This window comes from Paraburkholderia sp. LEh10, assembly GCF_017814945.1.
In the GTDB taxonomy this organism is placed as follows: domain Bacteria; phylum Pseudomonadota; class Gammaproteobacteria; order Burkholderiales; family Burkholderiaceae; genus Paraburkholderia.
On the sequence record NZ_JAGIPX010000053.1, the window covers coordinates 1 to 57671 of the forward strand.

Genomic DNA, 57671 nt, shown 5'->3' on the forward strand with positions numbered 1-57671 from the left:
GCAGTTCGTACTTGCGCTGCGGTGCTGCTTCATCCATCAGCGTCAGATACGGCGCCGCGAAGCTCCACTCTTCGTCGCACACGTCTGTCGGGTAGGGTTTGCGTTTTTCTCTTGTCATTCCTCCAAGGTACCAGGTTCTACAAAAAATTCCTAACACGGTCTAAGGGTGACGCGGCAATTCCGAAACATGCGATGCATCTGAGGCAGCACGGCGCGTGCAACAAGCCGCGCCCGAACATCACCCTTGTCTGATTGGCTTTATGCAATCTGCGCGTCGTTGCGCAGCACCGTGCTCGTGTCGAGCGGTTGATACCGGGAGAATGTCGCGAGATCGTGGAATGCATGGATCAGACGATCGCCCAACCGCCGGAGGAGCGTGTGCATGCATTTTATGCATTTGCTTCACGCATTTGATCAGGAGACGGTGTATCTGTTCTGTGGGCCGCCTTTGTACACCGTTCTCGCGATCGCGAGAATCCTGTCGCGGTTTCGATCAAATGCGGCGAGCAGCGAGGGTTCGTCCCAATCCTTGCTGGTGAGTTTGGCGTGAGCCCGATCCGCTGGACGCTCGAGGAGCATGCCGGCTGACCGAGCGACGCTGCTTCGCTTTATCCGGAGAACCTGGTTGGAGCGAAGCAGTCATGCGGCTATCCATCCACGCAAAGATCGCCGTCATCCGATCAAATGGTGCGTCACCAGCTCCAGCAGGCCGTCAACTTCGGCAGACCGGCCATCCGCACGCCATGCCATCAGCAATTCGATCTCGGGCACATCGCCTGCCAGCGGCCGCGTGCATATCGCCGGGTTGGTCAAGGAAGCGGTGTAGGCGGGCAGGAGTCCATAGCCCAGACCCATGCCGATCAGGTTCAGATTGAGAAGAATGTTCGATGCGACCTGAACGACGTTCGGCTGCAATCCATGTTGAGCGAAGTAGGCCTGGACGGTGTCGTACACATCGCCGGAATACAGCGGGTGAGTGCTGATGAACGCCTCGCCCTGAAGAAGCGCCGGGTCGATCTCCGCGTATTGCGTGAGCCGATGGTTGACCGGAAGCACCGCGATGATCGGTTCGCGCAGCACCACCTTGCTGAGGATATCCGGTGAGTGGATCGGTTTGCGCATGAACGCGACATCGATCTCGTCATCGAGCAGCATCTGCTCCTGCTCGGAGGTGGGAATGCTGCGCAAATCCACGTCCACGTCGGGAAACCGCAGCCGCAGCCGCGGCAGGACGCTGGGAAAAATTCGCACCTCGGCAGCCGGGACGAAGCCGATCGTCACCGTCGACTTCTTCCTCGACCCGACATGGCGTGCGCGCGCCACCGCGCGTTCGGCCTGGGCGAGTGTCAGACGCGCCTCGGTCAGGAAGACCCTGCCTGCTTCCGTTAGCTCCACCTTGCGTCGCGTGCGCGACAGGAGCTCGGTGCCCACTTCTGCTTCGAGATCGCGAATCTGCTGGCTCAACGACGGCTGTGCGGTATGCAGGCGCTCGGCCGCACGCGTGAAGCTGAGGTCTTCAGCCACGGCGACGAAGTAGCGCAAGTGTCTTAGTTCCACGGAATGCCTCGTCCAGTTATCGCTGAAACGTCTTAATCCAAACAAACAAAGTATTTTACAGCGTGCCTGCCTGGACGCGACCATGTGCGCACACCTTCGATAACGAACCTCCCCGGAGGAGACGAAAAATGTCTGAAAAAGCGATCGATTTCGACGCGCTGGTCGATGCGCGCACTGGCCGGGTTGCATCGTCGATCTACTCGGATCCCGATCTGTACGAGCTCGAACTGGAGCGCATCTTCGGCCGATGCTGGCTGTTTCTCGCGCATGTCAGTCAGATCCCCACGGCCGGCGACTACTTCAACACCTATATGGGCGAGGACCCGATCATCGTGGTCCGGCAGAAGGACGGCTCCGTCAAGGCGTTCCTGAATCAGTGCCGTCACCGCTCGATGCGGGTGAGCTACGCCGATTGCGGGAATACCCGATCGTTCACCTGCCCGTACCACGGCTGGTCGTATGGCACCGATGGCAGCCTCGTCGACGTGCCGCTCGAAGAGCGCGCCTATCCACACGGTCTCTGCAAGGAAAAGCTTGGCTTGCAGGAAGTCACGCGTGTAGCCGAGTACAAGGGCCTTATTTTTGGCAACTGGGATCCCGACGCGCCCAGCCTCGAGGAGTATATGGGCGATATCGCCTGGTATCTCGATGGTGTGCTCGACCGTCGTCCGGGCGGCACCGAAATCATCGGTGGCGTGCACAAGTGGGTGATCGACTGCAACTGGAAATTCCCCGCGGAACAGTTTGCGAGCGATCAATATCACGCCTTGTTCTCCCATGCTTCCGCTGTGCAGGTGCTGGGCGCCACGGAAGACGAAGGCGACAAAGCCCTCGGTGCAGGACAGACGGCGCGTCCGGTTTGGGAAACAGCCAAGGACGCTCTGCAGTATGGCCAGGCCGGACACGGCAGCGGCTTCTTCTTCACTGAGAAGCCGGATGCGAACGTGTGGGTGGAGGGCGTCGTGTCACAGTACTTCCGGGATACGTATCCCGAAGTCGAGGCACGTCTTGGCAAAGTCCGGGCGCTGCGTTTGGCCGGGCACAACAACATGTTTCCGACTATGTCCTGGCTCAACGGCACGGCCACGCTGCGCGTGTGGCATCCACGAGGACCGAATCAGGTTGAAGTCTGGGCCTTCTGCATTGCCGACAAGGACGCCTCCGACGAGGTGAAGCAAGCCTTCGAACGCAGCGCGACGCGTGCGTTCGGTCCGGCGGGTTTTCTCGAGCAGGACGACTCGGAGAACTGGGTGGAGATCCAGAAGGTGCTGCGTGGCAGGCGCGCTCGTCAGACCAAGCTCATTGTCGAGATGGGGCTCGGTAATGAAAAAGTTCGCAAGGACGGCATTCCGGGCGTGACCAACTACATTTTCTCGGAAACGGCGGCGCGCGGCATGTATCGCCGCTGGGCCGATCTGCTGGCCTGCGATAGCTGGGCGGAAGTGCTCGAACGCAGCCGGTCGTACGAACAGGAGGTGTTGAACCATGACTGACATCACGTTCAACCGTCCGCAAACGGTGTCATTCGAGTTGCATCACGAGATCGAACAGTTTCTCTATCACGAAGCCGAACTGCTGGATGACTGGCACTTTCGCGATTGGCTCGAACTCATGTCACCAGATGTGCATTACGCGATGCGCACCACGGTGAACGCGCAGACGCGTGACCGCCGTCGCAGCATTCAGCCGCCGACGACCTGGATTTTCAACGATACATACGCACAGCTCGAGCGCCGCATTGCGCGCCTCGAGACCGGCATGGCCTGGGCTGAGGAACCGCCATCGCGCACCCGGCACCTCGCGACCAACGTCGTCGTCATGGCAACGGATCAGGCTGGTGAATTTGACATCCGGCTGAATTATCTGCTGTACCGGTCGCAGAAAGAACGCGACGAAGCCATCTATGTGGGCAAACGTCTCGACCGCATTAGACGGACAGACACGCCCGCAGGCTGGCAGGTATGTCGCCGCGAGATCACGCTTGATCAGGCGACCTTGAACTCTCACAACCTCAGCATACTTTTCTGAACATCATGGCACGCATTCTCGTTTGCGAAGACAACGCCTTGTCCGATGGCGAGGCGATCAAGGTGGACGGCCCCGGCGAAGCGGTCGCGGTGTTCCGTTCCAACGGCGAAGTCTATGCCCTCTCCGACCGCTGCAGTCATGGCAATGCCTCGATGTCCGAGGGCTATGTCGAGGACGATGGCACGATCGAATGTCCGCTGCATGCCGCGCGTTTCTGCCTGAAGACCGGCACGGCACTCTGCCAGCCGGCGACCGCGCCGCTCAGGACGTTCCCGATCGCCGTGGTCGAGGGAAAGATCTACGTCGACATGCCGGAGGCCGCATGAACGCCGCGAATGTTAAGGCCGAGGGCTGGCTGCGCGGCCAGGTCGCGCTGATTACGGGCGGCGGCTCAGGGCTGGGTCTCGCGCTCGTCGAGCGATTCTTGCAAGAGGGCTGCCGGGTTGGCGTGCTGGAACGGTCGCAGCCAAAGGTCGCTGCGCTGAACGAACGTTTCGGTGCGGACGTGGTCGCGGTGCAGGGCGATGTCCGTTCGCAAGAGGACAATGCGCGCGCCGTCTCCGCCACGCTGGAGCGCTTCGGGTCACTCGACACCTTCATCGGCAATGCGGCGATCTGGGATCATGCGTCCGGCTTGATGGACCTGACACCCGAACAGCTCGACCGGGGCTTCGACGAGTTGTTCCCGATCAACGTCAAGGGCTACCTGCTGGGCGCGCAGGCGGCTGCCCGCGCGCTCATCGAGAGCGAAGGCAGCATCATCTTCACGCTGTCCAACTCATCCTTCTATCCGGGTGGAGGGGGGCCGCTCTATACCGCGAGCAAGCATGCGACCGTCGGCCTGATTCGTCAGCTGGCCTACGAGCTCGCGCCGAAGGTGCGCGTCAACGGCGTTGGCCCGTGCGGCATGGCGAGCGATCTACGGGGACCCGCCGCACTCGGCCAGGAAGACAGGCGCATCATGGATTCGCGCTCGCCGGAGGCGATCGCGAGCATCCTGCCGCTGCAGTTCTTCCCGGAACCCGCCGATTTCACTGGCCCCTATGTGATGCTGGCTTCGCGCGCGAACAACCGCGTGCTGAGCGGCGTGATGATCAACGCGGATGCCGGTCTCGGCATCCGCGGCATTCGTCACGTGGCGGGTGGCCTGCATCTTTGATCGCTGTTGTAAGGCAATAGAGAGGCGGGGTCGCGATCGCGCGGCTCCGCGGACCGCGAGAGTTTGATTCATGAATTGTCCCGTTTATGTCATCGTCGGCGCCGGCCAGGCTGGCGCGAATGCCGCTGCGGAACTGCGCCGGCAGGGATTCGACGGCCGGGTGCTACTGCTTGGCGACGAACCGCACGTGCCCTATGAGCGTCCGCCGCTGTCGAAGGATGCGCTGTTGCGCCCCGAGCAAACGCGCTGCGCGGTGCATGCGGAAGGGTTCTATGACCAGCACGAAATCGAGCTGATACTTGACGTCTCCGTCATCGCACTCGATCGGCAAGCGCGCACTGCGATGCTGTCGAACGGCGAGTCACTCGCCTACGACAAGCTGCTGCTGGCGACGGGTGCCCGTGTGCGCCGTCTGCCGCTGCTCGATGCGCTTGGCGCAAACGTGCATACGCTGCGTACGATCGACGACGCAAGGAAGCTGACAAGCGAGCTGCGGCCGGGCCGCCGGATCTTGCTGGTCGGCGCGGGCGTAATCGGGCTCGAACTGGCATCCACCGCAGTCGATCTCGGCGCGCACGTTACCGTGATCGAAGCCGCGCCGTCGGCAATGGGACGCTGTTCGCCTTCGCTGCTCAGCCAGTTCCTCTGTGACGTCCATCGCCGACGCGGCGTCGCGCTGCATTTCGATGCGACGTTGGCGGCAGTCGCGCGCGAAAACGGCGAGATCGTACTGAAATTGCAGGACGGTACACGGATTGTCGGTGATGCGGTCATTTACGGCATTGGCGTCGAGCCTCATACCTGGCTGGCCGAAGCGGCTGGCCTCGCGGTCGACAACGGCATCATGATCGACACGCAGTGCCGCACATCGGATCCTCGTATCTATGCAGCGGGCGATGTCGCGAGCCGACATGACGCCGCAAGTGGCCGCCATCTGCGTCGTGAGACGTGGGAGAACGCGCAGAATCAGGGCATTGCGGCAGCACGCTCCATGCTCGGCCTTTCGCCCGAGGCGGAGGCAGCACCATGGTTCTGGACGGACCAGTGCGGGTTCAACGTGCAGTTCGTCGGCGACATGTCCGCGCCGAACTGGATCGTGCGCGGCCAACTCGATACGCCACCTTGCGTACTGTTTGGCCTCGACGAGCAAGGGGTGCTGATTGGCGCGATCACTGTCAATCTAGGCCGCGACATGCGCAGCGCACGGGAGCTGGTTGACCGGCGCGCGAAGATTCCACCCGAGGTGCTGCTGGATCCCAGGCAGGCGCTGCGCGCGCTCGTCAAAGCGGTCTGACACGGCAGCTGGGGCTCAGACCCGACCTACGGACTGACGCCAGAAGCGCGTGCCGTCAGGAAGTCGATCGGCGGAAGTTTCGTGATTGCCAAGCCCGAGACGCGGTTGCGTTTCCACAAACGACGTGCCCGAAGGCGTCATCGCCATTGGTGACGTGAACGCTCGCCTGAAGGACTGGCTTACAGGTGCCGCATTCGGCGGTGCTGCTGCGCCCGGACCGCTTTGTCGCCGGCATGTGCTCGCCGCAGCAGGTCTCGCAGAACATCGCCGATCCGGCCGGCAAGCTGGCGTTGCAGCCGGTCGCGCCACGCGGCGCGACCGGCGACTTCCCCCGCCCAGCATGACGTAACACTTGCATGCGACACCACTGTCGCGCTTAAAGGAGGAGCCTGACATGCCCATTCTGCTCGAATGTCTGTCTCATACGCCGTTGGATGGTTACTACGATCCGACGCCCGAAGTCATGGCGGAGGTGAAGCGTGCCCAGCACGCGGCTCGCGCACGCGTCGAAACGTTCGACCCTGAACTGGTCGTCGTCTTTGCGCCCGACCACTACAACGGCTTCTTTTATGAAGTCATGCCTCAGTTCTGCATCGGCGTCGCAGCGACGGCCGTTGGTGACTTCAATAGTCTGGCTGGCCCGCTTGATGTAGAGCAGGACACTGCGCTCGCGCTCGCCGGGAAGGTGCTGGCCAGTGAAATCGACGTCTCGATTTCGTACCGGATGCAGGTGGATCACGGTTGCGCGCAGGCGCTAGAGGTGTTGACCGGCGCGCTTGACCGGTATCCAGTCGTCCCGGTGTTCATTAATTCGGTGGCGCCACCAATGGCTTCGTGCCGTCGCTCGAGGTTGCTGGGCGATGCGATCGGCCGCTTTCTTGCGCAAACAGGCAAGCGCGTGCTGGTAATCGGCTCGGGCGGTATCTCGCACGAGCCGCCGGTTCCGGAAATCGAGGGCGCCAGTGAGGAAGTCGCCGAGCGGCTGATCGCCGGACGCAATCCGTCGGCCGAATCGCGCGCGGCGCGGCAGGCGCGCACGGTCGCCGCCGCGCAATCGTTCGCTGCGGGTAATAGCCGCCTGCATCCACTCAATCCGGAATGGGACCGCGCTTTTCTCGACTTGCTCGCTGCCGGCGATTTGACCGCAGTCGACGGCATGACTGATGACGCGATCACCCGCGACGCTGGCAAGTCGGCACATGAAATCCGCACGTGGATCGCCGCATTCGGCGCACTCGCAGCCTATGGACCTTATGCGGCATCACTCGACTACTACCGCCCCATTCCGGAGTGGATTGCGGGATTTGGCGCGATGCACGCGCAACCGGCGGCACCGAAAAATACCGCTTCAACTGCGCAGATCGCTGCGACGCTGACCTAAAAGGTAAAGAGAACACCATGCCCGATCAAGAAACCGTACTGAAGCTCGCCGCGCGGCTGCGCGACGCTGAACAGGCAAAGCGGCCGGTCTCCCCGGTGCGCGGTGAGATCTCGCCAGACGATGCCACGCTCGCATACGCGGTGCAGCGTGCCAACGTCGACGCGCGCTGCGCCGCGGGCGAGCGTGTCGTGGGCCGCAAAATTGGTCTCACGTCGCTCGCGGTGCAGCGTCAACTCGGCGTCGATCAACCTGATTTCGGCACACTGTTCGCCTCGATGGCCTACGGCGACAACGAGCCGATGCCGCTTTCGAAGCTGATTCAGCCAAAGATCGAAGCCGAGATCGCACTGGTTCTGGCACGCGATCTCACCGCGGAAAAGCACACCTTCGCCGATCTGATCGGCGCAACTGCCTACGCGCTTGCCGCGATTGAAGTTGTCGACAGCCGTATCGAGAACTGGGACATCCGCTTCGTGGACACCGTTGCCGACAACGCATCGAGCGCGATGTTCGTGCTCGGCAGCCGTCCGGTTTCCCTGCGTGAACTCGATCTTGCGGCATGCGCGATGACACTCGCTCAGCAAGACGATGTACTCTCGCGCGGCCAAGGTTCCGCGTGTCTCGGCAACCCACTCAACGCTGCCGTGTGGCTTGCCGACCGGATGGTACAGCTCGGCACGCCGCTGCGCGCGGGGGACATTTTGCTGACGGGGGCACTCGGACCGATGGTGGCCGTCAATCGACCCGGTACCTTCACGACACACATCGACGGCCTCGGCAGCGTCCGAGCAACATTCTCTGAGTAAACACACGACTTAAGACGCATCAGGTGGGGATGGGAAGCTCCGATCCCTTCCGCATCGAGTCGCCTGATCCGACTCAACTTCCGATAGGAGGAAACGTGAAATGACAGCAACTACGAATGTGCAGAGCGAGGCGGCGACCAGCAGGCTCGTCAGGGTGAAGGAAGGCAATCTCGACTTGCAGGTGCACTACAACGATGCCGGGCAAGGTGATGAGACCGTGGTGATGCTACATGGCTCCGGACCCGGCGCTAGCGGCTGGGCAAACTTCAATCGGAACATTGACGCCTTTGTTGACGCCGGCTACCGCGTCATTCTGATGGATTGCCCAGGATGGGGAAAAAGCGATTCCATCGTCTGCAGCAGCTCGCGTTCGGAACTGAATGCGCGGGTGCTGAAAGGCCTGCTCGATGCAATCGGGATTGGACGCGTGCACGTGGTCGGCAATTCCATGGGTGGCCACAGTGCCGTGGCATTCGCGCTGGCCAATCCGGAGCGCGTCGGCAAACTGGTGTTGATGGGGGGTGGAACGGGCGGACCGAGCCAGTTTGTGCCGATGCCCACCGAAGGTATCAAGCTGCTGCAGGGCCTTTACCGGGAGCCGACGCTCGAAAATCTGAAGAGGATGCTGAACGTGTTCGTGTTCGACACCGGCACCCTAACCGAAGAACTGATGCACACGCGACTGGATAACATGCTCGCGCGGCGCGACCACCTCGAGAATTTCGTCAAGAGTCTGGCAGCCAATCCGAAGCAGTTCCCTGACGTGGGCCCGCGACTCGGCGAAATTTCCGCGCCGACGCTGGTTATTTGGGGGCGCGACGACCGTTTTGTGCCGATGGACGTGGGCCTGCGGCTCGTGTGGGGCATGCCCAACGCTGATCTGCATGTCTTCGGTCGCTGCGGCCACTGGGCGCAGTGGGAACATGCCGACAAGTTCAATCGGATGGTGCTGGAGTTCTTCGGTCACTAACCCCCCATTCCTTCGATTTTCTCGATTGCGCAACATCCTTCACGGAAAGAGAGTCCCCTCATGTCATCGAAACAAGACGTCACCAATGCATTCACCCAGGAAGAGGGTGTTATCCACGTGGGGGGCATCGACGCGCTTGTTCGCCTGACGCTCGACCAGATCCGTACCGATGCACGCCGTGGTCTCAAGACTGGCATGTTCGTGTCGGGCTATCGCGGCTCGCCAGTCGGCATGCTTGACGCTGCGTTCATCAAGCAGCAAAAGGTTCTGGTCGAGAACAACATCAAGTTCGTCGACGGCATCAATGAAGACCTCGCCGCTACGGCGGTCTGGGGCACGCAGATGATGCACACGGTCGGCAAGCGGAAATTCGATGGCGTGACGGGCATGTGGTACGGCAAGGCGCCGGGCGTCGACCGCAGCGGCGATGCGCTCAAGCACGCAAATTACACGGGCATCGGCAAGAACGGTGGCGTGCTTGCCGTGGTCGGCGATGACCCGAGTTGCAAATCGTCGTCACTGGCTAGCCAGTCCGAACCGATGCTCTTTCATGTTGGCATGCCCTCGCTCTATCCGGGCACGGTTCAGGAAATTCTGGACCTCGGGCTGCACGGCTATCAGATGTCGCGTCTGTCGGGACTGTGGGTAGGCCTGAAGATCGTGACCAATGTCGCCGACGGCAGTGGTGCGGCTGACGTGTCGGCGGATCGTCTGAACTTCGTCACACCGGACATGACGTTCGACGGCAAACCTTTCGCGCCGAGAATGAATCTTGGCATGAACGTGCGCGCCGAAGCGCTCGAAATGGAGCAGTCGCTTTACACGCGCCGGCTCGAAGTGGCGAAGCGCTACGCGCGCGAGAACAAGCTCAACAACGTCGTGTTCCAGAACCCCGATGCGTGGCTCGGCATCATCACGGCGGGCAAGACCTATAACGACCTGCAGCAGGCTTTCCTCGAAATGGGACTGGACGACGAGGCGCTGCGCCGCCACGGCATCCGTATTCTGAAGATGGGCATGCTGTTCCCGATGGAAGCGAGCGTCGTTCGCGAGTTCGCGAAGGGATTGGAAGAAATCTTCGTGATCGAGGAGAAGCGACCGTTCCTCGAAATGTTCGCGAAGAACCTGCTGTACGGCTCGGCCAACGCGCCGCGGATCGTCGGCAAGTTCGACGAGGAAGAGAAGGAGTTGCTGCCTCATTACGGCGAATTCGAATCCGATATCATCGCCCGTGCGCTCGCGAAGCGCCTGTCGCGCAAGGCGCGCATCGAATCGGTGGAAAGTTGGATCAGTCGGCTCGACCAGATCCACGACCGCACCAAGCTGCCGACCGCGGTGCGCACGGCCTGGTACTGCTCCGGTTGCCCGCACAACAGTTCGACCAAGGCAGTGGATGGCAGCATTGTTTCTGCGGGCATTGGCTGTCACACGATGGCGATGTGGATGGACCGCAACGTCGTGATGGGCACGCACATGGGTGCGGAGGGCGCGCAATGGATCGGCATGGCGCCGTTCACCGACACGAAGCATATCTTCCAGAACATGGGTGACGGCACCTATTTCCACTCGGGCAGTCTCGCGATCCGTTATGCCGCGTCCACCGACGTCAACATCACCTACAAGCTGCTTTATAACGCGCACACGTCGATGACGGGCGGACAGGCCATTCAGGGGAGTCATCCGGTGGCCGACGTGGTGTCCGACCTGCTCGCCAACGGTGTGAAGAAGGTCATCCTGACCACCGACAAGCCAGAGAACTACGCGAGCGTGAGTCTTGCGGGCGGCACTGAAGTCTGGCATCGCGACCGGCTCGATGAGGCGCAAAAGACGCTCGCCGCCGTCGAGGGTACGACGGTGCTGATCCACGACCAGGAATGCGCCGCCGAGCTGCGCCGCATGCGCGGGCGCGGCAAGCGGCCGACCCCTGCTGAAGTGGTGGTGATCAACGAGCGTGTGTGCGAAGGCTGCGGCGACTGCGGTGTCAAGTCCAACTGCATGAGCGTTGAGCCGGTGCCGACCGAATTCGGTCGCAAGACGCGCATCCATCAAGGCTCTTGCAATAAGGACTATTCGTGCGTCAAGGGCTTCTGCCCGTCCTTCCTGACTGTCACGCCGTCGGCGGAGGCGGTTGCGCCGGGCGAGAAACCAAAGAAGAAAAAGGCGCGCATCCCGGCGCTCGAGCGCGACTTGCCCGAGCCGCTGGCGAAAGTGCAAGGCGACTTCGGCGTGCACATCATGGGCATCGGCGGAACGGGGTCGGTGACGGTGGCGGCGACCATCACGAACGCGGCGCGCCTCGAAGGCAAGTATGTGATTGGCCTGGACCAGACCGGCCTGGCGCAAAAGGGCGGCGCGGTGATCTCGGACATCAAGGTGACAGCAAAGCCATTCGAAGGTTCGAACAAGATCTCCGACGGCTGCGCGGACCTGTACCTCGGTTTCGACATCTTGAACGCGACCGATCCAAAGAATCTCGACAAGTGCCACCCCGAACGTACGATCGCGATTGTTTCGACCACGCAGACGCCGACCGGCCAGATGGTCGCCGACCGCCATGTGCAATTCCCGGCGACGGCAGGCTTGACCGCAGGAATCGAGCGCGTGACCCGCAAGGCCGACGACGTGTTCCTCGACGGCCAGGCGCTTGCTGAAGGTCTCTTCGGCGACAGTATGGCGACCAATCTCTTCATGGTCGGCGTCGCGTATCAGGCGGGCACACTGCCGATCGCGAGCGCTTCCATCGAGAAGGCAATCACGCAAGCTGGTGTGGGCGTGGAAATGGGGCTCGCGGCTTTCAAGTGGGGGCGCATGGCCGTGGCGGATCGCGCGTTCGTGCTCGCCGAAATCGCGGCGATCCACGGCACCGTGACCGAACTGCCGCGCGCGGCTGTGCTGAGTCCAAAGGCGCGCGCCATCGTGGATTCGGTGGGCGCGCACGGTGAGGTCCAGCGTCTGCTGGAAGTGCGGGTGCCGGACCTGATCGGCTACCAGAATGCATCCTATGCGCGGCGTTACGCGGAGGTGGTCCGGCGAGTGGTCGACGCCGAGCGTCACGCTGTGCCGGGTGCGGCCGCGCTCGGCGAGGCCGCCGCACGGTATCTCTACAAGCTGATGGCCTATAAGGACGAGTATGAGGTCGCGCGCCTGCATACCGCGCCTGAAGCGCTCGCGCAACTGCAGGCGCAGTTCAAGGCCGGCTACAAGGTGCAGTTCCATCTGGCGCCGCCGCTTCTCGCGAAGCGCGACCCGTTGACGGGCGAGTTGCAGAAGAAGGCGTATGGGCCATGGGTGCTCAACGCATTCAGGCTGCTTGCAAAGCTGAAAGGCTTGCGTGGCGGGCCGCTCGATGTCTTTGGCAAGACTGGGGAACGCAGGCACGAGCGGCAGTTGATCGAGGATTACATCGCGCTGCTCGACGAGATCGTCACCAGCCTCAACGCGGACAACCACGAAGCGGCGGTGGCGCTCGCAAGCGTCCCCGACGAAATCCGCGGATATGGCCATGTGAAGGAGAAGAGTCTTCTGTCAGCAAAGGCGATACAAGAGGAACGCCTGCTGGCGTTCCGTCATTCGACGGCGGCGCAGGTGGCTGCGTGAGCGAGACGTTGCACCTCAGCTCGCGAAGTATCTCCTGTAAAACGCCACCAATCAAAATGGATAGACAATGAATGAACTCGCCGGATACGACCTCGAAGATCTCGAGGAGGGCATGTGCGCGACCTTCGCCAAGACAATCACCGAAGCGGACATCATCCTTTTTGCGGGTGCCTCAGGTGACAACAACGCCGTCCATATCAACGAGGAATTCGCGCTAACTACCCCATTCAAGGGCCGCATCGCCCACGGCATGCTGACAGCGAGCGTGATATCCGCAGCGATCGCCGGTCGTCTGCCAGGGCCGGGCACGGTCTATCTCGGCCAGAACCTGCGATTCAAAGCGCCGGTCCGGCCGGGCGATACGGTACACGCGACGGTAACCGTCAAGGAACTGATTGCCGAAAAGAAACGCGTCGTGCTGACGACCGTATGTACCGTGAATGGAAAGGTCGTAATCGACGGCGATGCGCTCGTGATGCCGACATCGCGCAGGACCCGCGCCGGGTGAATGCGACTCGAAAACCGTAACCGACCGACGTAACCACGAGGCCGCATGAGCGCGCCATTCAACATCTGCCGGATGAATTCGGTTTTTTCAGATCGGGGCAAATGCTACCGCAAGCCTACACCGGCGTAGCCGACAAAGTGCCTGGCAGTCCCGCGAAGCTGTCGTCTCACTCTCGCGCAAGCACAAGCGCACTACTGGCGGCAGATGGCGCTCTATACTTGGAAAGCGCATTCGTCCGTGATCGAAATACGCCCGCGTTTTAGGTCTTCGAGAAGATTGGCAAAGCCGGCACGCATGCTATGGTGCATTAGGAGTCAGAGTACTTTCAGCTATATAAATCGGCTTAAAGGGCCGGGTCCTTGCCCTCTAGCATCGGTTGCCATGATCGACCTTGCCCCTGATTTCGCACGAGATGCCGACCGGCTGCGCAAAGAGGAATTCGCGCGTCAGGCAGGCCGTAGTGCCATGACTGTCAGGCGGAAAGGTCTTACACGAGCGTCGCGCCCGATGTTTCTAAATAACAGAACTTCTCATACCAAGTTGAGCATGCGACGATTGCAGAATCATATGTACCATGAAACGCGGAAACAGCATGATACTGGGCTTGCGGTGTTGCTGTTAACAGGACTCGCGGGAGACCAGCAGGAGATATCGAAGATGAGCGAGCAAGTTTCTACACGCCCCCCTGTCACCGCTCCGGCGCCGCCCAGCGACAGTAATTTCGCCTGGTCCGACGCACGGCTGTTGGGCTTCACGCAGATGGATGAGGTGCATCAGGAGTTTTATACGGTTGCGCGGAAGCTGGTGACCTGCACCGACGCAACGGCCGCGGCCGCGATAGAGGAGTTCGAGAAGCATGCAGTCAGCCATTTCGAGCAGGAAGACGAGTGGATGCGTTCGACGAACTTTCCTCCACGGGACTGCCACCTCGACGAACATGCCGCCGTTTTGAAGTCGGTCCGTGAAGTCAAGGAAGCGGTCGGACAAGGGCGGGCCGGCGTCGAACTGGTTCGAGATCTCGGCATGCACCTCTTCGAGTGGTTTCCAGGGCACGCGGACTATCTGGACTCGGCGCTGGCGGCATGGATGACGAAACAGACGATGGGCGGCAAACCCGTTGTGCTGAGACGGAAGATTTGATTACGCGTTAGCCCGGGACGCGGGGGAGCGAATTTCGACCGCGGTCCAGTAACCTGACTCGGCGCTGGTTTAGTGTTGGACAGGGTATCCGAACCGCACTGCCCCCGGGGCCGTGCCGCACTTTGGGGTGATCGTCCTTTTCGCGCGGAAAATGGCGGTTAGCTCCGAAAAGAGCCGGAAGATCAAGGGCTTGCGATTGGGCGGGCTACACGAAATCCCGAGGGCGACAATGCCTTGCTGCAGGCGGCTCGACTCCCTGAAACCGCCAGAAATCACACGAAAAGGACGATCACCCCTATACGGCCATCGAAGGGCCGCTCGAACCTGAGCAGGCTTTTGCAGATACGGTGCGCGCATTCGCCTCGGCGGGTGGCAAGGGAATGAACGTCACCGCGCCCTTCAAGCTAAAGGCCTTTGCCATGGCCGACGAACGCAGCGAGAGAGCGGAGCTTGCTGGAGCCGTCAACGCGATGAAGTTCGAGCGTGGCCGCATCATTGCCGAGAACTTCGACGGCATCGGGCTCGTGCGTGACATCGAAGTCAATCTCGGCCTGCGGATGGCCGGCAAGCGGGTGCTGCTGCTCGGCGCGGGCGGCGCCGCGCGCGGCGCTCTGCTGCCTTTTCTGGCAGCACGGCCAGAAAGCCTGGTCATTGCCAATCGCGATGTCGCGAAAGCCAGGGATCTCGCGGCGCAGGTTTGACGCCATTTCTGCGGCTTGCACGCAACGCGGGTGTGTTCACCATCGCGGATGGCGTGGGCATGCTGGTCGAACAGGCGGCGGAAGCCTTCGACTGGTGGCGCGGCGTTCGGCCTGCAACGCGGGCGGTGATCGAGCGGCTCACGGTGCCGCTCGAATGACTTCGCGATGGAGTGACAAATGAAGAAAGTCCTCATGCTTCACGGCATCAATCACAACATGTTCGGCAAGCGCGACCCGGTGCAGTACGGGACGATCACGCTGTCCGAAATAGACAACCGCTTGCAGGCTCTGGCTGCCGAACTTGGCGTGCAGGTGGAATCGTTTCAGACGAACAGCGGGGCCGATGGTTCGAATTCCAATGGGAAGCGCAGTTCGGCGACTTCGCGAACGGCGCGCAGGTTGTATCGACAACTTTCTGTCGGCGGGCGCGGCGAAGTGAGGACAACGCAGCGGTGTGACTAATCAGTCGTCGTTTTCTCGGCAGTTGCTGATACAGAGGGGATCGCCTTGCGCGATTTCGGCCGATTGTAGCGGCCGATTCGGTGTGAACGGACGATTCACCGAAAATGTCCTGCGAAGTATGCCACGAGTGGGTCGAGCGTAAGCAGCACCTCCGGTCTCATCGATAAGGCATGGCCTCAAGCCATCGCTTCTCATCATTGAACCGCTCGACCAGCATGTCGAGGAGCAATCGGACCTTGGTGCTTAGCTGTCGCCTATGGGGGTAAAGCGCTACGATCTCCAGTTCCTGCGTTTGGTAGTCGGGCAACAGTGGCACCAGCGCGCCCGACGCAAGAAGATCGGAAACGAGAAACGGGGGGCACAGCCACAATCCGAGTCCCGCGGTGGCAGCCGCGCGCATGACGGTAAGGCTGGCCGTAATCAGATTGCCTGAGACGCGAACGCTGATGGGATTTCCGCCTGGATCGACAAAATGAAACTCGTTGCGAAAGATCGAGTGGGCGTAAACGAGGCAATTATGATCAAGCAGGTCGCCCGGACTGCGGGGCGTGGAATGCGCCTCTAGGTAAGTCGGCGCGCAGCACAAGAGATGGTGCCATTTCGCCAAGGGCCGTCTGATCAGGGTCGAGTCAGGCGGCGATGCCGGCATGATTGACAGATCGAAGCCTTCCCGCACGGGATCAATCATGGCGTCAGTCTGGAAATCTAGCGCGACTTCCGGATATTTGCTCATGAAGCGCGTGGCCACCGGTGCGATGAATCGGTCCAGTGAATGATGGCAACGCAGATGAAGCCGTCCACGCGGCGTCACCTGCAAGGCACTGGTGATCTCGTCCGCTTCCGCCAAATCGAGCAAGATCTGTGAACAGCGCTCATAATATTCTCGACCGATCTCCGTTAGACTGACACGGCGCGTCGTGCGATTCAACAAACGCACGCCGAGGCTGTCTTCGAGCGCCTGGACGTGGTTGCTGACCGTTGTTATCGAGAGGTCAAGTCGACGCGCTGCCGCAGTAAAGCCACCGCTCTCGACGACCCGGACAAAGGCTGTGAGGCTGGCGAATCGATCCATGCATTCCACCACATTATCAAGGTACAGTTACAGTTGGAAGTTGCAGCAATGCCTGAGCGCTCAGCGTCTCAAGCAGAGCCGCGATTTTTTTTGATCTACCTAAAAGTCTATCAAGATCGAGGGGGGTTATCCCGCCTGGATAAGGGGTTATCTTGCAGTCATATAGACGAAGGAGCACGTAGTGCTAACCCCAGCGCCCTTCTATGTCTGAGTGAGCCGAACAAAATTAAGTGGAACAAGGGTGAAAGACACCCACAGATACGGCCGTTGATCGTGCCGCGGAATTGAATCGACTTGAATTCGGATCTGTTCACATACGACATTGAGGAACGCTTGATCGCTCGCGCGAGCACATATCATGAACGGCGAAACGATCGACGTGACCGACACATCGACCCTTCTCACGGCCGAAGTCCTGGTTCTTAAGCGCTGAATGACAGCGGCAGTTCATTCGCGCTTGAGCGAGGTCCCAAGACCGCTCGACGCATACAGTCCAATCAGGTCACTTTGCATCGGCAAACGCGGGCGCTAGTCCCTCAACGTCACGCACCAAACAGAAGGAGTTCATCAAAAGCCAGAACCTGCCACCCGGAGCGCCAATGCAGTGTAAGGGGAAATTGCTGCTAGCCCACTGTAGCAAATCAAAGACCCTAAATGAAAAATGTCACCTCGGGCAATCATGACTGCAACGTCGGCCACCTGTTGATATCGGATTGATCATGGAATGGAATGACAGCATGACGCTCGGCTACGAACCGATGGACATGGTCCATCGCGAGTTTGTTGGATGCATCGCCAATCTGCAGCGATGCCCCGATGCCGAAGTTCCAGTGATGTTGGATCGAATGATCGAGCATCTCCGCGTGCATTTTGGTGAGGAAAACGAAATCATGATAAGGCATGAGTTTCCCCCGAGAGATTGTCACATTGACGAGCACGCAGCGGTGTTGCGCTCCGCCGTCGAGGTAAGGCTGTGCGTCGCGCGTGGTGATTATGCACAAGCGCGTTCGTTCGCCAATGCATTGGCAAAGTGGTTCCCCGGTCATGCAGACTATATGGACGCTGCGTTGGCGCACTGGATGGTCACGCGATTGCACGGCGGAAAACCGCTCGTGTTTCGGCGCGAAGCGCATGTCGGCGTGGCGCTGGGGATCGACTCGTACGATTGAGGTTGCCGCCGCATCAATCGAGTGTTGCATTTTTGGCGGCCACGCGCACTTCGCTATCCGCGGCAGGCCCGCGTGGCGGAATTGCCTGCTCAAGACGCGGCCCTCTGGTGATTTGTCTGCACTCGCCAACATTCGGAGCGGCGGGTGGTTGAGCATGCAACGACACGGCTTCGGAGCGTTTTGCGCAACGTGGCGCTGCAACCTTCAGAGTCGCCTGGATTGATGCCGTCGCTATCTCCGGAGCCACTCTCTTTGCGCACCAGCTACTTGGGTTCGGCCCACGCATGGATTCGCGCGCAGCGCTCGCCCGACGGTAGCCACTTCTTCTAGGCGATCGCCGGCCTGCTTCATCAATTTTCCGATACCTACCCGGCATAGATCACAGCATCTTCTCTGGCGCGATTCTCGGTTGTCCATCTTTGACGTGGACATTATAAATTCCGGCAAACAGCCGTTCCACCTTCTCCAGTTGCTACGCTCGCTATCACGGTCGATCGAATGCAACGAATGGGATCTTGGGAACGTAGTCGTCACGCTTGCGCACGGGAAGCAAATTTCTGGTAGGTGTTCCGGACCGACAAGATCCTAAGTGGACAGGGAGGGCGCTTTCATCAACACGACAGGGCTTGCCGCCAGTACCACCTGGCCTGTAAGACGGGAGGGCAAACCCGAGCATGTGGTTTTGGGGGAGACGAGAGACCGTCAAGGGCCCGCCCGGCGTGGCACGGAGGAGGTGGATGTGATTATCCAGTAGAGCGTGAGAGTCTTTCCATTGGCGACATGTTTATTCGCGCCGCGCCTGGAGAGTATCTTCACCTCACTGACAACGCCACAACTACTACTCGGAGATACGTGATGCGGTCTGCCTACGGAAATGAGACCCCACCAGTTGCTACGGAGCTGACCAACGTCGAGGCAGGTAGCCCGATGGGCGAGTTGCTCCGGCGCTACTGGCAACCTGTGTGTACGTCGGATGAACTGACGGATCTACCGCGAAAGGAAAAGCTTCTTTGCGAAGAGATAGTTCTATTTCGCGACGGGTCAGGCAAGGTTGGCGCGTTGAAGCCGCATTGCTCGCACCGGGGCACGTCGCTGGAATGGGGCCGTGTCGAGGAGCGAGGGCTGCGTTGCTGCTTTCACGGCTGGCTCTACGCCACCGACGGCCGCTGCCTCGAAATGCCTTGTGAGACCGATGAATTTCGGGAACGGATGAATGTGTGGCAGCCGGCTTATCCGGCGCTTGAATTCGGCGGGCTGGTGTTTGTGTATATGGGTCCTCCCGAGACCCAACCGGAATTCCCGATCTACGACATCATCGATTCTGAGGTGGTCGGTGACGTGGAATTGCGCGGCATGCGCCTTTGGGACGATCAAGGGATCGGTTATGTCAAGGACTGCAACTGGCTGCAGCATTACGAGAACGTGGTCGATCCGTGGCACTTGATCATGTTGCACCAGGTGATCAGCGGCAACCAGGGGCATAACATGCTTGAGGGAATGACGGAAAGTATATTGGCGCGCGACATGGCCAGAATTGATTTCGAAAAGCGGCCGACCGGGGTGCGCTTTAACATGGTGCGAGAGTTGCAAAACGGCGACTACTTCATTCGTCACGCCGAATGCATTGTGCCGAACGCTTATCTGGTCCCGGCGGTTAGCCACGACGGTGGACGCAAGACGCGAGCGACCGAACTGTCGTGGGCTGTGCCGATCGACAACGAGCATGTTCGCGGTATCAGCATCGTCGCGTGGCCGTTGGAGAATGGCCAACCGAAGGCAGGCTGGCGTCCCGGCACGGATATCAGCGGCGAGGTTCGTCCGGGGGCGGCAGTGTCGCGGAGCTATGAAGAGCGTCAGCGCAAGCCTGACGACCGCGAGGCGCAGGAGGGGCAGCGCACGACGGCGGTACATGCGCTCGAAAACCTTGGTATGTCGGACACCGGCGTTGTGCTGTTACGGCGGATGCTGCGTGAGCAGCTGAAGCGGTTGGAGCAAGGGCTCGACCCGATGAATATCGTGCGCGACAAGAGCGCGGCGCGGGGCATTCCGACGGGAACGTGGAACGCGATACTCAGCGCGTCGGAAGCCGCCGCTTTCGGCGATAAGGTGGGGCGCCTCGCCTGATCGGCCCAAGCCACATTCCGGGCGCGCGACGCCGCAATGGTATGGCCGCTATCCCTCACTCGCATCGCCCGAGCTGTCGCCGAAGGCGACGGCTCGGGAGCCACAGGCCTGCCAACGACATCCATATTGTCGGTTGGCGATGCTGACTGTTCAGGAAATGGAGCAAACACGAGATGCACAAATTCACCGTCTGCGAGCGCCATAAGAACGACCGCTTCGCTTGGCAACGGATGGCGTTGCCGGAAGCGGACGGCCTCGTCGTGCACTGGATGGAAACCCGGGTATGACGAAGAACTCGACTGTCGTCATCGTCGGCGCTGGCCAGGCCGGTTTTCAGGCAGCAGCCTCGCTGCGCCAGGTAGGGTTCGACGGCAGGATTGTCCTTGTCGGCGACGAGCCCAATATTCCCTATGATCGCCCACCCTTGTCGAAATCCTATCTCGCTGGCGAGATCGGGCTCGAGAAGCTCTGGCTGCGGCCGGAGACGTTCTATCACGAGCAACGAATCGAACTGGAGCTGGGCGAGACTGTGACCGCGATCAACCGGCAGGCTCGGCATGTCGAATTTGCATCGGGCCGCAAGGTTGCGTACGACCAGCTGGTGTTGGCGACGGGTGCCCGCTTCCGCCCCCTGCGGGTCCCGGGCGCCGAACTTGACGGTGTTTTGCCGCTGCGTACGCTCGCCGACGCGGACGCTTTGCAGCCGCGGCTCGCTGGCGCGCGTGAAGTCGTTGTCGTCGGCGCTGGCTTTATTGGGCTCGAATTTGCGGCCGTCGCGCGCAAGGCTGGGGTTGGCGTACGCATCATCGAGATGACGCAGCACCCGATGGAGCGCGTCGTTTCCAGGGAGACGTCTCGCTACGTCACGAAGGCGCACTGCGACTGGGGCTCCGAGGTGCGGCTCGGCACCTGCGTTACCCGTATTCTCGGCGACGGACGCGTCAGCGGGGTTGAGGTGAGCGATGGCCGCACACTCCCGGCTGACCTTGTATTGATCGGCATCGGCGTTCTGCCCAATACCGAGGTCGCCGCGGCGGCAGGGCTGACGGTCGATAACGGCATCGTTGTCGACCGATACCTGACGGCCTCCGATCCGACGATCTTCGCGATCGGCGATTGCGCCAACTTTCCCAGCCGCTTCGCGGCCGGCCGCTGCCGTCTCGAATCGGTACAGAACGCCGTTGACCAAGGCACCACCGTCGCTGCGGCGATCGTCGGCAAGCCGGTGCCCTACGACAAGGTACCGTGGTTCTGGTCCGAGCAAGCCGATCTGAAACTGCAGATCGCGGGCAACGCCGTTGGCCATGATCGTGCGGTGTTGCGCGGCGATCCCGAGAGCCATAGTTTTTCGGTGTTCTTCTTCCAGAGCGGCGTCCTGACCGGTGTCGAGTCGATCAACCGGCCAACCGACCACGTAGTCGCGCGTCGAATGCTGGCCGTCGACCCGCGTCTGTCGCCGGAACAGGCGGTCGACCTCAGTTTCGATTTGCGGGCGCATACCACCAGCGTTTTGCGGCGCGAGGCAGCGTAAGCACGACGGTCGCGCGGACTCAGCGCTTCCGTCAGCACGAACATGTTTCCACGATCAGCACGCCATCGGATGGCGGCCAGATAACCAGAGGAAGAAGGACATGGCAGGAGAAACAGCGAATTTCGGGTTGCGCGACTGGCCGGCAGCGCCCGCGATCCGACCATTCGAACCGACGCAGCGACAGCAGAAGATGCTCGATCTGGCGCGAGCTGGCTTGTCTGAACCGTTCAGCGGAATAATCTGCACCAGCTCGACCGGCCAGGAGCCCCCGGCACTAACTGCGGCCGGCGCCTCGCTCGCTTTGCTGCGTGAGGCGGCGCACACCTTTCTCGCGAGCCTCGACGCCAGGCAGCGGCAAGCCGCTTGCCTGCCTATCGACGGCGAGGCGTGGCGGGAATGGTCCAACATTCACGCCTGGTTGATCCCTCGTCACGGGGTCTGCCTCGCCGATCTCCGACACGGCCAGCGCGAGGCCGCGCTGGCGCTGTTGCGCGAGACGATGAGCGGGGTGGGCTATCAGACCGCGCGCGACGTCATGCGACTAAACGAGCACGCCCTCGAAATCACGGGCAAGCACGAGGAATACGACGAGTGGTACTACTGGGTAAGCATCTTCGGGAACCCGTCGTCAAAGGAGCCTTGGGGCTGGCAGATCGATGGTCACCACCTTAATATCAACTGCTGCGTGCTCGGCGATCAACTCGTCATGACGCCGATCTTCATGGGTTCGGAGCCAGTCCTGGCACGGTTTGGCAAATATAGCGGCTTGCGCGTGTTTGCCACCGAAGAGGAGCAAGGCCATGCGCTTATGAGCGCACTGTCGGTGGAGGCGCGGCAACAGGCGACGATCGGCACTGAGCTGCCGTGGGAAGTGTTCGCGGGTCCGTTCAACGATAACCGGTATTTCGAGCCGAGCGGCATCCATTACTCGGACCTTCCGCAGGACGGTCGAGAGCGTCTCGAGGCACTGCTGGCGACCTACGTCGGGCATATCCGCCCACGCCATACCGAACTGCGCTGGGCCGATGTCAAACACTACCTCGTTGACACGCGTTTCGCGTGGATCGGGCCGTTCGACGATATCAATCCGTTCTATTACCGCATCCTGAACCCAGCGATTCTGGTCGAGTTCGACCATCAGCCGGGCATCGTGTTCGACAACAACACGGCGTCCCGCGACCACGTCCACACGCTCGTGCGCACGCCGAACGGCAAGGATTACGGCAAGGATCTGCTGCGCCAGCACTACCGTCAATGGCACACGGATGAGCAGGGCGGTCACTCGCAGTCGCATACCCACGGGGCGCAAGCGCGCCGCACGATTTGAACTCGCGGCTCGGAGTGCAGCCGAAGCGCCGAAGTGACTGCGTGGGCTACCCGTGTCGGCACTGCCCATCTGCAATGCTTAGCCAACTGAAGGAGACGATCTATGCCGTATGCCATCCGGATTCATGAGACGGGCGGACCTGAAAAGCTAGTCTGGGATGAGATTTCTGTCGGCGATCCTGGTCCCGGGCAAGTGCGCCTTCGCCAGACGGCCGTCGGCGTCAACTTCATCGACATCTACTACCGCACGGGCTTGTACGATCTGCCGCCGCCGTTTATCCCCGGTCGCGAAGCCGTCGGCATCGTCGAGGCAGTCGGGCCTGATGTTGCGTCGCTGACGTTGGGCGACCGTGTCGCGTATAGCGGTGTGCAAGGCGCGTATGCCGAAGTCCGGCTCGTGCCGGCAGATCGACTGGTCAAACTTCCGGAAGGCGTCAGCGATGATCTGGGTGCCGCGATGATGCAAAAGGGCATGACGGCGCAGTTTCTGTGCCGCCAGACCTACAGGATCGAGAAGGGCGATACGGTCGTGGTGCATGCGGCGGCGGGTGGGGTTGGGTTGGTGCTCTGCCAGTGGGCCAGGTATCTCGGCGCGACGGTCATCGGCACAGTGTCGACTGAGGAAAAGGCACAGATCGTGAAGGCTCACGGCTGTGACTATCCGCTGATCCACGGCAAGGACGACGTGGTCAAGGTGGTGAAGGAGGTGACGGGCGGAATGGGCGTCCCGGTCGTGTATGACTCGATCGGCAAGGACACTTTCGTGAGCTCGCTCGACTGCCTGCGCCCTCGCGGCCTGATGGTGCTCTATGGCCAGTCCTCGGGCGCGGTGCCGCCGTTCGACATCAGCCTGCTCGACAGGAAGGGTTCGCTGTTCCTCACCCGTCCGTCACAGAACGCCTACCTGCCGAACCGCGCCGCACTCGAGGCGGGTGCCAAGGACGTGTTCGAGGTCGTGTTGTCGGGAGCGGTGAAGGTTCACATCAGCCATCGTTTCCCGCTCAAGGATGCAGCGGAGTCGCATCGCGCCATGGAATCTCGCAAGACGACGGGATCGTTGGTGCTGCAACCCTGAAGCGAATTGTCGATAGCGTCTCGCAGCGATGTGCGCGTTGGCGTTAGACACGCTGCTGAATCACGATCACATGGTACGAACCGGAAGGAGCTATCGATGGCCGACGCCAACTTTGATAAAGACGCGGTGAAACGCGAAATTGGCGCGTATGCCGATACTGAAATGCCGCTTGCCGAACGCGAGCGGAGCTACATGGATCTTATCGGCTACGTCCCGCCGCGCATAGCCGCCCGATTGGCTGTGACGGGCGCCCTGGATCCCCAACTTCTTGCACTGCAAGAGGCGGCGCGCCAGCGGGCGATGTATCCGGAGTGTTTCGATACGAAGACCGCGCAGCTCATAGTGTTTGGCATGCTGCTCGCCAAACTGCTCGACGCGGCTACGCTGCATGCGCGCGCGGCGCGTCGAGCCGGCGCGACGTGGGAAGAGATGCAAGCCGTGGTGAGCCTGGCTTACATCTATGGCGGAATGCCGGCCGCAAATCGCGGCGCCGAGATCATCGCACAGCTGATCGAGTCCGAGAGCGACGACAGAACCGGCCACCACGCTTAGTACAAAAGTGCGCGGTCGAGCGCATGCCGTCTCGGGCGATGTCGTCTGTGGCGTCCAGCCCGTCGACCGCGATGCTTGAGAAACCTTTGGGCAAGGCAACGAAGCACCACAACATGTTTTTAACGCCCCGTTGCCAACGCAGCAGCAAAAAGATTGAGGGAATCATGAAAGAGCTTTATTCCAACATTATCGGCGGGGAATTCGTTGCCGTAACGAATGCCTCTCGCAACATCAACCCGTCCGATATGAACGACGTCGTCGGCGAGTACGCTCAAGGGTCCATGGCGGACGTGAACAACGCCGTGGCCGCGGCCAAGGCTGCCTTCCCGGCCTGGAGCCATACAACGTCACAGACGCGCTTCGATATCCTGAAGAAGGCAGCCGACGAGATCCTCACTCGCAAAGACGAACTTGGCCGGCTGCTCGCGCGCGAGGAAGGCAAGACGCTCGCCGAAGGCATCGGTGAGGTGACGCGTGCGGGACAGATCTTCGCGTTCTTCGCCGGCGAATGCCTGCGTGCCGGCGGTGAGGCGTTGCCGTCCGTGCGCGCGGGTGTCGGTGTTGAGATCACCCGTGAGCCGGTAGGAATCATCGGAATGATCACGCCCTGGAACTTCCCGATTGCGATTCCGGCATGGAAGATCGCGCCAGCGCTTGCCTGGGGCAACTGCGTCGTCATCAAGCCGGCGGACCTCGTGCCGGGCTCGGCCTGGGCGCTGGTCGACATCCTCCAGCGCGCTGGCTTGCCGAAGGGCGTGCTCAATCTCGTCATGGGCCGCGGTTCGGTCGTCGGCCAGGCGCTGCTCGAGCACAAGGATGTTCATGCGATTTCCTTCACCGGCTCAATGGCGACCGGACGCAAGGTCGCGGCTACCTGCGTCGCCGCGAGTCCGATGAAAAAAATCCAACTCGAGATGGGTGGCAAGAACCCGCTCGTAGTGCTCGACGATGCGGACTTGGCCACGGCGGTTGAAGTGGCTATCAACGGCTCCTTCTTCTCGACCGGTCAGCGCTGCACCGCGTCTTCGCGCCTGATCGTCCAAGCCGGGATCCACGATCGCTTCGTCGCGGGCTGCATCGAGCGGCTGAAGAGCATCGTCGTCGACGACGCGCTGAAGCAAGGCACGCATATCGGCCCGGTGGTCGACCAGAGCCAACTCGAGCAGAACCTGAAGTACATTCAGATCGCCAAAGACGAGGGCGCCAGGCTGGCGTTCGGCGGCGAACTCCTGAAGCGCGCAACGCCGGGTTTCTATCTGCAGCCGGCGCTCTTCACCGAAACGACCAATGCGATGCGGATCTCGCGCGAGGAGGTCTTCGGCCCGGTCGCCAATATTGTGCGTGTCAAGGATTACGAAGAAGCGCTCGAAGTGGCGAACGACACAGAGTTCGGCCTTTCCTCGGGCATCTGCACCACCTCGCTGAAATATGCGACGCATTTCAAGCGCAACAGCGAGGTGGGCATGGTGATGGTCAATGTGCCCACAGCGGGCGTCGACTATCACGTGCCGTTCGGTGGCCGGAAGGGTTCGAGCTATGGCTCTCGTGAGCAAGGTACGTACGCCAAGGAGCACTACACCACGATCAAGACGGCCTACACGATGGCTTGATCACGGCCGTCGACATTCGGCGTCTATATCAGCAGCATGAAGACGATCCAATGATGAACCACGGGGGCGAGGGACAGCGAGTAAGCGGCCATGTCGCGCTACCGTCGAGTAGCGGGTCATGCCGTGGACCGAGCGCACCCTAAGTACGGTCGAGATTTTTTCGAAATCGCCTGAAAGATTATCAGGATGGCGGGAAGTTCTCCCGCCTAATAAAGTGTTATGTTGCAGTCATTGTACGCCAAGCTATTAAGCAGTGCTAACTCCAGAGGTTTTTGCAAATCTGGAGAAATTAGGCGAAATCAAGTGAAACAAGGGTGAAATATGTCCAAATGTACGGATGTTGGTAGCGCCACGGAATTGAAGCCGGGCGATATGAAGTGCGTTTTCGTGGGATCAAGGCGGGTTCTGCTGTCTAACGTCGACGGCAAGGTGTACGCGACCAACGATATCTGTTCGCACGCCTTAGCCTATCTCTCGGATGGGTTTCTTGATGGCTCCGTCGTCGAATGTCCGCTCCACGGCGCGCAATTCGACGTTATTACAGGGAAGGCGTTAACGGCGCCGGCCGACGGCGACATCGAAACCTACGAGGTCACGTTGGCGGACGGCAGGATTCTTGTCGCCGCAGCGTAGGTGACGGATGCGAAAGTCATGAAACGCCCCCCGAATCCAACATACGCTCGATCTGAGTGTGGAGAAATCTTATATGTCTTTCGAAACAGTATTGACCAGGGCGCTGAATTTGTGCGTTCCGGTCGTGGCGGGTCCTCTTGGGCGCGGCTCAAGCGCAGAGTTTCTCGGCGCGATGGCCCGTAGTGGCAGTTTCGGCTTTACCGCGGCGGCGCATATGCCGGAGGAGACGGTCAACCACGAGCTTGCGGAAATCAGCCAGGCCACGAACGGCCGGTTCGGTACCAATCTTTCGCTCACCCGTGATCGGCGCAAGTGGCTCGCGGCTGCGCTGGAAGCGGGGGTAAGCGTGTTCTCCCTCTGGCAGGGCGATATCGAACCCTATGTTCGTGTCATCAAGGATGCGGGCGGGGTCGTATTCTGGACTATTGGTACTTCGGAAGAGGCGAGGCGCGCCAAGGATCTCGGCGTCGACTTTATTGTTTCGCAGGGCGAGGAGGCGGGCGGCCATTACGTGGGATGCGCACCGACGATGTCGCTCCTGCCAGCTATCGTCGACGCCGCCAACGGGGTTCCCGTAGTGGCGGCGGGCGGTATCGCGGACGGGCGTGGCCTGGTCGCGGCGCTGGCACTGGGGGCTTGCGGTGTCTGGATGGGAACGCGTTTTGTCGCGAGCAAGGAATCAGCGAACCATCCCGGTTACAAGCAGCGAATTGTCGCCGCTCACGCGACGGACCTGGTCGAAACTGAGCTTTTCGATCCGGTCGGGCAGGAGTGCCCGCATCGCGTGATCCGCAATTCAACATTCTCCAAGTGGGAAGCGGCCGGTCGCCCGGCGAGCGGCCAACGGCCTGGGGAGGGCGAGCAGATCTCGCGTTTCCCGAATGGCAAGCCGCTCTATCGCTATGACACCGCCGCGGCTTGGGGTGCAATGGAGGGCGATTGGGAGGCCAGCCCCCTCTATGCAGGCACAACAGTCGGTCTCATTCACGATGTGAAGTCGGTCGCGGAAATCCTTGCTGAAATCGAGGCGACGGCAGAGGCGGCGCTCGGCGGAATCGCGAAGTTTCGGGCCGCTCGCTAAGCACGTAGAAGCGATCGATGCAAACTCCGAACTAGAATCTCGACGCCGTTGACGAGCGGCCCAGGAAGCTAGGCCAAGCACGCCGACATGGCGTGCGAGATTCTGGCGTATGACACGGCGCTTACTCAGGATCGCCCCATTCGTTTGAAGCACCCCGGACCGTGGCGCCAACAAGAGGCCGGGCATCTGATTGAAAGCGCCGGCTTTTTTCATCCTCGCCTACACTAAGGAACTTCGATGTACTTCACTATCGTCGCGCTCGATCGCCCAGGGGCTACTGATGTTAGAACCAATACCCGTCCGGCTCACCGCGAATACTTGCAAGCGGCCCATCCTGGCGTGACTTACAGGCTGGGCGGACCACTTCTGTCGCCGGACGGCAGCACGAGCATAGGTACGTTGCTGGTGATCGAGGCGCAGGACCTTGCGGCCGCCGAGCGCTTCGCGGCTGGCGACCCCTACAAAAAGGCGGATCTATTCGCAGAAGTCTCGGTCAGGCGTTGGGATTGGGGAACGGGGAATCCGGACAAGAAGTGAGGGTGGGCATGCTGGAGCGTTATACCTGATCCACACCGAACGGCCGCCTGGCCGCCGTGCATCAGCTCGGACATGCCGATCATGCTGACGATCGAAGTGTCCTTGATCAGCGACAGGTACTGGCCGATCAGCGGCGGCAGCACGATCTTGCCCGTCTGCGGCAACACGACGGAGAAGGACGTCTGCGTCTTGCTGAGGCCGAGAATCTGCGAGACTTCCCATTGGCCCTTCGGCACGGCCTCGATGCCCGAGCGAAACACTTCGGCGATATACGCGCCCTGGTACACATAGCCGAAATACGACACGCTGAAGTAGATGAACATCAGCGTGATGAGCACGGGGGTGCCGCGAAACAGTTCGGTATAGAGCTTCGCGGCGCGCGCCGTGCCCCATGGTCCGAAGGATCGCAATACGGCGGCGAGCAGGCCGATCAGCGTGCCGCCGACAATCGATGCCGCCGACAGCAGCAAGGTCGCGACCAGTCCCTGATGCTCGCGGCTTGCGCAACCGTATCTACGCCTCCGCAGGTCACAGAGGCGCCAGTCCCGAGAGCACTGCAACAGGCCGCGCAAGTGGCGAACTCGGTAGTCGACGAGAAGGCGGTCAAGCGAAAAGTTGCGATTGGCCGCTTTAGTAACGAAACCCGCTACGGGCGCACGTTCGTCACTGACGCAAATCTGGACCCGCTCGGAAAACAGGCAAGTGACATCCTCGCGAGCCGCTTGGCCGCGTCCAAGCAGTTTCTCGTATTCGAACGTCCGGACATTGCGGTCGCCGCAGAACAATCGTTGTCAAGGGATGCAGGTCTCATCGGTGTCGATGCACTTATCCTCGGTTCGGTAACTGAGTTTGGGAGGAAAGCAGACGGCTCAACCGTATATATCAGTGGCGGCGCGCTCCAAGGCATCAAGCCGGGCGCGAATCTGCATGTGTACAAAGCCGGTGAGTCAATCCAGAGCGGACAGACACTCCGGAGACCATCCAGATTCAATCGCTCAGCCGAGGGGACGAATACTCCGGACCTAATCTGCTGTACCTCCGAGTCCGACGATTGGTCGGGATTCGCTGTCTCATTGTCCCTCTCTCGTGGGCGCGTTGATGGTCGTAATCTAGCGTGCAGCAGCCACTCGAATGGACGAGTGACTGTCGCAGCGAATGTCAATTTTGCGACAGTCTAGTTTCAAGCAAGAGGATCAGCAAGCCCCTTCCATAGCGGCGTTTCGATGGCCGAAGCCCCTTAGCAAAATTGAATGTCAAGCGCAATCTCGCAAGCGGCGATGCGTGCACATACAATTTCCCCACTTACCCTGACCTTATCAATTTGATCAAAGATAAGGAGACGCACTTTCTTCGTCGGTCAATGACCTCCCAACGTTTGCGCTTACTTTTTCCTTAACGAACTGCCACGCAGAGGCCTATAAACAAAGGCCTCTTCGAACGTCATCGAAATTTTTAAGCAGGGGAAGGTCCGAACAACTCGTTTTGAGAGCACTGATCTTCTGCAGCGTAGGGCGTATCGGCCGTAAGCGTGAGCTGGCAGTTTGGTTGTTCGGCTTTTGAAGCATGACGACCGTCGTTTGCCGAGACTGCCGGCCTCAATCTTCACGCGCTTCAAGCTTTGCATAGTGCCTTGCGTGCCATCCAAAGGTTGCCCAGCGCAAACGGTGTCGTGATCTGCGCGGAAGGCGAAGCCTGTCCGCTGTGTCCGTTCTGGCGCAACCGTGACCGGTGGAGCGGCGGCGAGATCATTGGGTAAGTGCGATCTGCAGTGTCCGCAACCGATGCGCACGGGGCCACCGGCATAAGCCAGGGTAACGGGACTTGCCGTGCTGAAGCGACACGCGGGCAACGAAGGTGTCGGTCGGCATCGTCGCGCACGAAGGATGCGGATGCCGATCCTGTTGAGCGATGGAGTTGGGAGCGCGGCGATGCCGCACCGCCCTGCAAATGAGGCCTCGCGGGCTCAATCTTCCGCGACACCGGGACACTGCCGTTCTCTTCGCGCAACCGCGCTGCACACGATTGCGCGGGATGTGTAGTCCGGGTTGGCTGTCACTTCGATATTTTTTTGACGGGGAAACTGAGTGAGCCGTATTTCGCTGATCACCATGGTACAGGCCATGAAATCCGTCAAGGAAATTAACCTCGCACAAAAAGAGAAGATTGCCGACGAGATATTCCATGCCCAACCTCACATGCTCGGCTCTGTCTTCGTTCTCCAAAAACTCGGCCACAAATGCTAATAGGCCGACGTCCGGTTGACGACGCAGCAAAGACCACCCGGCAGCGCCTATTGAGTCTGAGGTTTGCGTATGCGTTATCACCGATTAAATGTGGCCACGAGTAACACTCGGACGTCCCAAGGACTCCGAAAGCCGTCATTGAAGCCATGCAAACCCGAGTGGCTGCAGTGTGTCGGTATGGTGCGTTTGCTGTCGGCCCGAATTCGGCCAAAAAGTGCCGATCGCCGCCGTCAGGCAACGTCCGTTCGGGCCGTGCCCACCGAGCAATTGATAGTCACATGTCGACAGACCCTCGATCAGGCCAACCGTCGCACGCATGGAAGATTCAATGGGAATAGGGGGCGACGGGCTGACGAGGACGGTGCGATCGCGCGGCTCCCGGAGTGAGCAAGCCGCCGTCCGAATATCCGGGACGCGGAACGCTCGGGCCCTGGACGTTCGCGAGGTCCGCGAGACTGATGAAGGCTTTCGTTGTTTCGATGTACGAAGAGATTTCCGCTGTACGGCCGCGATGCTGACCCACAGACTCGCTGCCTTCCCACTCCCAAGCCGCGCTTTCACCAACAGCGCGCCGCAACGTCGCCGGCAGCGACGTTGCGGCAGCGCGACGAGTCGGCTCAGCGCGCGCCGATCGTCACCACCAGAGTTGCCTGCGAGCTGAGCCCCGCCGAATCGACCGCGGTCAGCGTCAGCGTGTAAATTCCGGCGACCGGGTGCCGCCATTTGGCAACTAAGCCCGGCCCGCTCTCGACGAACACCATGCCGGACGGCGCGCCCTTGATGTCGACCTTCACGTTGTCCGCGCCTGGGTCCTCGATATCGATCACGCCGCTGACCGGGCGGCCCTCAACACCACTGATCGGCGCAGCCGAGATCGCAGGGCCCGTTGCCTCGGACGAGATCCGCACGCTCATCGTCGCCGAACCGGACTGGCCGTTGCTGGTGTCGGTCGCCTTGACGCTGACGCTATACGTGCCCTTCGCAGGCGTTCTCCAGCTGATCACGCCGGCGCTGCTGATCGACATGCCAGAAGGCGCGCCGGTGAGGGAGAACCTGACCGGATCGGCCGCACTGACGTCGACCTGATAGCTGAGCGGCTGTTTCGCCTGGCCCACGATCGTCGCTGCCTGCACGACCGGCTTCGATGCCGCGACGATGGTCACGTTCGCACTCGCGCTGCCCGTCGAGCCGTTGACCGTATCCTTCGCGGTCACGGTCACCTTGTAAGTGCCGGCGACCGGCTGCGCCCATGTCACCTGACCGGAGCTATCTATGCTCATGCCCTGCGGTGCATTCGCGAGCGACCAGCTGAGCGGGTCCGACGAGCTGGCCGCCACCGTGAACGACAGTGCGCTGCCCGCCGTGCCCTTGACCGTCGCGGCCGACACGACCGGCGACGGCGCCTTGGACACGCCGAGCGTCGACAGCAGGCTGCCGGCCACCGGTGTGCCGAGACCCGACGGCTGATCGTAGCCGGTATGGGCCGAGCAGCTCGAGCAGTAACCGTCGTTGCCCGAAGTGACATCATAGAACACAGTCGCGTACAGACCCGCGTCGGTCGAGACGGTACCGTACAACTGCGCCTGCGCGAGGCCGAGTGCGCCGAGACTGTTGCGCGCCCGCTGTGCATTGGTGACGGCGACGATGCCGGCCCATTGCGGGGTCGACAGACTGGTGCCGCCGGCGCTGTACCAGCTCGGCGCGGCCGCGTCGGGCGTGATGACCGCGACGTACTGACCGCTGAACGGATCCGCGTTGAACGACACGTCGGCAACCGAGCGCTTCGTCAGCGTGCCGAGTCTAGGCACCGACTTGGTCTGATACGCGGGTACCGAGGTGTACTGACTAATGCCACCGCCGGTACCCGACCACACCGTTTCGCTCCTGGTGGTGCCGTCGTAACTCAGGTGGGTCCCGCCGACGGCCAGCACGTTCGGCGACACGGACGGCCATCCGACGCCAGTGCCGTTATCGCCGGTAGCGGCCACGTAGGTCATGTTCGCTTGCTTGAACGCCGAATCGACGGAGCCGGTCCACGAGCCTTCGGGGGCGACGAAGCTCATCGACACGACGCCGGGCCCCATCGCGTTCGCAAGGTTGACCGCCGCGATCTGGCTGCTGGTCGACGGATCCGGCGCCTGGATCAGCACGATGCGCGCGAGCGGCGCGGTAGCGTGGACCCACTGCACGTCGAGCGCGATTTCGGTGGCCCAGTCCGAGTCGTACGGCGGCGCGTTCGACGTCATCGCGCCGCTGGTCGTCGAGCGCACGATCGAGAACTGGCACGCGTTGCTGCTAGGGGCCGCGAGCGGCAGCGACGCGTTCGGCGCGATGGTGGTCGTCGTGCAGCCCGGCAAGCCGAATTTCTGGTTGAACGCCGCGAGTTCCTTGACGACGTTCGGATCGCTCATCGCGTCGATCACGTAAATCGTCTGGCCGGCGCCCATTTGCGCGGCCTCGCTCGCGCTCAGATTGCTCCACGACGACGGCAGCGGCGGTAGCTGATAGGCCGCGCGAATCTGCGCCGGCGTATACGTCGTCACCTGCGTTGAATTCGTCGCCGCCCGTGCAGTCCTCCTAGCGAGCCGTGCAATCGTTTGTGGCGTCAACTGCGCAAGCGACACGGCCGCCATTGTCGACGTCGACGCTTGCGCGGCAGGAGGCTGATTGGCCGACGCGAAAGGCGCCGCGCTGTCGATGTCGGAAGGCGGGTTCAACACCACCGGGGCCGTGTAGAACGCCGGCCTCACCAGCGTGCTCGCCACCGTGCTCGACAGCGGCGACAACGACACCGAGCTCGTACCTGACGAGGTGTCGGCGAGCTTCGCGGAGCTCGTGCCGCTCAACGCCGTCGAGTCGTCACTGCCACCGCCGCATCCCGCAAGCAGTATCGGCGCGAGCGCTGTGGTCACAAAAGTGGCACGCGCGAGCGTGCACCGAACCGGTCGGATAGTTTTCATTGGGATCGTCCTTCTGCGGGAGGCTGGACCGGAATTACCAGCACGGGTGGAGAAACCGCGGATGCGGGCAGATCGGGCGCGCGTCGCTGCCAGCCGCTCGCACAGGTCTGTACGGACGGGTAATAGCCGGGCGGCTCGGCGCACCAGAGTCTGACGCTTGCAGGTGGCTGGGCAGAAGGTGGAACGGGCGATGTCTGCGCTTGCGAGCTGCATGCGCCTAATCCGGACATCAGCGCACAGGCGGCGCAGATTGCCGTGACGATGCCACGTGAGCGATTCAAGCCTGCCCACGCGTTACGTTTGCCTAATGAAATGAAACGGGCTGCCGGCCTCGCGAAATAACCAGAGAATTGGGCGTGCTCGTCGGTTTCGACAAGGCCGATAGCAATCCGATTGAGCTGGATCATCGTTGTTCGCGTCACATTGGATACAGGGTTGGGGCGCACAAAGCGATGATTGGTCTGTCGGCACCGCGCGAGCAAGCTTGATGGCAATTCGCGGGTTAGTTGCTGGACAGACGGTGAGAGGACCTTACCATTTTTTTCTGCGACGGGAATATCGCATGCAGCGCGCGGAAACGGGGCCACATTTTCGGCTCCTACGGCGCGCCGCTTCCACGTCTGGATAGTAGGGATTGTCCTTAAACATGAAGGGCCGCGCGGGGCATCACTAAAGACGATCGTTCGATCCCGCGCGGCGGATTGATGCCGCTGACTTCTCACGCGGCCTACCGCGCAGTGCTCATCCGGCGGCTTGCATGTGCGCGGCGACCGCATCGAGCGTGCGCGCGCCGAGTACACCGGCGTCTCGCGCGGTACATGTCATTTTTTGGAGGTCCGGGTCCGATCGGAAAACGCCGATCGGTCCACATCAGGCCGATGAAGTACAGTCGCGTCGCCTGATCATTCTCCGAACGGCAGAGAAGTAGCCTAAAGCCACCTCACCACCGCCGACAGCCGAACGTCCGCAATGGCCGATTGTGCCAAGCTCGTCGACTAATGTTGCGCGCAACATTAGTCGACGAGCTTGGTTACCTGCCGTTCAGCCAGACCGGCGGTGCGCTGCTGTTCCATCTGCTTAGCAAGCTCTACGAGCGAACCAGCATCATCATCACGACCAATCTGAGCTTCTCCGAATGGGCCAGCGTGTTTGCCGATGCAAAGATGACGGCAGCGCTCGACCGTCTTACGCATCACTGTCATTGTAGAAACAGGCAACGATAGCTATCGTTTCAGAAACAGTACAACGCAACCAAAAAAGGAGATAAAGAAGGCCAAGATACCCACCGAATAACCGCAAAGCTTGTCCAACGGGTGGGTCAGGATTCCGTGCAAATCAACACTCTCCCGGCATGTTGCCGGAAAACCGTGTTTTTCCCAACAAACGGTCCGTTCCTGACTATAGTGTAATGGCGTGGCACGAGGATACGCACGGAACAGCTGGCTCAATCACGACACCATCTGAGGACGTTCCATGAACACGCGGAACAGCAAGCTTGTCCGGGCGGCACGGATTCGCAGCGCGACCGTTGCGCTTGCATTGCTCGCCGCGTGCCATGGACACAGCAATTCCGGTCAGCCGAGCGCGAACCCTACCGTCAACTATCAGGTGGTGTCGTTTGGCGACAGCCTGTCGGATGTCGGCACGTATGCACCCATAGCGCAGCCGGTGGGTGGAGGCCGCTTCACGACGAACCCGGGTCTCGTGTGGACACAGGTTGTGGCGAATTTCTATGGGGGCACACTGACGGCCGCCTATACCGGCGGATTCGGCTTCCCGTTGACGGCCCACTCCGACGGCCTTGGCTATGCACAGGGTGGCGCGCGCGTGACGGACCCTAACGGCATCGACTTCAAGGCGAATGGAACCGGCGCGACGACCGTGCCGGTCGTGACCCAGTTGCAGAACTACCTGAATGCACACGGCAGCTTCAACGCGAACCAGCTCGTGCTAGTAAATGGCGGCGGGAGCGACATCCTGATTCATGCTGGCGCCGTTGCGAGCGGCAGCGAAACAACCGCACAAGCCGATCAGGCCATCACCCTTGCCGCGCAGCAACTGGCGGCTATCGTCGGTCAGATCCTGCAAGCCGGCGCGAAGCACGTGGTTCTGTCGAATGTGGGGAATGCCGGTGTGTCGCCATTCGGCGTCAACAGCGCCGACCACGGTGCCGAGCTATCGGGACTTTCGCAGACGTTCAACTCGGCGCTCACGAGCGCGCTACAGGCAGCGGGGATCCAGAACCAGGTGATCGTGATCGACCAGTATACGTTTATCAACAACACCCTTGCGGCACTTCAGGCGAACGGCTTCACGGTAGGCAACACCGACACCGGGTGCAATCCGAGACTGATCTCATCACTGGTCTCCGCCTATTCGCTGTTCTGCTCGCCTGCAACCTATACGGTCTCCAACGCTGACCAGACCTACATGTTCGCGGACACCGTCCACCCCACGACGCGCCTGCACGCGTTGTTCGCGCAGCTCGTCGAACAGGCGGTCACGGCCGCGAAGTAATCGTGTTTCGAATCGCCACGCATTAACGCGGCACATAGTACTCGTCGGGCAGCAGCATGTCCTCGAGGAAGGTCACACTCATTGATGACGGGTCGCCCCGACGATGACACGTCGTCTGGCGCTAATGCAGCCGACCTTCGTGTGCCGGCACTGCGCGCTGATGATCATCGTCGACATCGTCCAGCCTACTCAGCCAGTCCGGGCACCACCTCTTCGTAGCGTGCAAACAAGAACGCTAGGCGACAGCACTTGCCGAGGCCAGCACATAGGCATCGATGACCGTTGGTTTACAGTAAGCTGCCGTTGATGTGGCGCAGGTTCCAACGGCGGCTGTCGATCGATGACGGAAGTTGGCTGACGGGTCGAAATCGCGATAGTGACAGTATCCATGCGGGTGGCAGGCTCGTCGTGGCTGTCTACACCATGACGAATCCGTACCGCATACCGAGCATCACCGCTTCGGTGCGGTTGGTCGCGCCGAGTTTGCCGAAGATGGAGGACAGGTGGTATTTCACCGTGTTCTCCGAGATGTCGAGTTGCCGCGCGATCTCCTTGTTGCCGAGTCCGTCGGCGAGCATCGCCAGCACTTCGATCTCGCGTAACGTCAAGGCTTCGAACGGTTCGCCGGATGCCGCCTGACGTGACGGTTTTCGTCCGGCCAGCAGCCTTGCGAGGATCTCGGGCGACAGCACGCAAAGGCCCGCCGCGACAGCTTCGATCGCCACGACGATTTCGGCTGGTATCGCGTTGCGCGGCAGGATTGCCACCGCATCGGCGGGCAGCGTATCAAGGATCCAGTCGCTGTCCGGGTCGTCGATCAACAGGACGAGCGCCGGTGGCGCGTGCCCGAGTTCGAATAGCGTCTTGAGCGCGTCGCTAGCATGCGGCTCGATGTCGGCCACGACCACATCCGACACCAAACCGGCGAGGCAATCGACGAGCGTTTCGGCGTCGGTTGCGCTAGCCAGGAATGCAAGTGCCGGATTCGCCTCGACAAGCGTTTGCAGGCTTGCGCGCACCCGCGACGAGGCTGCAATCACTGCGACCCGCACCGTCGCCATGTGTACCATCTGCCCATCCGACATTTCGCCGCTTCCCGGACCTCACCTGCACGAATTCCGTTGGGGGCGTTCGCCCACGGTTACCGAACACGCGTGACGTTCGCCACCTCGGATCAACGCGATTTGCAACTGTTGTCCGATGCTTGCGGAGCCCAGCGCGGCGTGCACGTCGTCCATGTCGCGGCAAGGCTTGCCGTCCAGTTCGATCACCACATCGCCTATCAGCACACCAGCCTGTTCCGAAGGACCGCCTGGCGCAAGCGAATTGATCAGCAATCCGCTACTGAACGGCAGGTTCATTCTGTTGACCCACGCGTCCGGCAGGCTGACCTTCTGCGTGCCGACGCCAAGGTACCCCCGCGAGACGCGCCCTTTAGCCAACAGTTCGTCGGTAACGCGCTTCACGGTCATCCCGGGGATCACCATGCCGGCGCCGCGCATCAGTGCCGACGTGCAGATGCCCATGACCTGCCCGCGCATATCCGCGAGGGCCGACCCGGAGAAACCTGGGCGCAGACCGCCGTCCAGTCGCACGAACGCATCGAGCTGTCCCCCTCTCCATGTGCGCCAAGGACCAGCTGTGCTGCCGATCACGCCAAAATCAGCGCTGATGCCGAGCGTGTCCGCACGCGCGACGGCGAGCGCCACATGACCCGGCTTCAGTGAGCGGGCATCGCCCGACTCGACCGGGTCCAGGTCCACACCGTCCAGTTTCAGCACGGCGAGGTCGGTGCCCGCATCCAGGCCTGCGAGGACGGCGGCGACCGTACGGCCGTCGGTCAATGTGATCTCGATCCCGTCCTCACGCCCGATCGTGTGTGCAGCCGTCACGACGACCCCATGTCGCCAGATTACCCCACTCGACGGCATGCGATGCCGGCCGTGTACTGACACGACGCTCCGCCCGACTCGCCCGACAATGTCTGCCAGATTGTCCGAGAGATCCATCAAAGGATTTCCGCTTGAGGGTGTGGTTTCCATTTCAAGTCCCCTGCCAATTGCGATACGACCTACTTGCCTCGCGTCGTCGATTGCTCCCCTATCCCTTGCGGATAGCGTGGTGACGACGGGTTCACAATGACAGAAGGACAGGGGGTGCACACCACCCAAATGGGTAGGCGAGTAGATGCTGTGCTGACTTCACGATGCAGCGTGAAACAGAGATCGGCCAATTGTTTCCGCTCGCTTATCGCACAATGCCGGCATTCGAACGGCTGGTCCGCATCGGAACCTGCAGGATGCTCAAAGGAGACATCTCGGCCAAAGCTGACGGTCGCCGATCAGCCGCTGTACGGCCGCTGAAGGTCGGCTCCACTAACATTCGCAAACCGGTGCCGACGAATGTCTCCTTTCTCTATAGACGAATGAGTCCCGACCCTGAACCGCTATTCGCACTCGCCAGAACGCAACAACGGGTTCCGAGGTACAACCGCCACTTGGCCTGTCGATTTGGCCGACGAGTCATCACATATTGTCTCCATTCGACCGTTTTGCAGCTGACGTTTCGCGAACGGCTGCTTATGAGAAAATCTGAGGCCCGTTGTCGACCATGAACCGGTGTTACGAAGGCCGTCAAACGAGCCGCAGCTTTGTGTGGTGAAATTTACAATCGTTTAGCATTGCATTGCCGCTGATTGAACTGCCGTTGGAGCGATTCCCTGCTGCATCACTAGTCATGCTTCCATGGATCCCGCCAACGTTTCCAATGTCTCGAGTCGACTATGGTCAAGGCCATTCACAGAGTCTGGAGCAGCGCATCCGCTTTGCATACCAAGCCATGATCGGCACGCTCACCTACAGGCTGATCAACCGGGCCAGCGGTATCCGCTCCCCGACCCCAGACTGCATCAGGAAATGGCAAGACAGTTCTACCTGTACGTCACACAGGAGCTGGACCGAACTTCGGATCAAAACTGAAGCGTTGCATCTCGGCGAGCATCGCAGCGGCCCCGGAATGATCCAGCACGAACGCGATGCGTTCATCGTTGCAGGGCCGTCACGCGTCGGATGACGAATGCGAGGAGTAACGCACCCGAGGCGAGCAGCGCACCGAAAGCGTAAAGACCGATGGTCAGACTGCCGGTGTGGGTGTTCAGCCATCCGATCGAGAGCGGGCTGACGACCGCGCCAAGTACACCAAGTGTCGTCACAGCTGCGATCGCGTTCGGGGTGCCCGGACCCGGGAGGCAAGCGGGCACGATTGCCCAGAACAACGGAATCAGCGAGTAGAGCGCGACAGCTGCGATGGACAGCAGCTCAAGGGACAAGACGAACGAACTGGACGCGAGCGGCAGCAGGCACAGCGATACCGCACCGATGAACGCGGCGGTAATCGTGTTTTGACTCCAGCGTCGCCGGCGGTCCGTCCGCGCACCGATCGCGATCATCGCGATGAGCGCGACTGCATTCGGTACCGCTGCATAAAGGCCGATCGTGCCAATATCGGTCACACCAAGCGAACGAATCAGCTTCGGCAGCCAGAACGCGAGAACCGCGATAGCGGCGACAATGGAGAAGTACACCGCCATCAGGCCGTAGAGGCGCGGATTGCCGAGCATCTGTCTGAACGTCTGTCCTTCGGCGGCCAGTGCGTCGTGTTCGAAGGACGCGGCGATCATCGACTTTTCCCGATCGTCCAGCCAGTCGGCGGACTTGGGCGATTCGTCGAGCAGCAGAGGAATCAGAAGGCCGAGTGCGACACACGGCAGCCCCTCGAGCGGGAAGATCCATTGCCAGCCGCTCAAACGAGCGAAGCCGTGCATGTACTTCACGATCCAGCCTGACAGCGGATACGCGAGCACGTTGGATACGACGATTCCCGAAGCGAATAGCGCGAGCGGCTTCGTGCGGCGCTGCTGCGGATACCAGCGCGTCAGATAAAAGACGACGGTCGGAAAGAAGCCTGCCTCGAACATGCCAAGCAGGAAGCGCAACGCATAGAGCGACGCCGGATCATGAACGAACATCGTCGCGGCCGATGCGCACCCCCAGCCGATTGTCAGCAGGGTCATCATTCTGAGCGCGCCCAGACGCATCATCAGGAAGCTGCTAGGCAGTTCGAACAGGCTGTACGCGAGAAAGAAGATACCGGCACCCATGCCGTAAATCGCATCGGTGAACCCGAGTTCGGTCTCCATCTGCAACTGGGCGATGCCGAGGTTCACGCGGTCGATGTTCGCCATCACATAGATGATGAACAGTAGCGGTAACAGGCGTCGGGTTCTTCGAGAAAGTGGCGTTCGTGTCGGTAGGCGCGGCACTTGCCGCGCTGCTGTCGAGATAAGTCGCTGGCGTATTCGTGCAGTGTCCTCAGAACGTTGTCGTGGACGAATCGGCTCAGGGTGGCATGCCGTCGTTCACGGCCACATTCAAAAGGCAACGTGCGCAGGAGACAATGCGAAGTCTGGACGATGTGCACAATATGCACTCAGGAAAACCCGATTTCCTCGGTTCAAAGGCAGAGGCGGTCCATGTGTTCGCGCATCAGTGCCGCGATCGCGGGCGCGCGCGCGCGTGGCAGGTCGGACGCGCGCGACGCCACATTCAGGCCGGCGCGGCCGCACGAACCGATCTCGAGACAAATGCCGACGCCCGCAATTCCGCGCTGGTTGACGTACGCGAAATCGGCAGCCCGCGTCTGCGCGAGCATGCGGTTCAGCTTGATTTCGGTCATGCCGTATTCCTGATATTCGACCTTATGCCGCGCGTAGTGCTCGTCGACTTGCGAATCGGTGAAGCGGGCGAGCAGCGCGATGCCGGAAATGCCCGTGCCGAGCAATCGCACGCGCCCGACGTAGGCCTGAAATTCCGGCGGGCGCGTGCTGGTCGATTCCATGTGCAGGCAATGCGAATAGTCCCCCGACTGGACTGCCAGCAGCACGTCGCATCCGGATTGCCGGGCCAGTGACTTCATGGCCGGGGTGTAGTGCTCGATAAGCGGCGGCCGATGCATTGACGCCAGGCCGAGCACCATCGTTTCGAGACCGAGACGATATTTCTTTTGCGAATCGCGTGACGCGAGGCCGGATTCCACGAGCGCCGACGCGATTCGATCACCGTCGTGCGGTCGAGACCGGTCTTCGCGACAATGGATGAAAGCGCGAGGCCGCAGGTCTGATGGATTGCGAGCAGATGCAGGATCGCGATCGCCCGATCGAGTGACTGCACACCGTGCAAGCGCGTCGATTCCTTGATGGGCACCTGGACGGCCGGTTCGCGAGCGTGCTTCACGGTTGTGTCTCCATATGAGGCGCGGCGCCCGTCATCTAGCTACGCAGAGATCTCGCTCAGAGTAACGCAGCAGCCCGGATCCGGACAGTCAATTGACGGTCGGACCGCGAACCGCACCCGAGCCCTTCGTCCGTGACCAGGTGCCTGTCCGTCTCGTATCAAACCACACCCGTTTTTCTCAACTGATCGAGTTCATCCGTTTCGATCCCACACAGCGACGACAGCACATCGGCAGTGTGTTGTCCCAGCGTCGGCGGCGCACTTCGATATTGGATCGGCGAGCCCGACATACGGATCGGGTTCGCCACCGTCGCGACGCTTCCCGAAAGCGGATGAGGCAAATCCACCCGCATCCCGCGATGCCGGACCCTGCGGATGTGCGAAGGTCTGCGCGATGTCGTTGACGGGCCCGCAGGGTACGCCGGCAGCCGCGAGCGGCGTTACCCATTCTTCGATCGTGCGCATGGCCAGAATGTCTCCGATCAACGGAGCCAGCGTTTCGCGATTTGTCACGCGATTCGCGTTCGTTGCAAAACGCGGATCGCTTGCGAGATGTGCGCAATCCGCAACCTCACAGAATTTGCGGAACTGTCCGTCGTTGCCGACGGCCAGCACGAATTGACCGTCTTTTGCGTCGAACGCCTGGTAGGGCACGATGTTGGCGTGTGCGTTGCCTTGACGCCGCGGCGTTTTTCCCGATACGAGGTAGTTGAGGTTCATGTTCGCCATGGCCGCGACCTGCACGTCGAGCAGGGCCATGTCGATGTATTGGCCTTCCTCCGTTTCGGTGCGATGCGCCAGCGCGGCGAGGATGCCGACTGTCGAATACATGCCCGTCATCAGATCGGCGAATGCGACCCCGACCTTCTGGGGACCACCGCCCGGCAGATCGTCCCGTTCGCCAGTGATGCTCATCAAGCCGCCCATGCCCTGAACGATTAAGTCATAACCCGCTTGCTGTGCGTACGGACCATCTTGACCAAAGCCGGTTATCGAGCAGTAGATTTCCGATGCGCTGGTGACCAAGGCACAGAACCTGTTCGGCAGGAAGGACGATGCGCCGCAGAACGCGCAGGCGACGCCAGCCGTACCCCTCGATGCCTCCTTCGGTCCTGTGCTCAAGCTGGTCGGTCAGACGGGTACCGGCAACGCGGCACCTCCCGCCGGTAGCGATCTGAGCATGGAGCGCTTCACGGAACGTGTGACGACGCTGCGCCTGAAGCTGCAGCAGATCAGCGACAGCGCTGATCCGGACGATCAGGCGCGTCAGGTTGCACAGTCGCTCTTCCAGGGCAAGGGCTCGGAACTCTCCGATACGCTCGCCTACGCGCAGCTCGTCTCCGCCAGTCTTGGTGAGCAGTGGGCGGGCATGGGCGGCGCACTGTTCGTGCAGCCTATCGAGCAGGCCACGCAAACCGTGCTCAGACCCGCGGAGGCGAGCCTGAACGATGCGTGGCGCCAGACGATCGTTGCTGCCTGGAAACGCTCGTTTGCCGGACGCTATCCGTTTGCGAGTACGGCCAACGATGCCTCGCTGCCTGAACTCGCCCGCTTTGTGCGCCCCCAGGGTGGTCTCATCAACGCCTTCCTTTCCAACCAGCTCGCCGGCGCCCTCCAGCTGCAGGGCGACCAGTGGGTGGCGGCATCGGGTGGAACGGGTGCGGGCAGCACGACGCGCGCGTTCGATCCCGAGTTCCTGAAAGCCGTCAATACGCTGCAGCAGATCGCCGGTCACCTGCTCGCGCAGGGCGAGCCCCAGTACACGTTCGCCCTTCAGCCGGTACCCACGCCCGGCGTGACCGATACCCTTTTCGCGCTCGACGGCCAGACGCTGCATTACTACAACCAGGTTCAGTCGTGGCACACGATGACGTGGCCATCCAACGATCCTCAGAGCGCCGGGACGCGGCTCGAATGGCAGACCGATACGGCCGGCACCAACAAGAACTTTGAGTTCAGCGGCCGCTGGGCACTGGTGCGCATGCTCGAGCGGGCGAAGGTTGAACCGGTGGACAGCGCGACGTATCAGCTGACGTGGCAGGCGAAACCGGAAAGTACCGATCCGAAGCCAGCGTTGACAAAGACCGATGCGAGCGCAGATTCCGCGACGCTGACGGCACAGGAGGCGCTCGTTGCCGCACCGTCGAGCATGACGCACCCGCTGCGTTATCTGATCCGCACGGATGTCGGCAAGGGGCCGCTCGAGCTGCTGGCACTGAGGGGCTTTACGTTGCCCTCACGCATCTTTATCGATCGTGCCGCGCCTACGGCAAGGCAAGCCGTGCCTGCTGGCCCGCCACCGCTGCCGAAGGCCGCACTGGCGGCCGCGAAGCACGCTGCCGTGCCGATCCCCCAGGGGAGCGTACCGCAATGACGTTCCACGCAAGCAGGCACGCCTGCCCGGCACATAACGTCACCGCTCAATCGCAATGTTTCTCGCGGATATGCGATGTTATGGGCAGTTGTATTGGTGGCGATTTCCGTTTGCGTCAGCTTGCTGACGGCTATAACCCGCGCCTACGCCAGTTCACTCATGGTTTTAATCGGTTTCGGCATCGCGGCCTTGCCGTGGGTGCCTGCTCGCCGCCGATCACTGATAGCCTGTCAAACGACTGTTCTGCTCCGTGCCGACGGCTGGCGCGCAGATTTTGATAGCCTGCGATATGGAATGGTAATTGGTCGCGAGTGTTTGGTCGCTTGCTGGGCTTCGATGGCGGCCTTAATGCTTCTTTCCATAGCTTCATCGCCATGACCATAGTCGCCGCGCTCGTCATGTACGCACGGTATCCGTCTTCCCCCGCAAGTTTCTCGGATACATCTGGACATGTGCGGCGGGATGGGTAGCTGCCTCGCCTATTTTCAGTTAACCTTATCAGTTCCTCAGAGCATTCAGGCGCCACACACAAAGTAGATACGGCGGCCTTTTCCTTCTTCCTTGCAAACTCTTGCCGTCGGAACGGTCCGTCGCATTATTGCGCGATAAGCAGGATACGCTCATCCCCCAATCTTATTGTGAATTTCGGGCATTCTGAGCCGATATGCGGTCTCTCTCGCGTTACGTTACGATATGAGCACATAGCCTCGGCAGCTTCCGGAGGGCTGGGAATATGGATATGGCGGTAAGCTCGCACGGACTGACCGGGTTCGGGATGGGTTGCGTATCAACTCACTCCGATGTGTATTCTGAAAGGTGCGGTCCGAGCAGTGGCACTGTTCGAGGCTTCGCCGATTACATACCATCGCGACGCAGTGCAACGTTGGTGAGCAGCACGACTGTAGGAAGTTTGTCCGACTCGCCCGCATCCGTGCCTCGGCCCGTGCCATCTGCCGGGTGCTCAGAACCGGTTATACGCACGCCTGGCAATGGTGCTTTAGGCGCAAAAAATGCTCGCAAAAATGCTAGGCGCCACCGCCTGATCGGGTGATCACTCATGCTCATATGGACGGAGACAGCATAAAAAAGACAGGTGCAGCTATGGACTGGTGTTCGAGCCCGGTGGCCGACAGCTGCGTCGAGGCGGCTTGGGAGTGCCTGATTCAAGGTGGAAACCCGTCAACTGACACGCTACGTGGAATCGTTGGCGAATCCTGGCACCGATGCCTAGACGGCCGCGTGGATCCGGAAACGGCGTGTGCTCCGCCTCCTCTGCAAGAAGGGCGCCTCTTCGACTTGCGGGCCCAGAACGGTCACCTCATGCGTGCCAGCGTACCGTTTATCCATCAGACGCGCGAGTTCCTTTCTCAGACAGGGACCATCCTTTTGCTCGCAGATTCAGATGGGACGATCCTCGAATACGCCGGGGATGAGCGCATCATTGAACCGGCGAGCGAGATTCGCTTGGTGCCGGGTTGCGCCTGGAACGAACTCAGCTCGGGGACCAATGCGATCGGCACTGCCTTGGAATTGCAGCAGCCAGTGCAGATTCATGGCTGCGAGCATTTCTGTGCGGGGATCAAACGGTGGACGTGCTCTGCTACGGTAATTCGCGATCCGCTCGACGGTACGGTACTCGGCGTTCTCGATGTGTCGGGGCGTGCGCAAACCTACAACCGGCATAGTCTGGCGTTTATTGTTTCAATGGCCGGACGTATCGAGGGCAGCCTCGGTAAGTTTGCCGTGGAGCGACGACTACGGCTGATGGCACGTTGCTGGGCCTATTGCTCCGGGCGCGCGGACGGTGTGATTATCGTGGACGATCGCGGACGCCTCGTCAGGGCGAATCCACAGGCGCGCGTCGCATTTGCTCGGCTGGGTATATCGGGCGCACTTGAAAGCGCATTTCCCATTCCGGACATCGCGAGAATCGCCGCGGGGTCGATGCCGCCGCAAGAAGCGCGGTGGCTGCGCCTCGCACGAATCGAAATAGTCTCGGAAGGCAGCGAGATACTCGGCTTCATGCTGATCGCCCCCGCCGTCGTCCCACGCGCAGCCTTGCAATCCGACTCGCCGCCTGCCGCTGCATCACTGCCCACAGCGGCGTTCTCCCGCATTATCGGCACGAGCCCCGTACTGCGCGCGACGATCCAGAAAGCGAGGCAACTTGCGAGAGCATCGGTCCCCGTGCTGCTCGTCGGTGAATCGGGCGTGGGCAAAGAGTTGTTCGCGCAGGGTATCCACGAGGCTAGCGAAAGGGCCGACGGCCCCTTCATCGCGCTGAATTGCGGTGGTATGCCTCGCGATCTTCTAACGAGCGAACTCTTTGGTTACGCGGACGGGGCGTTTACCGGCGCGCGTAAATCCGGCATGACGGGGAAAATCGAAGCTGCGAATCACGGCACGCTGTTTCTTGATGAAATCGGAGAAATGCCTCTCGACATCCAGCCTTATCTCCTGCGCGTGCTGGAAGAAGGAGAGATATATCGGCTAGGTGAGAACACGGCTCGCAAGGTCGACTTCCGCCTCGTCGCCGCAACGAATCACAATCTGCGTGCGGATGTCACTGACGGCAGATTCCGCATGGATCTGTACTACCGACTGGCCGTCACGAACGTTTCGATCCCGCCGCTGCGTGAACGAAAGGATGACCTGGAAGCGTTGATTGAACACTGGCTGCGCATATTTCGCGAACGGTACGGCGTGGTCGATGCCGTGTTCGACGACGCGGCGCATGCCCGCTTGTTGAACTATGCATGGCCTGGCAACGTGCGTGAGCTGCGCAATGCGATCGAGTGCGCGGTGCTCATGGCCCGAGACGGCGCGATCACCGTGAATGAGCTTCCACCTGAGGTACGTGCCAACGCGTCTTTTATGGGCGTCCTGCCGGCCTCATCCTCCGCCGGGGCGGAACTTGCTCGCCAGGAGGAGGTACGCTCGCTGGAAATGGTGGAAGCGGAAGCGATCAAGACGGCGATCCAGCAAAGCGAAGGCAATCTGACCCTGGCGGCTGCACAGCTTGGCATAGCAAAAAGCACGCTATATCTGAAGATGAGCAAATACGCGTTGACGCGGGATCCGGTAGTCGCGCGACGCAGCATTCGATGACGCAGTTAGCGTCAGTTGAATCGTTGAATCTACAGTGACCTGAAATTCAATACTTTTCGTCGCGTCATGTCAACGGTTGGGTTCCGCTCAGCAATCGCGCATTGTCTACGCTTCGAGGGCGCGGTCATAACACCTCGGTGTTTACAGCTAGGACCGTCTTTTCGTCGCAAATAAGGAACAGACTGGTGTCGTTGCGAACGGCGTTAGCGCGGAAGCTTCCGACGGGCTGTCAGAATGGCGTCCGTGAGTCCGTACCTCGCGACCTTCTGATAAAGGGTACTCTTCGCGATTCCAAGTTGAGCCGCCGCCTCGGTGAGATTACCCCGACACTGCTGTATCGCGAACTTGATCGGCTCGACTTCCTCCTCCTTAAGTGAGCGCACCTCCCGAGGCACCGCCTCAGAGGCTCCAGCCGATGACTGATCTCGTGGAGCTCCATAAACAGAAGGGGTTTGGATTTCCGTTGGCAGGTCGCCAATCCTGATAACACCATCGCTGGCCATCAACACCGCGCCTTCGATCGCATTGCGCAATTCGCGTACGTTTCCGGGCCAGGCGTAGTTCATCAAACACTCATAGGCTGCGTCATCGATTTCAACATTGTTGACGCCGAAGCGGTCGCCAGAGACTCGTAACCAGTGTTCCAGCAGGCTAGGTAAATCGGTCTTGCGTTCGCGTAGCGGGGGGATCGAGATACTGGTAACGGCCAGCCGGTAGTACAGATCCGTGCGAAAGGTTCCGCCAGCAATTTCCGTTCGCAAGTCGCGATGAGTTGCCGCGATCAAACGGAAATTGACCTTTCGAGCCGTGTTCTCTCCGAGTCGAAGGACTTCACCTTCTTCCAATACCCGTAGTAAATGGGGTTGGATATCGAGGGGCATTTCGCCAATCTCGTCGAGGAACAGCGTGCCACGATCCGCGGCCTCGATTTTTCCCGTCATCCCGGATCTGCGTGCGCCGGTAAATGCGCCTTCTGCGTAACCAAAAAGTTCGCTACTCAGTAGATCCCGGGACAAGCTGCCGCAATTCAGCGCCACGAAGGGCCCATCGGCCCTCGTGCTGGCCTGATGGATACCTCGCGCAAACAGTTCCTTGCCCACACCCGTCTCGCCGAGGAGCAGAACGGGAACCGCGACTTTGGCAAGCTGCTGCGCTTTCCGGATAGCCTCAAGCAACTGAGAACTCTGGCCGATGATGGTGGAAAACGCGTAGGTGCGCTCTGATTCTACCGTCAGGATCTGGTCCCCCCGCACCGTGGAGCGCCCGTTGCTTGCTGGAGCAATAAGCATGAAACCGAGCGTATCAGTTCCCTCTTTGACGCGTTCGATTCGCGCCGTGCGCAGCCACTCTGACGATAGCGGCGGCGGTGATCCCTCTGCGATAGCTGCGATGTCCGGGATTGGGAAGGCGCCTTCCAGCGAGCCGGAGACGCCAAGACGGGCAAATGCGGCTCGCGCCTGTGAGTTGCTTTTGATCAGACGACCGAACTCGTCGACTATCACGACGCCGTCTGCACGTCCGGAACAGTATGCAAGACTATTTTCCAGCAAGCGCAGATGGCGCTCCAACATGACCCGTCCGAGTCCGCTTTCAATCCGTGAGGCCAGCGAGACGATGAATGGGAGACTATGTGGACTGTAGGTGTGGGCGAGGCCTGAAACATCGACTCCGCCGAGCACGGTGCCGTCTTGGGGATCGCAAATAACAGTGGCGGCGCATGTCCATCGCTTCATCGCCATGCAGAAATGCTCGGCACTATGGATTTGCACAGGTTGCTGCAATGCGAGGGCGGTGCCAATCGCATTGGTCCCGCCGGCGCGTTCGGTCCAGTTGCAGCCGGGTATCAAGCGGAGTTCGCCTAAGGGGCCAGCGATGCGCGAGTCGCCCGCCAGATCGAGAATCGTCCCGTTTGGATCGGTCAGAACCAGCGCGGTCTCCGTCCGGCACAGAAGCTCGCGGGTCTGCTTGATAAGCGGCTCCACGGCGTCCAATAGCCGGTGGTTCTTGGTTCGAAGGTCGAGAACGCGGCCTTCATCAAGAGGTGGGGGGGCACTGGTGGCGCCAGGGTCTACCCGACCATTCAGGCATCGATGCCACGAGGCGTCAACGATCGCGCGCACAGCTGTGGTGGGTGGCTTGCGTCCCTCAATCATGCGTTCCCACGCCGACATGACGCTGGCATCCTGATCGGGGCTGGAAAACCAATCCACTGATGTGCTCGTCCTTCTCATTACGCCTCCTGTCGGAGTCCTTTCCGAGCTGAGACTGCTCGCATCGGCTGGACTGCTGCGATTTTTTGATCCGGGGAGGGCTTCTTGACGGTTGCCAATCGACGTCGCCGTGCGACCTGAATGATCTGGTGCTTAAAACCCAGATTCAAACGAATGTCCGTACGGCTCGGAAGACCGTTCCCTTCGCTCGACAGCTCTCGGCGCTGTGACCGCAGCTTACTGATTTATACGTTTGTTATGCCGAGGCATCCGTTTGAATTCTATGCGTTCGGCGTATGAAAATCGAACGCTCAAGGAATTAGCGACTTTGAGCACGAGAGTGATGGCACGATAGTCTCAGCAAAATCAATCACATGCGAGGTATCCGCTTCTCTTGGCACACTCGATGCATTTGCAGGGCTGTACGGTCGTTCCTGTCGTTCCATCCCGTCAGGTGCCTCGGCAAACATCACGTGAGACGCTTCAGGACTGACCTCAAACAACGGAATCATGCCGGTGGCGACGCGGCGTCTCGCCAGACTGCTGCAGCAGGAGGATATTGTGACCTTGCAAAGATCTGAGCTTAAGACCGACGATAATGCCCCGCCGGTAGTTTTGGTGGTTGACGATAACTCTTCAGTCCGCGAAGCGATATCAGAATTGCTAGACTCTGTTGGGATTGTGGTCAAGCAATTTCCCTCTGCTCAAGATCTATTAAATGAGCTTGACGATTTCAATAATGATGAAATCAGGGATGCGAATTGTTTGATTCTCGATGTTCGTATGCAAGGAATGGGGGGGCTTGCACTTCAAAAGCGACTACGTAGCGCGAACTTTAACGTGCCAATAATTTTTATCTCCGCCCACGGCGACATCAGGATGACGGTTGATGCGATGAAGGCCGGTGCGTTGGATTTTCTGAGCAAACCGTTCCGCAGTCAGGACATGATGGAGTCTGTTAAGGCCGCGATTGAATACGACCGTCGTCGTCGAGAGGTTGACCGTAGGCAAAATGAAATTCTTGTCCGCTATTTATCTTTGACACCCAGGGAGAGACACATATTGGCTCTTGTGGCACGGGGATTGATGAATAAGCAGATCGCTTCGGAACTTTGTCTCAGCGAAATAACCATCAAGGCAAATCGGTCGCATTTGATGCAAAAAATGAAAGCAAAATCGATCGCAGAACTGGTTAGAATGGAGGCGTATTTGAAAGATGCCGCTTCGAATCAAGAGAATTATGCGATCGCAGACGACGGCCGTCAAATCATTAACAGCTCGTCGCTATTAAGTTAATAGCGATCGGGCTATTTGAGAGAGCTAGTGCCAAGCATTCACTCGGTTGGGCGCGACTTCACAGAGATTGCGCTGGGCGAACCCTACCGCGGTACTGCATCGGTCGCTTTGTTACGCTCTTTATTGCGCGAAATATTTTCTCATTGACTCTGATACCGAGCAAGCATCCTTGGCTCTATTCGATACCTAAGTATGTTGACCAGACTCTTATGTGGCATGTGGAAACTCCTATAGATAATGGTTTTTCGCGCGCATCTGTCTAACATTAAAGCGTAGGTAACGCATAGATATCGGTTTTCGGAGGAGGGGAGCTTTTTGAGTGTACCTTGAAGATATATTTCCTGTTTGTTTAATCGATTGCGATGTGCTTCCATATCGAGGATATTCCCATGTCTTGCTCTTTGCATCGTTGGATTTTCATTGGCTCAAACGCTTACGATGAGTATGTTTTCGTGCCGTGGCTTAATAGAAATGTTTACCTTCGGACCGTCGATCTATGCCGTGTTTGCATTCAATAGACGCGATATCGGGCGTCCCCGAGAATCGGCGACGCGCGAGCTGTATGTGCGTGTCGCCGCTGGAATAGGGAAGGAAAGCTCGCGCAATTCCGCCTTATGTTGGGACCAAGGGCTGTCACTGCTCGTTCAATGCTATGGCCAATGGCCATCAAACCCTAAGGTCTCGTCGAAAGTATGCGCGGGGTGCTCAGGGACGAGCGGAAACTATAAGTACTTCGCCATACGGGCTCTCCGACTAACGGTCCCGCGGTGGTAACGCGGATATCAGTCGAGTTCACGCGGAGCAGAGCGGACCACAATCGTCTTCTTGCCATTACGACGCGATCCGCACCGGAAAATGGCTAGCCGCGCGCCTGTGCGAAGACAGCCAGTTGCCATTGGATCCGACCGAGCCCGGAAGCGTGTTGGTGATGATTCTGCGGCGGCAACGTGTGTCCCTTCGCAATACCGATCTCATGGCCGCAAGCGCGGCACCGATAGATACCTGCGTCGGGTGCCTGAACACCCGGATAAAGGATCAGTCAGCATCCAATCCGCGATTGCGTCGAAGATGTGGCGCCGCCCGTCGCTTGCCCGATCAGGGGCAACCCGCTCAACAAGTTGTAGACCCGCGCGACACGCGTGCATGGGTGTTGCTGAGGTAGTCTGTTCCGGCCGTCATGTTCGAGGAATGCGATTGCGCGCGAAGCAATCGCGATATTTTGGTCGGTAAGCACAGGCTGGATGCACAGCCATGCGAAGCGTTAGACAGTAACGTAACGATTGCGACGAATCACGCTTATAAGGAAAAATTCGCGCGTACTAAACTCAACGTTCGCCACAGCAGCGCAACGTGCCCGGCGAGCTGCGTCTTCACGAGAATCACTAACTTCCCGTAAGGGCGGAGCCTGCGCAAAAGGTTTACGAATCGCGGCGTTTTACCTATCGCAGAAGCCAAATCGATTCAGAGTAAATGCGCATACGGATGCCTGTTCAGCTTGGGCCTTTGGGTTTTCTACAAGCGACGCCTCGCACCTGAGGCTCGGCTCGTCCGCGCCGCCGAGGCTCGTTTGAGAAGAGGGGAGTTTTGCCTGGAGTATCAACCGGTGATGAGCCTGCGCGAGGGTAAATGCGTCGGCGTTGACGCGATGATCCGCTGGACGAATGCAGAGCATGGCCTCAAGGGACCTGCCGACTACATGCGTATCCTTGGGAAAACGCGATTGATCGCGCGGCTTACCCGCTTCGTGCTTTCCACAGCGGCGCGGGACCTTGCCGAGCTGATGGCAGACAGTTCGCTTTACATCGGCGTAAATGTTTACTCTGATCATGTCGAAAACAGAGGCTTCGCGTCGGACGTCATCCGCTCTGCAAAGGCGATCCGGTCCCGACTGGTTCTAAACATGTCCCAGCTCCGCTGTGCGGCGCCGACAATTGACGTTCAGGGTACTGTCGCCGCGTTGAGGGCAAAACGCGTGCGGTTTGCGTCGATGCCCCTTAGCCTTCTGGTAACGTTTCTTGAGGCTGGCGGGGAATCGCTGCGGATGAGAAAGAAAAAGCGCTGGAAATTACGCTAGTGCTGCGGAGGCGGCACTCGGAACCGAAGGATCCCATGATGTGCTCACTACGCGCTTTGTAGCTTCGCAGCAGCGCCGTGCGACGCGGTCCTCAGCCCGTCAGTCATGTTCGCGTTGGCTGACCCCGCTACGTGATCGTCTCGGCTACTGCGGCCGTCGCGGCCGTGAGGCCAAAACGGTGACGCGTCGCGCCGCAAATTCCTCCGCAGTGCCCGCCGGCCCGACGGAGCCGGTGGGCGCGCAAAGTCCTCCACCTCAAACTCCTCCACCTCCGCGTCCACCGGCTTCTGACATTGTCGCGCCGGCCAAACCCTTCAATTTCGCCCGCTCGGCCAGTGAACCCCATCGCGACTGGATCGAACAGCAGGTGCGCCTGAGGCGCAACGCGCAGGCCATCTACCAGGATCTGGTCGACCAGTTCGGCTTTACCGCCAGTTACGACAGCGTCAAGCGCTTCGTGCGCGCCCTTCGTCATGTCGAGCCCGAGCAGTTCGACCGCCTCGAGTTCGCGCCCGGCGAAGAAGCCCAGGTTGATTGCGGCGAAGGCGCGCTTACGCGCGATCCGAGGACGGGCCGCTTCCGGCGCCCACGGCTGTTCGTGATGACACTGCGATACTCGCGGCGCAGCTTCCGGCGCGTGGTCTGGAAGTCGGGCAAACAGGTCTGGGCACAGCTGCACGAAGAAGCCTTCCGGTATTTCGGTGGCGCAGTCAGCTATGTCGTGCTTGACAACCTCCGCGAGGGCGTCATTACGCCCGACCTGTACGAGCAGAGATCAACCGGCTTTACGCCGCAATGCTTGAGCATTACGGCGTGGTCGCCGACCCGGCGCGCGTACGGGATCGGAATCGAAAGGGTGCCGTAGAGAACGCAATCCAGCATACGCAGAACACGGCGCTGACTGGCCGGCGCTTCGAGTCGCTCGCGGCCCAGAACGAATTCCTGATGCACTGGGAGGAGAACTGGGCAGCCAAACGCATCCACGGCAGCGCGCGCAGGCAGGTCGAGGCCATGTTCCAGGAGGAGAAGCCGCACCTGAGGCCGTTGCCAGTAACGGGATTCCGCTACTTCACCGAGGTCGTGCGCACCGTCTGGGACGACACGACAGTGAGCGTCGAGCGCAGCAATTACGCGGCCCGGCCCGCGCCGATTGGCACTCTTGTGTGCGTGCGCATTTACGACACCACCATCGAGATCCGTGATCGCCGGACGCAGGAACTGCTGCGAACGCACGCGCGCGCCTCACAACCGGGCTCGCTTGAGCTTCCCGAGAGCGAGCGCCCGTTCAACCCGTCACGCCAGACGCGAATTGCACTCGCCAGTGCCGGCGACATCGGGCCGAAAACGAAGGCGCTCTGCCATCACATGTTCGACGCCGAAGGTCGTGTCGGCCATCGCGGCACGTGGGGCATCGTCGGACTGGCGAAGAGATATCCCGCCCGACTCGTCGGGCAGGCCTGCGATCACGCGCTGCGCCATCACGTCTACCGGTACCGGCAGGTGCGCGCGATTGTTGAGCGGCTGTTCGAGCAGGCCCTTGAGCGCCTCAACAGCGCGCCGCAACTCGCCTTGCCGCTGACGCAGGAGCATCCACTGATCCGACCGGCCGACGAATACGGCGAACTCCGGCGCTGCGCACAACGCCGGATCCCTCACTTCCGCCAATGGAGAAACAGGAGAAATCACATGACCACAGCACTCCCCGACATCGAACGCGCCCTCAGACTGTTGCACTTGTCCGGCGTGCGCGACACGCTCGATGAGCCGCGAGCGCCGGCGATCCAGTTCATCCTGCAGGATCAGCGCGAATGTCTCGAGAAACGGTTGCTGGGTGCCCTGCGCCTGCAGCACACGTGTCTCGAGCGCCGCTACCAGCAGTCGGGACTTGAAGAGAAACTGACGCTTACCGAGTTCGACTGGTCGTTCAATCCCAAGCTGCCACGTCAGGCACGCTTCCAGCTGCACACGCTGAAGTTCATCGCCGAAGGCAGCAACGGACTGATCATCGGCAAACCGGGTACCGGCAAGTCGCACGTTGCAAAGGCCATCGCCTACCAGGCCGTCCTGCAGGGCTACAAGGTGCAATACCTCGAGACCGATGACTTCTTCAACCGCTACGCCCTCAGTCCACCCGCGCAGCGGGAATCCCGGCTGCGCGCCATGCTCGATGGGGATCTGCTCGTGCTCGACGACCTGTTCCTGTCGCGAACGATTCCCGACGACGCTGGCGCGCTGCTGCAAACGTTGATCCACCAACGCTACAAGCTGCATCGCAGCGTCGTCGTGACGTCCAACCGCGTTGTGCAGGACTGGGGCGCTTACCTTGGCGATAACACGATGAGCACCACGATCCTCGACCGCCTCATGCATCACTGCCATCTGCTCGAGTTCGACCGTCGCAGCTATCGACTCAAAGAGGCCGCCGAAACCTTTGCGCGAAAAACAAAAGAGAGCTAAATAACGTCCACGTCCTGCTTCAACGGGTGGGGGAATTTAAGTGCCCATAAGTGGAGGAGTTTGAACTGCCCGTCCGGGATCAAGTAGCGCGGATGCGGCGCGGCAGCACGCGTCAGACCCACTCGCGCGGCACGAGAAAGTCGCTATACAGGCGCGCTTCCGGCGTGCCCGGCTCGGGTTGCCAGTCGTAGCGCCAATGTACGACGGGCGGCATCGACATCAGGATCGATTCCGTGCGTCCGCCGCTTTGCAGCCCAAACAGTGTGCCACGGTCGAACACGAGGTTGAATTCGACGTAGCGACCCCGCCGGTACGCCTGAAAGTCGCGCTGGGCTTCGCCGTATGGCATGTCGCGGCGCCTTTCGATGATGGGCAGGTACGCGTTCAGGAACGCATCGCCAACGCTTTTGACCATCGCGAACGACTGCGCGAATCCCGGCTCTGCGTAATCGTCGAAGAAAATCCCACCGATCCCGCGCGGCTCGTGGCGATGCTTCAGGAAGAAGTAGTCGTCGCACCAGCGCTTGAAGCGCGGGTAGAGATCGTCGCCATGTGGCTGCAGCGCGTCGCGGCAGACACGGTGGAAATGCTGCGCGTCTTCCTCGAACCCGTAGTAGGGCGTCAGGTCCATGCCCCCACCGAACCAGAACATGGGCGCTTCGCCGGCTTTCGTCGCGACGAGGAGGCGCACGTTCATATGAACGGTCGGGCAGTATGGATTGCGCGGATGCAGCACCAGCGACACACCCATCGCTTCGAACCCGCGTCCCGCCAGTTGCGGGCGCAGCGCGCTCGCCGAGCCGGGCAGTGCGTCGCCTTGCACATCCGAGAAGCCGATGCCTGCGCGTTCGAAGAACGCACCATCTTCCAGAATACGGGTGCAGCCGCCGCCGCGCAGCTTCTCGCCGGGCGCGCGCTGCCAGCTGTCGGTGGCGAGCGGCGTGCCGTCAAACGCGCCGAGCGTGTCGGCAATCTGCGTCTGCAAGCCTTGGAGCCAGGTGCGGACGGTCTGGGTGTCGTTAGCGTCGTGGATCGGATCGGTCATGGTATGTGGGGCGCGGCAAGTGCAGAACTCCGGCGCGGCCGAGACTCAAGGGGACGGATTGGCGTTATGTGCGGTTCGCGGCAAAAATCTGCTGGCTGACTCAAGTGTAGCCTCGGGGCGGGCATGTGCGCATAGGCTCCCAAGAGCAGTACCAGGCAGACCTGCGCTGCCTTCTCCAACTACAACAACATGCATTCGAAGTATCTTCATGATGGCCCGGATACTGGCGGGGGGCGCGGAAGTCATTGGGATGCAACGCGCGCCCCTCTGTCGGTCAGTAGAACCGGTGCGCCTTGCAAGCTCGAAACCGACGGTCTATCGTCCCGTGTGCCAGTCCTCGAACGACTCAAAATGCTTCAGATTCGGCTCAATGGATCCGCTAGCAAGCAGGACGCAAGGATCGGTTCGCGGCGTCAGAATCGTTACCTGGCGCTTCGCGCGCGTGACGCTGACGCGGAGCGACTGACGGGCCTGTTCATCAATGTTTTCGCATAAATTGAAGCGCACAATTCTGTCGCCATTGAACGGCGACAGTCCCTTACGGCTCACAGGCCATCCTTCGAAGATGATCACTTCATCGAACTGCTTTCCCTTGGCCTTGTGCATGTTCATGACGATGATGCCCGATTCGGGTTTTGCGTCAGTTGAGAAATGCTGTCGAATGAAAGCCTTCCTCGTGATTTCAAGGGCGTTACGGTATCCGCCATTGTTCCTCCAGTCTTGCGACAGGGCCTGATGCAACTGCGTGCCACGCTGGAGTACGCTAATACTCCTTGCGTCTTCGGCCACTTCCCGCAGGCGTTTACACGCGCCTCCCTCTAACACGCGTCTGACCGCGCGCCAGTCAGCGTCAGGGTCACCCGTCCGTTTCAATGCACAAACCTGGTTATACACCGCCAGAATGTTCACGATGATGCTGTTCTTGCGAACTATCTTGCCGCTAGCTTGCGCGACAAACAGTTCCTCATATCCCTTGCGTAAGCGTGCGGCTTCATTGAAGGCTTCGTGCCTCGGCTCGTCACCACCTTTGCCGAGGTAATAGTGGCTAAGTAGATCGATAAACCGCGCAAAATGACGGGGACTTGAGGCAGACTGCATCAGTAGTGCGATGACGTCTGCCGCAAGAATGGCCGCTTCCAGCTCGACTACCGCGGTGTGCGAGATCTCGGGCATGCCAGCCGGAGGCAGACGCAGAGCATCTGAGACAAGCCGCGTCATATTGTTTGTCGGAACCAGAATTGCCACTGACCAATCCCTGGTGCCTCGGTTTACGAGGCGCTGCCGCGCGGCGTAGGTAGCTGTTACGAGCATTGCCATAGCCGGGGCCATGTACGGCTCAAAGTACCGGACCGTGACGCCTTCGTAGATTTTCTGGCGGATTTTCCCAATCAGGAGATCGTCACCATATGTACCGATTTCCGTACCAGCGCTGCGATGATTATCGGAGAGCAGGTCGACATTAACTGGCTTAAATATTTTCCGGAATTGATCAAGACGCGCCGAATCAGCGCCGATCGAGTCATAAATTCGCTGCTCGGCATCGCCAAGTGCCATGAGTCGGGAATGCCGGCCCAACGCCCGTACTGCCCGCCATTGGGCACTGTTTGTGTCCTGGAATTCGTCAAGGATGACGACAGGATACATGTCCGAAACGAGGCGAGACACGCGTTCGCTCCCACACAGGATGTCACCGGCATACGTTGCGAACAGATCAAAGCAGACTCGTCCTTCGTCTATTGCGAGGCGTGCGCGCTCTCGCTCTTCGGCGAGGCGTTTCGCCTCT

General features: G+C 60.4%; 45 protein-coding genes and 6 pseudogenes (1 of these 51 running past the window's edge). 35 read left to right on the top strand and 16 right to left on the bottom strand.

The window, feature by feature from the left end:
- The 4 genes from J8I87_RS32250 to hcaR form a co-directional block, all read right to left on the bottom strand.
- A partial coding sequence (locus J8I87_RS32250; RefSeq protein WP_409518849.1) for a transposase occupies window positions 1-118 on the bottom strand: 118 nt, incomplete at its 3' end.
- 140 nt (window positions 119-258) lie between these two features.
- Entirely contained in the window at window positions 259-384 is a 126-nt protein-coding gene (locus J8I87_RS45805) for a hypothetical protein (RefSeq protein ID WP_280923117.1), read from the bottom strand.
- A gap of 30 nt (window positions 385-414) precedes the next feature.
- Window positions 415-579 carry a DUF1488 family protein gene (locus J8I87_RS32255; protein WP_209936239.1) on the bottom strand — a complete coding sequence of 55 codons (165 nt, stop codon included), beginning with the start codon at window positions 577-579 and terminating at the stop codon, window positions 415-417.
- Window positions 580-672: 93 nt separating this feature from the next.
- Complete coding sequence (gene hcaR / locus J8I87_RS32260; protein ID WP_209936296.1) at window positions 673-1557, bottom strand: DNA-binding transcriptional regulator HcaR; 885 nt, start codon at window positions 1555-1557, stop codon at window positions 673-675.
- A 62-nt stretch (window positions 1558-1619) separates the two neighbouring features.
- On the opposite strand from hcaR, the gene hcaE reads away from it, so the two are divergent.
- The 14 genes and pseudogenes from hcaE to J8I87_RS32330 form a co-directional block, all read left to right on the top strand.
- Window positions 1620-3050 (top strand): 3-phenylpropionate/cinnamic acid dioxygenase subunit alpha, encoded by a 1431-nt coding sequence (gene hcaE / locus J8I87_RS32265; protein WP_313067175.1) that lies wholly within the window; start codon window positions 1620-1622, stop codon window positions 3048-3050.
- Entirely contained in the window at window positions 3043-3585 is a 543-nt protein-coding gene (gene hcaF, locus J8I87_RS32270; RefSeq protein ID WP_209936240.1) for a 3-phenylpropionate/cinnamic acid dioxygenase subunit beta, read from the top strand. Before hcaE ends, hcaF begins: the two co-directional genes overlap by 8 nt.
- A 5-nt stretch (window positions 3586-3590) precedes the next feature.
- The gene (gene hcaC / locus J8I87_RS32275) at window positions 3591-3911 is read left to right on the top strand and encodes a 3-phenylpropionate/cinnamic acid dioxygenase ferredoxin subunit (protein WP_209936241.1); all 321 of its coding nucleotides are present in this window, start codon (window positions 3591-3593) and stop codon (window positions 3909-3911) included.
- Window positions 3908-4744, top strand: coding sequence for a 3-phenylpropionate-dihydrodiol/cinnamic acid-dihydrodiol dehydrogenase (hcaB, locus tag J8I87_RS32280; protein WP_209936242.1), 837 nt, complete (start codon window positions 3908-3910; stop codon window positions 4742-4744). The genes hcaC and hcaB overlap by 4 nt, the downstream gene beginning before the upstream one ends.
- Before the next feature lie 70 nt (window positions 4745-4814).
- Window positions 4815-6038: a 3-phenylpropionate/cinnamic acid dioxygenase ferredoxin--NAD(+) reductase subunit gene (hcaD, locus tag J8I87_RS32285; RefSeq protein ID WP_209936243.1), complete on the top strand. Its 1224-nt coding sequence runs from the start codon at window positions 4815-4817 to the stop codon at window positions 6036-6038.
- A gap of 6 nt (window positions 6039-6044) precedes the next feature.
- A pseudogene (locus tag J8I87_RS45155) lies at window positions 6045-6382 on the top strand (3-(3-hydroxyphenyl)propionate hydroxylase); the annotation flags it as partial.
- 50 nt (window positions 6383-6432) lie between these two features.
- Window positions 6433-7419 (top strand): 3-carboxyethylcatechol 2,3-dioxygenase, encoded by a 987-nt coding sequence (locus J8I87_RS32295; RefSeq protein WP_209936245.1) that lies wholly within the window; start codon window positions 6433-6435, stop codon window positions 7417-7419.
- 17 nt (window positions 7420-7436) lie between these two features.
- Complete coding sequence (mhpD, locus tag J8I87_RS32300; RefSeq protein ID WP_209936299.1) at window positions 7437-8225, top strand: 2-keto-4-pentenoate hydratase; 789 nt, start codon at window positions 7437-7439, stop codon at window positions 8223-8225.
- Between the two features lie 100 nt (window positions 8226-8325).
- On the top strand, window positions 8326-9195 hold the full coding sequence (locus tag J8I87_RS32305; RefSeq protein ID WP_209936247.1) for an alpha/beta fold hydrolase: 870 nt from the start codon (window positions 8326-8328) through the stop codon (window positions 9193-9195).
- 60 nt (window positions 9196-9255) lie between these two features.
- Window positions 9256-12792 carry an indolepyruvate ferredoxin oxidoreductase family protein gene (locus J8I87_RS32310; protein ID WP_209936248.1) on the top strand — a complete coding sequence of 1179 codons (3537 nt, stop codon included), beginning with the start codon at window positions 9256-9258 and terminating at the stop codon, window positions 12790-12792.
- A 67-nt stretch (window positions 12793-12859) separates the two neighbouring features.
- Window positions 12860-13300: a MaoC family dehydratase gene (locus J8I87_RS32315; protein ID WP_209936250.1), complete on the top strand. Its 441-nt coding sequence runs from the start codon at window positions 12860-12862 to the stop codon at window positions 13298-13300.
- A gap of 657 nt (window positions 13301-13957) precedes the next feature.
- Complete coding sequence (locus J8I87_RS32320) at window positions 13958-14440, top strand: bacteriohemerythrin (RefSeq protein WP_209936300.1); 483 nt, start codon at window positions 13958-13960, stop codon at window positions 14438-14440.
- Window positions 14441-14721: 281 nt separating this feature from the next.
- A pseudogene (aroE, locus tag J8I87_RS32325) lies at window positions 14722-15299 on the top strand (shikimate dehydrogenase); the annotation flags it as partial.
- A 19-nt stretch (window positions 15300-15318) separates the two neighbouring features.
- Window positions 15319-15477, top strand: a pseudogene (locus J8I87_RS32330) (type II 3-dehydroquinate dehydratase); the annotation flags it as partial.
- Between the two features lie 283 nt (window positions 15478-15760).
- On the opposite strand, the gene J8I87_RS32335 reads toward J8I87_RS32330, so the two are convergent.
- Window positions 15761-16675: a LysR family transcriptional regulator gene (locus J8I87_RS32335; protein WP_209936251.1), complete on the bottom strand. Its 915-nt coding sequence runs from the start codon at window positions 16673-16675 to the stop codon at window positions 15761-15763.
- A 719-nt stretch (window positions 16676-17394) separates the two neighbouring features.
- On the opposite strand from J8I87_RS32335, the gene J8I87_RS32340 reads away from it, so the two are divergent.
- From J8I87_RS32340 to J8I87_RS32385, 10 genes are all read left to right on the top strand, one after another.
- Window positions 17395-17844, top strand: a complete 450-nt coding sequence (locus J8I87_RS32340) for a bacteriohemerythrin (protein ID WP_209936253.1) — start codon at window positions 17395-17397, stop codon at window positions 17842-17844.
- 927 nt (window positions 17845-18771) lie between these two features.
- Window positions 18772-19968, top strand: a complete 1197-nt coding sequence (locus J8I87_RS32345; protein WP_209936255.1) for a Rieske 2Fe-2S domain-containing protein — start codon at window positions 18772-18774, stop codon at window positions 19966-19968.
- A gap of 283 nt (window positions 19969-20251) precedes the next feature.
- On the top strand, window positions 20252-21499 hold the full coding sequence (locus J8I87_RS32350; RefSeq protein WP_209936257.1) for an NAD(P)/FAD-dependent oxidoreductase: 1248 nt from the start codon (window positions 20252-20254) through the stop codon (window positions 21497-21499).
- A 190-nt stretch (window positions 21500-21689) separates the two neighbouring features.
- Complete coding sequence (locus J8I87_RS32355; RefSeq protein ID WP_209936258.1) at window positions 21690-22826, top strand: DUF3500 domain-containing protein; 1137 nt, start codon at window positions 21690-21692, stop codon at window positions 22824-22826.
- 102 nt (window positions 22827-22928) lie between these two features.
- Window positions 22929-23900, top strand: a complete 972-nt coding sequence (locus J8I87_RS32360; RefSeq protein ID WP_209936260.1) for a quinone oxidoreductase — start codon at window positions 22929-22931, stop codon at window positions 23898-23900.
- A gap of 96 nt (window positions 23901-23996) precedes the next feature.
- Window positions 23997-24452: a carboxymuconolactone decarboxylase family protein gene (locus J8I87_RS32365; RefSeq protein WP_209936262.1), complete on the top strand. Its 456-nt coding sequence runs from the start codon at window positions 23997-23999 to the stop codon at window positions 24450-24452.
- 164 nt (window positions 24453-24616) lie between these two features.
- Window positions 24617-26062: an aldehyde dehydrogenase family protein gene (locus J8I87_RS32370; protein ID WP_209936264.1), complete on the top strand. Its 1446-nt coding sequence runs from the start codon at window positions 24617-24619 to the stop codon at window positions 26060-26062.
- Between the two features lie 321 nt (window positions 26063-26383).
- The gene (locus tag J8I87_RS32375) at window positions 26384-26695 is read left to right on the top strand and encodes a non-heme iron oxygenase ferredoxin subunit (protein WP_209936265.1); all 312 of its coding nucleotides are present in this window, start codon (window positions 26384-26386) and stop codon (window positions 26693-26695) included.
- A gap of 58 nt (window positions 26696-26753) precedes the next feature.
- The gene (locus tag J8I87_RS32380) at window positions 26754-27776 is read left to right on the top strand and encodes a nitronate monooxygenase (protein WP_313067182.1); all 1023 of its coding nucleotides are present in this window, start codon (window positions 26754-26756) and stop codon (window positions 27774-27776) included.
- A 237-nt stretch (window positions 27777-28013) separates the two neighbouring features.
- Window positions 28014-28313, top strand: coding sequence for a YciI family protein (locus J8I87_RS32385; protein ID WP_209936268.1), 300 nt, complete (start codon window positions 28014-28016; stop codon window positions 28311-28313).
- On the opposite strand, the gene J8I87_RS32390 is transcribed toward J8I87_RS32385, so the two are convergent.
- Window positions 28235-28840: an amino acid ABC transporter permease gene (locus J8I87_RS32390; protein ID WP_209936301.1), complete on the bottom strand. Its 606-nt coding sequence runs from the start codon at window positions 28838-28840 to the stop codon at window positions 28235-28237. The two genes, J8I87_RS32385 and J8I87_RS32390, sit on opposite strands and share 79 nt — an antisense overlap.
- Here J8I87_RS32390 and J8I87_RS32395 point away from each other — a divergent pair.
- Window positions 28802-29491, top strand: a complete 690-nt coding sequence (locus tag J8I87_RS32395) for a CsgG/HfaB family protein (RefSeq protein ID WP_209936269.1) — start codon at window positions 28802-28804, stop codon at window positions 29489-29491. The two genes, J8I87_RS32390 and J8I87_RS32395, sit on opposite strands and share 39 nt — an antisense overlap.
- A gap of 906 nt (window positions 29492-30397) precedes the next feature.
- The gene (locus J8I87_RS32400) at window positions 30398-30556 is read left to right on the top strand and encodes a hypothetical protein (RefSeq protein WP_209936270.1); all 159 of its coding nucleotides are present in this window, start codon (window positions 30398-30400) and stop codon (window positions 30554-30556) included.
- Window positions 30557-31173: 617 nt separating this feature from the next.
- Here J8I87_RS32400 and J8I87_RS32405 read toward each other — a convergent pair.
- The gene (locus J8I87_RS32405; RefSeq protein ID WP_209936272.1) at window positions 31174-33516 is read right to left on the bottom strand and encodes a putative Ig domain-containing protein; all 2343 of its coding nucleotides are present in this window, start codon (window positions 33514-33516) and stop codon (window positions 31174-31176) included.
- 986 nt (window positions 33517-34502) lie between these two features.
- Here J8I87_RS32405 and J8I87_RS32410 point away from each other — a divergent pair.
- Together J8I87_RS32410 and J8I87_RS32415 are read left to right on the top strand one after the other, a co-directional pair.
- A pseudogene (locus J8I87_RS32410) lies at window positions 34503-34809 on the top strand (ATP-binding protein); the annotation flags it as partial.
- Window positions 34810-34989: 180 nt separating this feature from the next.
- Window positions 34990-36033, top strand: a complete 1044-nt coding sequence (locus J8I87_RS32415) for an SGNH/GDSL hydrolase family protein (protein WP_209936274.1) — start codon at window positions 34990-34992, stop codon at window positions 36031-36033.
- Window positions 36034-36449: 416 nt separating this feature from the next.
- Here the strand turns inward: J8I87_RS32415 and J8I87_RS32420 are convergent, their stop codons facing one another.
- The 6 genes and pseudogenes from J8I87_RS32420 to J8I87_RS32445 all read right to left on the bottom strand — a co-directional run.
- A complete protein-coding gene (locus J8I87_RS32420) occupies window positions 36450-37118 on the bottom strand; it encodes a response regulator transcription factor (protein ID WP_209936276.1) in 669 nt (222 codons plus the stop codon).
- Between the two features lie 18 nt (window positions 37119-37136).
- Window positions 37137-38042 (bottom strand): S1C family serine protease, encoded by a 906-nt coding sequence (locus J8I87_RS32425; protein ID WP_209936278.1) that lies wholly within the window; start codon window positions 38040-38042, stop codon window positions 37137-37139.
- Between the two features lie 1031 nt (window positions 38043-39073).
- Window positions 39074-40276, bottom strand: coding sequence for an MFS transporter (locus J8I87_RS32430; protein WP_209936280.1), 1203 nt, complete (start codon window positions 40274-40276; stop codon window positions 39074-39076).
- 269 nt (window positions 40277-40545) lie between these two features.
- Complete coding sequence (locus tag J8I87_RS32435) at window positions 40546-40974, bottom strand: hypothetical protein (protein WP_209936281.1); 429 nt, start codon at window positions 40972-40974, stop codon at window positions 40546-40548.
- 29 nt (window positions 40975-41003) lie between these two features.
- Window positions 41004-41324 (bottom strand): helix-turn-helix domain-containing protein, encoded by a 321-nt coding sequence (locus J8I87_RS32440; RefSeq protein WP_209936283.1) that lies wholly within the window; start codon window positions 41322-41324, stop codon window positions 41004-41006.
- A 158-nt stretch (window positions 41325-41482) separates the two neighbouring features.
- Window positions 41483-42329, bottom strand: a pseudogene (locus J8I87_RS32445) (CaiB/BaiF CoA transferase family protein); the annotation flags it as partial.
- A gap of 13 nt (window positions 42330-42342) precedes the next feature.
- Here J8I87_RS32445 and J8I87_RS32450 point away from each other — a divergent pair.
- The 3 genes from J8I87_RS32450 to J8I87_RS32460 all read left to right on the top strand — a co-directional run bounded on the left by J8I87_RS32450 (window position 42343) and on the right by J8I87_RS32460 (window position 46806).
- Window positions 42343-43698 (top strand): type VI secretion IcmF C-terminal domain-containing protein, encoded by a 1356-nt coding sequence (locus tag J8I87_RS32450; RefSeq protein WP_313067204.1) that lies wholly within the window; start codon window positions 42343-42345, stop codon window positions 43696-43698.
- 33 nt (window positions 43699-43731) lie between these two features.
- A complete protein-coding gene (locus tag J8I87_RS46410; RefSeq protein ID WP_409518850.1) occupies window positions 43732-44076 on the top strand; it encodes a DUF2182 domain-containing protein in 345 nt (114 codons plus the stop codon).
- 942 nt (window positions 44077-45018) lie between these two features.
- Complete coding sequence (locus J8I87_RS32460) at window positions 45019-46806, top strand: sigma-54-dependent Fis family transcriptional regulator (protein ID WP_245254325.1); 1788 nt, start codon at window positions 45019-45021, stop codon at window positions 46804-46806.
- 203 nt (window positions 46807-47009) lie between these two features.
- On the opposite strand, the gene J8I87_RS32465 is transcribed toward J8I87_RS32460, so the two are convergent.
- The gene (locus tag J8I87_RS32465; RefSeq protein ID WP_313067208.1) at window positions 47010-49016 is read right to left on the bottom strand and encodes a sigma-54-dependent Fis family transcriptional regulator; all 2007 of its coding nucleotides are present in this window, start codon (window positions 49014-49016) and stop codon (window positions 47010-47012) included.
- A gap of 510 nt (window positions 49017-49526) precedes the next feature.
- On the opposite strand from J8I87_RS32465, the gene J8I87_RS32470 reads away from it, so the two are divergent.
- The 4 genes and pseudogenes from J8I87_RS32470 (at window position 49527) to J8I87_RS32485 (ending at window position 54843) form a co-directional block, all read left to right on the top strand.
- Window positions 49527-50312, top strand: a complete 786-nt coding sequence (locus J8I87_RS32470; RefSeq protein WP_209936289.1) for a response regulator transcription factor — start codon at window positions 49527-49529, stop codon at window positions 50310-50312.
- Window positions 50313-51879: 1567 nt separating this feature from the next.
- Window positions 51880-52386 (top strand): EAL domain-containing protein, encoded by a 507-nt coding sequence (locus tag J8I87_RS32475; protein ID WP_409518851.1) that lies wholly within the window; start codon window positions 51880-51882, stop codon window positions 52384-52386.
- 178 nt (window positions 52387-52564) lie between these two features.
- Window positions 52565-54033: pseudogene (gene istA / locus J8I87_RS32480) on the top strand (IS21 family transposase); the annotation flags it as partial.
- A 39-nt stretch (window positions 54034-54072) separates the two neighbouring features.
- The gene (locus J8I87_RS32485; protein WP_209936303.1) at window positions 54073-54843 is read left to right on the top strand and encodes an ATP-binding protein; all 771 of its coding nucleotides are present in this window, start codon (window positions 54073-54075) and stop codon (window positions 54841-54843) included.
- A gap of 112 nt (window positions 54844-54955) precedes the next feature.
- Here the strand turns inward: J8I87_RS32485 and hemF are convergent, their stop codons facing one another.
- Entirely contained in the window at window positions 54956-55888 is a 933-nt protein-coding gene (hemF, locus tag J8I87_RS32490; RefSeq protein ID WP_209936292.1) for an oxygen-dependent coproporphyrinogen oxidase, read from the bottom strand.
- A gap of 315 nt (window positions 55889-56203) precedes the next feature.
- Window positions 56204-57671: the 3' portion of a UvrD-helicase domain-containing protein gene (locus tag J8I87_RS32495; RefSeq protein ID WP_209936294.1), read on the bottom strand. Its footprint extends 404 nt past the window's final position; the window shows 1468 of its 1872 coding nt (coding positions 405-1872); its start codon lies beyond the right edge, outside the window; it ends in the stop codon at window positions 56204-56206.

Coding starts and splice junctions, on each gene's coding strand:
- J8I87_RS32425 (WP_209936278.1), bottom strand. CDS start 38,042: ATGGATCTCTCGGACAATCTGGCAGACATTGTCGGGCGAGTCGGGCGG.
- hcaD (WP_209936243.1), top strand. CDS start 4,815: ATGAATTGTCCCGTTTATGTCATCGTCGGCGCCGGCCAGGCTGGCGCG.
- J8I87_RS32295 (WP_209936245.1), top strand. CDS start 6,433: ATGCCCATTCTGCTCGAATGTCTGTCTCATACGCCGTTGGATGGTTAC.
- J8I87_RS32485 (WP_209936303.1), top strand. CDS start 54,073: ATGACCACAGCACTCCCCGACATCGAACGCGCCCTCAGACTGTTGCAC.
- mhpD (WP_209936299.1), top strand. CDS start 7,437: ATGCCCGATCAAGAAACCGTACTGAAGCTCGCCGCGCGGCTGCGCGAC.
- J8I87_RS32335 (WP_209936251.1), bottom strand. CDS start 16,675: ATGGATCGATTCGCCAGCCTCACAGCCTTTGTCCGGGTCGTCGAGAGC.
- J8I87_RS32320 (WP_209936300.1), top strand. CDS start 13,958: ATGAGCGAGCAAGTTTCTACACGCCCCCCTGTCACCGCTCCGGCGCCG.
- J8I87_RS32310 (WP_209936248.1), top strand. CDS start 9,256: ATGTCATCGAAACAAGACGTCACCAATGCATTCACCCAGGAAGAGGGT.
- J8I87_RS32405 (WP_209936272.1), bottom strand. CDS start 33,516: ATGAAAACTATCCGACCGGTTCGGTGCACGCTCGCGCGTGCCACTTTT.
- J8I87_RS32360 (WP_209936260.1), top strand. CDS start 22,929: ATGCCGTATGCCATCCGGATTCATGAGACGGGCGGACCTGAAAAGCTA.
- J8I87_RS32345 (WP_209936255.1), top strand. CDS start 18,772: ATGGGCGAGTTGCTCCGGCGCTACTGGCAACCTGTGTGTACGTCGGAT.
- J8I87_RS32460 (WP_245254325.1), top strand. CDS start 45,019: ATGCGTGCCAGCGTACCGTTTATCCATCAGACGCGCGAGTTCCTTTCT.
- J8I87_RS32430 (WP_209936280.1), bottom strand. CDS start 40,276: ATGGCGAACATCGACCGCGTGAACCTCGGCATCGCCCAGTTGCAGATG.
- J8I87_RS32350 (WP_209936257.1), top strand. CDS start 20,252: ATGACGAAGAACTCGACTGTCGTCATCGTCGGCGCTGGCCAGGCCGGT.
- J8I87_RS32375 (WP_209936265.1), top strand. CDS start 26,384: ATGTCCAAATGTACGGATGTTGGTAGCGCCACGGAATTGAAGCCGGGC.
- J8I87_RS32315 (WP_209936250.1), top strand. CDS start 12,860: ATGAATGAACTCGCCGGATACGACCTCGAAGATCTCGAGGAGGGCATG.
- hcaC (WP_209936241.1), top strand. CDS start 3,591: ATGGCACGCATTCTCGTTTGCGAAGACAACGCCTTGTCCGATGGCGAG.
- J8I87_RS32340 (WP_209936253.1), top strand. CDS start 17,395: ATGGAATGGAATGACAGCATGACGCTCGGCTACGAACCGATGGACATG.
- J8I87_RS32305 (WP_209936247.1), top strand. CDS start 8,326: ATGACAGCAACTACGAATGTGCAGAGCGAGGCGGCGACCAGCAGGCTC.
- hcaF (WP_209936240.1), top strand. CDS start 3,043: ATGACTGACATCACGTTCAACCGTCCGCAAACGGTGTCATTCGAGTTG.
- J8I87_RS32370 (WP_209936264.1), top strand. CDS start 24,617: ATGAAAGAGCTTTATTCCAACATTATCGGCGGGGAATTCGTTGCCGTA.
- J8I87_RS45805 (WP_280923117.1), bottom strand. CDS start 384: ATGCACACGCTCCTCCGGCGGTTGGGCGATCGTCTGATCCATGCATTC.
- J8I87_RS32255 (WP_209936239.1), bottom strand. CDS start 579: ATGCTCCTCGAGCGTCCAGCGGATCGGGCTCACGCCAAACTCACCAGC.
- J8I87_RS32385 (WP_209936268.1), top strand. CDS start 28,014: ATGTACTTCACTATCGTCGCGCTCGATCGCCCAGGGGCTACTGATGTT.
- J8I87_RS32415 (WP_209936274.1), top strand. CDS start 34,990: ATGAACACGCGGAACAGCAAGCTTGTCCGGGCGGCACGGATTCGCAGC.
- J8I87_RS32420 (WP_209936276.1), bottom strand. CDS start 37,118: ATGTCGGATGGGCAGATGGTACACATGGCGACGGTGCGGGTCGCAGTG.
- hemF (WP_209936292.1), bottom strand. CDS start 55,888: ATGACCGATCCGATCCACGACGCTAACGACACCCAGACCGTCCGCACC.
- J8I87_RS32355 (WP_209936258.1), top strand. CDS start 21,690: ATGCTCGATCTGGCGCGAGCTGGCTTGTCTGAACCGTTCAGCGGAATA.
- J8I87_RS32365 (WP_209936262.1), top strand. CDS start 23,997: ATGGCCGACGCCAACTTTGATAAAGACGCGGTGAAACGCGAAATTGGC.
- J8I87_RS32470 (WP_209936289.1), top strand. CDS start 49,527: ATGCCGGTGGCGACGCGGCGTCTCGCCAGACTGCTGCAGCAGGAGGAT.
- hcaB (WP_209936242.1), top strand. CDS start 3,908: ATGAACGCCGCGAATGTTAAGGCCGAGGGCTGGCTGCGCGGCCAGGTC.
- J8I87_RS32395 (WP_209936269.1), top strand. CDS start 28,802: ATGCTCGCGGCTTGCGCAACCGTATCTACGCCTCCGCAGGTCACAGAG.